Source organism: Bartonella sp. HY406 (assembly GCF_025449315.1).
In the GTDB taxonomy this organism is placed as follows: domain Bacteria; phylum Pseudomonadota; class Alphaproteobacteria; order Rhizobiales; family Rhizobiaceae; genus HY038.
Genome location: NZ_CP104893.1, coordinates 2,802,672 through 2,860,342 on the forward strand (window position 1 = coordinate 2,802,672; position 57,671 = coordinate 2,860,342).

Annotated in this window: 54 protein-coding genes (2 of these 54 cut by a window edge); 26 read left to right on the forward strand and 28 right to left on the reverse strand. The window is 40.8% G+C overall.

The window, feature by feature from the left end:
- On the reverse strand, positions 1-1,014 hold the 5' portion of the coding sequence (locus N6B01_RS11905; protein WP_262078935.1) for a sensor histidine kinase. The gene continues 357 nt to the left of window position 1, outside the view; the window shows 1,014 of its 1,371 coding nt (coding positions 1-1,014); the start codon lies at positions 1,012-1,014; the stop codon falls past the left edge of the window.
- Positions 1,015-1,319: 305 nt separating this feature from the next.
- Positions 1,320-1,604: a BolA family protein gene (locus N6B01_RS11910; RefSeq protein WP_262078936.1), complete on the reverse strand. Its 285-nt coding sequence runs from the start codon at positions 1,602-1,604 to the stop codon at positions 1,320-1,322.
- Between the two features lie 281 nt (positions 1,605-1,885).
- On the opposite strand from N6B01_RS11910, the gene N6B01_RS11915 reads away from it, so the two are divergent.
- Both N6B01_RS11915 and N6B01_RS11920 read left to right on the forward strand, forming a co-directional pair.
- Positions 1,886-2,506: a J domain-containing protein gene (locus N6B01_RS11915; RefSeq protein WP_182417978.1), complete on the forward strand. Its 621-nt coding sequence runs from the start codon at positions 1,886-1,888 to the stop codon at positions 2,504-2,506.
- Between the two features lie 174 nt (positions 2,507-2,680).
- Entirely contained in the window at positions 2,681-3,505 is an 825-nt protein-coding gene (locus N6B01_RS11920) for an inositol monophosphatase family protein (protein ID WP_262078938.1), read from the forward strand.
- Between the two features lie 143 nt (positions 3,506-3,648).
- Here the strand turns inward: N6B01_RS11920 and N6B01_RS11925 are convergent, their stop codons facing one another.
- Positions 3,649-3,939, reverse strand: a complete 291-nt coding sequence (locus tag N6B01_RS11925) for a YggT family protein (protein WP_182417980.1) — start codon at positions 3,937-3,939, stop codon at positions 3,649-3,651.
- A 251-nt stretch (positions 3,940-4,190) separates the two neighbouring features.
- A complete protein-coding gene (locus N6B01_RS11930; protein WP_262078939.1) occupies positions 4,191-5,147 on the reverse strand; it encodes an aldo/keto reductase in 957 nt (318 codons plus the stop codon).
- 290 nt (positions 5,148-5,437) lie between these two features.
- Between N6B01_RS11930 and N6B01_RS11935 the strand changes: the two genes are divergently transcribed.
- Both N6B01_RS11935 and N6B01_RS11940 read left to right on the forward strand, forming a co-directional pair.
- Complete coding sequence (locus N6B01_RS11935) at positions 5,438-5,728, forward strand: hypothetical protein (protein ID WP_246708078.1); 291 nt, start codon at positions 5,438-5,440, stop codon at positions 5,726-5,728.
- Between the two features lie 53 nt (positions 5,729-5,781).
- Positions 5,782-6,534, forward strand: coding sequence for a class I SAM-dependent methyltransferase (locus N6B01_RS11940; protein ID WP_262078940.1), 753 nt, complete (start codon positions 5,782-5,784; stop codon positions 6,532-6,534).
- 81 nt (positions 6,535-6,615) lie between these two features.
- Here N6B01_RS11940 and N6B01_RS11945 read toward each other — a convergent pair whose 3' ends face one another.
- The 8 genes from N6B01_RS11945 to N6B01_RS11980 all read right to left on the reverse strand — a co-directional run bounded on the left by N6B01_RS11945 (position 6,616) and on the right by N6B01_RS11980 (position 14,955).
- The gene (locus N6B01_RS11945) at positions 6,616-7,068 is read right to left on the reverse strand and encodes an SH3 domain-containing protein (protein WP_262078941.1); all 453 of its coding nucleotides are present in this window, start codon (positions 7,066-7,068) and stop codon (positions 6,616-6,618) included.
- 315 nt (positions 7,069-7,383) lie between these two features.
- Positions 7,384-7,944, reverse strand: coding sequence for a hypothetical protein (locus N6B01_RS11950; protein WP_262078943.1), 561 nt, complete (start codon positions 7,942-7,944; stop codon positions 7,384-7,386).
- A gap of 132 nt (positions 7,945-8,076) precedes the next feature.
- Positions 8,077-9,126 (reverse strand): LacI family DNA-binding transcriptional regulator, encoded by a 1,050-nt coding sequence (locus N6B01_RS11955; protein WP_262080664.1) that lies wholly within the window; start codon positions 9,124-9,126, stop codon positions 8,077-8,079.
- A 186-nt stretch (positions 9,127-9,312) separates the two neighbouring features.
- Positions 9,313-10,593 carry a D-tagatose-bisphosphate aldolase, class II, non-catalytic subunit gene (locus tag N6B01_RS11960; protein ID WP_262078945.1) on the reverse strand — a complete coding sequence of 427 codons (1,281 nt, stop codon included), beginning with the start codon at positions 10,591-10,593 and terminating at the stop codon, positions 9,313-9,315.
- Positions 10,594-10,641: 48 nt separating this feature from the next.
- Positions 10,642-11,583, reverse strand: coding sequence for a tagatose kinase (locus N6B01_RS11965; protein WP_182417985.1), 942 nt, complete (start codon positions 11,581-11,583; stop codon positions 10,642-10,644).
- A 2-nt stretch (positions 11,584-11,585) separates the two neighbouring features.
- The gene (locus N6B01_RS11970; protein WP_262078947.1) at positions 11,586-12,563 is read right to left on the reverse strand and encodes an ABC transporter permease; all 978 of its coding nucleotides are present in this window, start codon (positions 12,561-12,563) and stop codon (positions 11,586-11,588) included.
- The gene (locus N6B01_RS11975) at positions 12,560-14,089 is read right to left on the reverse strand and encodes a sugar ABC transporter ATP-binding protein (RefSeq protein WP_262078948.1); all 1,530 of its coding nucleotides are present in this window, start codon (positions 14,087-14,089) and stop codon (positions 12,560-12,562) included. The genes N6B01_RS11970 and N6B01_RS11975 overlap by 4 nt, the downstream gene beginning before the upstream one ends.
- A 5-nt stretch (positions 14,090-14,094) precedes the next feature.
- On the reverse strand, positions 14,095-14,955 hold the full coding sequence (locus N6B01_RS11980; RefSeq protein ID WP_262080665.1) for a substrate-binding domain-containing protein: 861 nt from the start codon (positions 14,953-14,955) through the stop codon (positions 14,095-14,097).
- 681 nt (positions 14,956-15,636) lie between these two features.
- On the opposite strand from N6B01_RS11980, the gene N6B01_RS11985 reads away from it, so the two are divergent.
- The 5 genes from N6B01_RS11985 (at position 15,637) to N6B01_RS12005 (ending at position 20,335) form a co-directional block, all read left to right on the forward strand.
- Positions 15,637-16,500, forward strand: a complete 864-nt coding sequence (locus tag N6B01_RS11985) for a DUF4424 family protein (protein WP_262078949.1) — start codon at positions 15,637-15,639, stop codon at positions 16,498-16,500.
- A gap of 401 nt (positions 16,501-16,901) precedes the next feature.
- On the forward strand, positions 16,902-17,300 hold the full coding sequence (gene sdhC, locus N6B01_RS11990; RefSeq protein ID WP_262078950.1) for a succinate dehydrogenase, cytochrome b556 subunit: 399 nt from the start codon (positions 16,902-16,904) through the stop codon (positions 17,298-17,300).
- Positions 17,301-17,309: 9 nt separating this feature from the next.
- Positions 17,310-17,693 carry a succinate dehydrogenase, hydrophobic membrane anchor protein gene (sdhD, locus tag N6B01_RS11995; protein WP_182417992.1) on the forward strand — a complete coding sequence of 128 codons (384 nt, stop codon included), beginning with the start codon at positions 17,310-17,312 and terminating at the stop codon, positions 17,691-17,693.
- Positions 17,694-17,698: 5 nt separating this feature from the next.
- Positions 17,699-19,543 (forward strand): succinate dehydrogenase flavoprotein subunit, encoded by a 1,845-nt coding sequence (sdhA, locus tag N6B01_RS12000; RefSeq protein ID WP_262078952.1) that lies wholly within the window; start codon positions 17,699-17,701, stop codon positions 19,541-19,543.
- A 12-nt stretch (positions 19,544-19,555) separates the two neighbouring features.
- Positions 19,556-20,335, forward strand: coding sequence for a succinate dehydrogenase iron-sulfur subunit (locus N6B01_RS12005; protein ID WP_262078953.1), 780 nt, complete (start codon positions 19,556-19,558; stop codon positions 20,333-20,335).
- Between the two features lie 259 nt (positions 20,336-20,594).
- Here N6B01_RS12005 and N6B01_RS12010 read toward each other — a convergent pair whose 3' ends face one another.
- The 9 genes from N6B01_RS12010 to gshB form a co-directional block, all read right to left on the reverse strand.
- Entirely contained in the window at positions 20,595-20,906 is a 312-nt protein-coding gene (locus N6B01_RS12010) for a hypothetical protein (RefSeq protein ID WP_262078954.1), read from the reverse strand.
- A gap of 374 nt (positions 20,907-21,280) precedes the next feature.
- Complete coding sequence (locus N6B01_RS12015) at positions 21,281-22,144, reverse strand: cell wall hydrolase (RefSeq protein WP_262078955.1); 864 nt, start codon at positions 22,142-22,144, stop codon at positions 21,281-21,283.
- Between the two features lie 330 nt (positions 22,145-22,474).
- Positions 22,475-23,158, reverse strand: a complete 684-nt coding sequence (phoB, locus tag N6B01_RS12020; protein ID WP_182417997.1) for a phosphate regulon transcriptional regulator PhoB — start codon at positions 23,156-23,158, stop codon at positions 22,475-22,477.
- 272 nt (positions 23,159-23,430) lie between these two features.
- The gene (gene phoU / locus N6B01_RS12025; protein WP_182417998.1) at positions 23,431-24,150 is read right to left on the reverse strand and encodes a phosphate signaling complex protein PhoU; all 720 of its coding nucleotides are present in this window, start codon (positions 24,148-24,150) and stop codon (positions 23,431-23,433) included.
- Positions 24,151-24,169: 19 nt separating this feature from the next.
- On the reverse strand, positions 24,170-24,928 hold the full coding sequence (gene pstB, locus N6B01_RS12030) for a phosphate ABC transporter ATP-binding protein PstB (RefSeq protein ID WP_182417999.1): 759 nt from the start codon (positions 24,926-24,928) through the stop codon (positions 24,170-24,172).
- A gap of 130 nt (positions 24,929-25,058) precedes the next feature.
- Positions 25,059-26,363 carry a phosphate ABC transporter permease PstA gene (pstA, locus tag N6B01_RS12035; protein WP_262078958.1) on the reverse strand — a complete coding sequence of 435 codons (1,305 nt, stop codon included), beginning with the start codon at positions 26,361-26,363 and terminating at the stop codon, positions 25,059-25,061.
- Positions 26,360-27,838, reverse strand: coding sequence for a phosphate ABC transporter permease subunit PstC (pstC, locus tag N6B01_RS12040; RefSeq protein ID WP_262078959.1), 1,479 nt, complete (start codon positions 27,836-27,838; stop codon positions 26,360-26,362). Before pstC ends, pstA begins: the two co-directional genes overlap by 4 nt.
- Positions 27,839-27,902: 64 nt before the next feature.
- Positions 27,903-28,952 (reverse strand): substrate-binding domain-containing protein, encoded by a 1,050-nt coding sequence (locus N6B01_RS12045; RefSeq protein WP_182418002.1) that lies wholly within the window; start codon positions 28,950-28,952, stop codon positions 27,903-27,905.
- Between the two features lie 477 nt (positions 28,953-29,429).
- Positions 29,430-30,368, reverse strand: coding sequence for a glutathione synthase (gene gshB / locus N6B01_RS12050; protein ID WP_262078960.1), 939 nt, complete (start codon positions 30,366-30,368; stop codon positions 29,430-29,432).
- 195 nt (positions 30,369-30,563) lie between these two features.
- Between gshB and N6B01_RS12055 the strand changes: the two genes are divergently transcribed.
- From N6B01_RS12055 to N6B01_RS12080, 6 genes are all read left to right on the forward strand, one after another.
- A complete protein-coding gene (locus tag N6B01_RS12055; RefSeq protein ID WP_262078961.1) occupies positions 30,564-31,319 on the forward strand; it encodes a molybdopterin-synthase adenylyltransferase MoeB in 756 nt (251 codons plus the stop codon).
- Positions 31,320-31,417: 98 nt separating this feature from the next.
- A complete protein-coding gene (gene rbsK / locus N6B01_RS12060) occupies positions 31,418-32,380 on the forward strand; it encodes a ribokinase (protein ID WP_262078963.1) in 963 nt (320 codons plus the stop codon).
- Between the two features lie 477 nt (positions 32,381-32,857).
- Positions 32,858-34,651: a leucine-rich repeat domain-containing protein gene (locus N6B01_RS12065; protein ID WP_262078964.1), complete on the forward strand. Its 1,794-nt coding sequence runs from the start codon at positions 32,858-32,860 to the stop codon at positions 34,649-34,651.
- Positions 34,652-35,125: 474 nt separating this feature from the next.
- A complete protein-coding gene (locus N6B01_RS12070; RefSeq protein ID WP_262078965.1) occupies positions 35,126-37,315 on the forward strand; it encodes a TonB-dependent hemoglobin/transferrin/lactoferrin family receptor in 2,190 nt (729 codons plus the stop codon).
- Positions 37,316-37,423: 108 nt separating this feature from the next.
- Positions 37,424-38,341, forward strand: coding sequence for a heme/hemin ABC transporter substrate-binding protein (locus N6B01_RS12075; RefSeq protein WP_262078966.1), 918 nt, complete (start codon positions 37,424-37,426; stop codon positions 38,339-38,341).
- Positions 38,342-38,535: 194 nt separating this feature from the next.
- Positions 38,536-39,273, forward strand: a complete 738-nt coding sequence (locus N6B01_RS12080) for an SDR family NAD(P)-dependent oxidoreductase (protein ID WP_262078968.1) — start codon at positions 38,536-38,538, stop codon at positions 39,271-39,273.
- Here N6B01_RS12080 and N6B01_RS12085 read toward each other — a convergent pair.
- Positions 39,270-39,488: a DUF1674 domain-containing protein gene (locus tag N6B01_RS12085; RefSeq protein WP_262078969.1), complete on the reverse strand. Its 219-nt coding sequence runs from the start codon at positions 39,486-39,488 to the stop codon at positions 39,270-39,272. The two genes, N6B01_RS12080 and N6B01_RS12085, sit on opposite strands and share 4 nt — an antisense overlap.
- 224 nt (positions 39,489-39,712) lie before the next feature.
- Between N6B01_RS12085 and htpX the strand changes: the two genes are divergently transcribed.
- The 7 genes from htpX to N6B01_RS12120 all read left to right on the forward strand — a co-directional run bounded on the left by htpX (position 39,713) and on the right by N6B01_RS12120 (position 47,334).
- A complete protein-coding gene (gene htpX, locus N6B01_RS12090; protein ID WP_262078970.1) occupies positions 39,713-40,696 on the forward strand; it encodes a zinc metalloprotease HtpX in 984 nt (327 codons plus the stop codon).
- The gene (locus N6B01_RS12095; RefSeq protein WP_262078971.1) at positions 40,693-42,120 is read left to right on the forward strand and encodes an RsmB/NOP family class I SAM-dependent RNA methyltransferase; all 1,428 of its coding nucleotides are present in this window, start codon (positions 40,693-40,695) and stop codon (positions 42,118-42,120) included. Before htpX ends, N6B01_RS12095 begins: the two co-directional genes overlap by 4 nt.
- 41 nt (positions 42,121-42,161) lie before the next feature.
- A complete protein-coding gene (locus N6B01_RS12100) occupies positions 42,162-42,548 on the forward strand; it encodes an Imm8 family immunity protein (RefSeq protein ID WP_262078972.1) in 387 nt (128 codons plus the stop codon).
- 172 nt (positions 42,549-42,720) lie between these two features.
- Positions 42,721-43,974, forward strand: coding sequence for an aminopeptidase (locus N6B01_RS12105; RefSeq protein WP_262078973.1), 1,254 nt, complete (start codon positions 42,721-42,723; stop codon positions 43,972-43,974).
- A 292-nt stretch (positions 43,975-44,266) separates the two neighbouring features.
- Positions 44,267-45,136, forward strand: a complete 870-nt coding sequence (gene mutM / locus N6B01_RS12110; protein WP_262078975.1) for a bifunctional DNA-formamidopyrimidine glycosylase/DNA-(apurinic or apyrimidinic site) lyase — start codon at positions 44,267-44,269, stop codon at positions 45,134-45,136.
- A 124-nt stretch (positions 45,137-45,260) separates the two neighbouring features.
- Entirely contained in the window at positions 45,261-46,640 is a 1,380-nt protein-coding gene (locus N6B01_RS12115) for a M20/M25/M40 family metallo-hydrolase (protein ID WP_410007212.1), read from the forward strand.
- A gap of 67 nt (positions 46,641-46,707) precedes the next feature.
- Entirely contained in the window at positions 46,708-47,334 is a 627-nt protein-coding gene (locus N6B01_RS12120) for a ribonuclease D (RefSeq protein ID WP_182418016.1), read from the forward strand.
- Positions 47,335-47,523: 189 nt separating this feature from the next.
- On the opposite strand, the gene N6B01_RS12125 is transcribed toward N6B01_RS12120, so the two are convergent.
- The 6 genes from N6B01_RS12125 to N6B01_RS12150 form a co-directional block, all read right to left on the reverse strand.
- Entirely contained in the window at positions 47,524-47,901 is a 378-nt protein-coding gene (locus N6B01_RS12125; RefSeq protein WP_262078977.1) for a UCP019853 family protein, read from the reverse strand.
- Positions 47,902-48,207: 306 nt separating this feature from the next.
- The gene (locus N6B01_RS12130) at positions 48,208-49,854 is read right to left on the reverse strand and encodes an ABC transporter ATP-binding protein (protein WP_262078978.1); all 1,647 of its coding nucleotides are present in this window, start codon (positions 49,852-49,854) and stop codon (positions 48,208-48,210) included.
- Positions 49,851-51,062 carry an ABC transporter permease gene (locus N6B01_RS12135; RefSeq protein ID WP_246708079.1) on the reverse strand — a complete coding sequence of 404 codons (1,212 nt, stop codon included), beginning with the start codon at positions 51,060-51,062 and terminating at the stop codon, positions 49,851-49,853. The genes N6B01_RS12130 and N6B01_RS12135 overlap by 4 nt, the downstream gene beginning before the upstream one ends.
- Positions 51,062-52,171, reverse strand: a complete 1,110-nt coding sequence (locus tag N6B01_RS12140) for a microcin C ABC transporter permease YejB (protein WP_262078979.1) — start codon at positions 52,169-52,171, stop codon at positions 51,062-51,064. The genes N6B01_RS12135 and N6B01_RS12140 overlap by 1 nt, the downstream gene beginning before the upstream one ends.
- Before the next feature lie 209 nt (positions 52,172-52,380).
- Positions 52,381-54,267 (reverse strand): extracellular solute-binding protein, encoded by a 1,887-nt coding sequence (locus N6B01_RS12145; protein ID WP_262078980.1) that lies wholly within the window; start codon positions 54,265-54,267, stop codon positions 52,381-52,383.
- 212 nt (positions 54,268-54,479) lie between these two features.
- Positions 54,480-55,064, reverse strand: coding sequence for a c-type cytochrome (locus tag N6B01_RS12150; protein WP_182418020.1), 585 nt, complete (start codon positions 55,062-55,064; stop codon positions 54,480-54,482).
- A gap of 136 nt (positions 55,065-55,200) precedes the next feature.
- On the opposite strand from N6B01_RS12150, the gene N6B01_RS12155 reads away from it, so the two are divergent.
- The 4 genes in view from N6B01_RS12155 to N6B01_RS12170 are tightly spaced (at most 31 nt apart) and all read left to right on the forward strand, a layout consistent with a single transcriptional unit that may run on beyond the window.
- Positions 55,201-55,956, forward strand: a complete 756-nt coding sequence (locus tag N6B01_RS12155) for a 3-deoxy-manno-octulosonate cytidylyltransferase (RefSeq protein ID WP_262078981.1) — start codon at positions 55,201-55,203, stop codon at positions 55,954-55,956.
- Entirely contained in the window at positions 55,956-56,831 is an 876-nt protein-coding gene (locus N6B01_RS12160; RefSeq protein ID WP_262078983.1) for a prephenate dehydratase, read from the forward strand. Before N6B01_RS12155 ends, N6B01_RS12160 begins: the two co-directional genes overlap by 1 nt.
- A gap of 18 nt (positions 56,832-56,849) precedes the next feature.
- Positions 56,850-57,308 carry a GNAT family N-acetyltransferase gene (locus tag N6B01_RS12165; protein WP_262078985.1) on the forward strand — a complete coding sequence of 153 codons (459 nt, stop codon included), beginning with the start codon at positions 56,850-56,852 and terminating at the stop codon, positions 57,306-57,308.
- A 31-nt stretch (positions 57,309-57,339) separates the two neighbouring features.
- On the forward strand, positions 57,340-57,671 hold the 5' portion of the coding sequence (locus tag N6B01_RS12170) for a CAP domain-containing protein (protein ID WP_262078987.1). It continues 178 nt past the right edge of the window; 332 of the gene's 510 nt are visible here — the first part of the coding sequence; it begins with the start codon at positions 57,340-57,342; the stop codon falls past the right edge of the window.

Below are 57,671 nucleotides of genomic sequence, written 5' to 3' on the forward strand. Positions count from 1 at the left end.
TAGGCCAATATTACCCTCAAGGCAATTGACGATGATCTCATGCAAATTAATACTGGAGGAGGCTCCGTGCGTTAATATATCTTGTGCATCAGCAAGGGCTTTTATGCGTGCGGTTAAAATGCGGCGCGCTTCTTCAATGTTCGTGGCATTATTTAAGCTTTGATTGCAAATACTTTGCACAATAGCTAAGGTATTTTTAACCCGATGAGCTAATTCTTGCGCTAACATTTCTCTTTTATCTTGAGCAAGCCGCCTTGCAGTTACATCTTGAATAACTCCAAGGATCGGGCGATGCCCTTGCATTTCACCAATATCAATTGGTGCTTTTTCTGCGCGAAAAGCAATCCAACGTCTTTCATTGTTGTCACTGCGTTGAATTTGAATTTCTAGCGATACTAAATTATCATCTGGTGGATTAAGCATCTGACTGGCAATATAAGATACATTGGTAACGATTACATCTAAAAATTCTTCAATTGCAAGTTCTGGCTTAATTTCAAGTCCTAATAGTTCCATAAATTTGGGTGTAGCAAGAATAATACCTCGATCCACATCAATGGAAAAAGACCCAATGCCACCGGCCTCTTGCGCAAGATGGGCGCGTTCCTCACTTAATCGGAGTGCCTCTTGATGTTGTCGCTCGCTGGTCCTATCCCGGACAATCTTCAAAAAACCCCAAGGTGCGCCATTTTCATCTTGAAATAATTGCAAATCACCAGATGCCCAAAACTTACTGCCATCTTTGCGCAAATGCCAGCGCTCAACCGGATCCAGCCGGTGTTGACGGGCCATTTCGCGTCGCTTTGCTGGCAATCCATCCGCTTGATCTTCATATGTGAAAAGCGTGTCTAATGATTTTCCTATAATTTCTTCTTCGCGCCAACCAAATAAATTATGCGCGCCCGCGCTCCAACTATCAATAATTCCATTCATATCAGTGGTTAATATGGCATAATCTAAAGCATTTTCAAGAATAAGCCTATCACGCCATTGGGTTCTAGCTGCGCGTTCCATATATATATTCCAACATATTAATGAATAACTATCTCATTTAAGCAATTGCGATCAAATATAATTCATTTATAGCAAAAATTACAACAATTCAAATTAAAGAATTACAAAGAAAGCTTTATTACTAACCACTTTGATATTAAATATTAATTTCGCATTCACTTAAGCGATGATAACGCATGAATATGCATCGAAGTTCCATAGCTTAGGGACAAAACTCATTATTTAAAATGAAGTTTTGCATATTTCGCTAAGGAACAAAACAGTTGTGATGTAAAGTGCGTAAAAATTTCACTGTTGAGTACCATTTATGGTGTTGCCTGCGCCTCAATTGCAAGAGCATGAACCTTATCAGCAAGCTCGTCTTTTAATACATCGTTAATGGCACGATGCTGCTCTACCCGTTTCATGCCGATAAATTCATTTGAAGTAATTTTTATTCTAAAATGTGTTTCACCTTCACCATCAAAAGAGCTACCGTCGTCATGACTATGACCGGCATGCAATGCACTTTCATTGATAACTTCCAAATGTAGGGGCGAAAAAGCAGCGCGCAATTTTTTTTCCATTATTTCTTTAATCGTGCTGGACATAATTATTTTCCCAAACCATATCGTAGCTCTTGCAGTTTTTTTATAATTGGTTAAAATCGCCAATCCAAATATGAAACTGCAACGCTTTCAGTTTAATTAAGTTTAAAAGTTTAATTTAAACCCCATATATAGCGTAGTATCTTTTATTAAAAAGGACAAAATCATTGTTTGATCGTGTTTTCTTGAAAGGGCATTAGTTTGCCTTGTATAAAGTTTGGTGCGATTTCATTCAATTGTCAAACATTATTACACTATAATCCATTCGGAATGACCTAAATATCATGGCAATTAATTCAAAATTCTTTGACTCTATACGCATTAGTTCAGGCAAAAAGGCAAAAGCCGAGCCTGAAACAATGAAATGCCAATGGGAAGGCTGTGAAAAGCCTGGTCCCCATCGTGCACCTGCTGGTCGTGGCCGAGAAGGGCAATTTTTACATTTTTGTATTGACCATGTGCGTGAATATAATAAAAATTTTAATTATTTTTCCGACCTTAGCGATGCGGAAATTGCTAAGTTCCAAAAGGATGCTGCAACCGGCCACCGCCCAACAAGGAAAATAGGCTCTAACCGCACCACAGCCACTAAAACCTCGCAGGAATTTTCCAGCATTCGTTCAGGCTCCGCTGTTTCGCAAAAGCGCTTACGTAACCCTTATGGGCTGATTAATGAAAAGCGTGTTGAAGCGGCGCCTAAACGTAAATTGAAAGTGCTGGAAGCAAGAGCTTTTGCCACATTAGAGCTAAAAGAAATGGCAAGCAGCGAAGAAATCAAATCGCAATATAAGATTTTAATCAAACGGCACCATCCTGATGCAAATGGCGGCGATCGTAGTTCTGAGGAGCGTTTTCGCGCAGTTTTGCAAGCTTATAACCAACTTAAACAAGCAGGATTTTGCTAAGTTTTGCAAACCGTTTTGGGTAAAAAATCATAAAAATTTACAATCAAGGCTATACTTAAAACATAGACTTGATTTTTTATGCATATACCGCACGCCCTCATGATTAAGCGACACGTATATGTTATAATAGTAAATTACATAAAGCGTTGCTATTCACTTTAAAACGGAACTGTCATGACCTCGCTAAATATCGAAAATGAACTTCAAAATATCGAAAAATTGTTACAAGCACGCTATGCTCTTGCGCAGCAATTGGCAAAAAGTGCGGGCAACCTTGCCTTAGACTATTTTAATAACCGCGATAAATTAATTATTGAAACCAAACAAGACCCTCAAGATTTGGTTTCAATGGCTGATCGCAATGTTGAAAAGCACATTCAAGAAGCAATTTATCGCCATTTTCCTGGTGATGCATTTTTGGGCGAAGAAAGTGGTATTAGCAACCATCAATCAGATTTCCTATGGGTAATCGACCCTATTGACGGCACGGCGCCTTTTTTAGCAGGAATTGGTGATTGGTGTGTTTCGATCGCCGTTTTATATCAGGGCAAACCTGCAATTGGCGTGATCTATGCACCATATAAAAACGAGTTTTATCGCGCCATGACTAATGATGGTGCATTTTTAAATGATAAGCCAATTGAAGTAACGAAGAAAAATACAATTGCCAATGGACTTACTGGCTTTGGCTGCAATCATCATATTTCAACAGAGCGCAAAATTGATGTTTTACAAAATCTTTTGGCTGCGGGCAGCAATTTTTATCGTAATGCGTCAGGCGCATTGATGATTGCTTATGTCGCGGCAGGTCGCCTCGTCGGCTATGTTGAACCCTATATGCATTTATGGGATTGTGCAGCTGGTTTTTGCCTTGTGCAGGAAGCAGGCGGCAAAATTATGCCATTCCCCACCGATGGTGAAAATCTCAAAAAAGGGCATCCTGTTCTTGCTGCTGCGCCCCATAATTATGAACAATTGAAAAAAATTGCCAATTTTTAAAAGCATGGTCACAAAGCGCCGCTTTGTGAAATATCCAATTTGTTAAATATTCAATGTAAATAAAAAAAGCCGTTTTAGTTTTCAAAACTAAAACGGCTCATTATTTTTAAATCTTATTCCATCCTTTGCGCAGTTTACTTTACTTACACAAATGCAGGCATAAGCGATGTTGCAATCAACATTTGCAAAAAATAAATCCCAAAAAAGATAATAATAGGCGAAATATCGATTGGACCAAGATCCGGCAATATACGCCTTATTGGTGCTAGCATAGGTTCAGTTGCTGTATAAAGGAAATTACCAATCATACCGAAGAGCTGACTGCGCGGATTAACAATATTCATCGCATAAAGCCAAGAAATAATTATTCTGCCTACAATAAGTATCCTAATAAAGTCTAATATAAGACTTATAGTCGAAAAAAAAGCATACATCTATCTCTCCTGGGCTAAAGCACTTTAATTAAAGTCACTAAAATGCTCTAGTTTTTGCTTTTACGTATTTTGGCGACAACGCCTCATATTTTTGCGAAAATATTCAAATCGCTAGATTTAGTGGCTAAATCCAATTTCGGCAAGACCTTAAAATAAACCTTGCTCAAATCTAAAAGCAAATCCGTTTCATTTTGAAATGGATTTGCTCACAATTTTATATTTTAACAATATAGAATTTAATTTCTAGCTTGTTAAAAAGCGCTGGCATTAGTCAAATGTGTTATATCGTCATTGCTTAGTTTAAGGGTCGTTGCTTTAACAAGGCTTGCCAATTGTTCAAGACTTGTAGCACTAGCAATAGGTGCGGTCACTGCCTTTTGTGCAATAATCCAAGCAAGGGCAACTTCAGCATTGGTTGCATTATGTGCCTTTGATATGCCATCAAGCACATCAAGAATATGCAGGCCACGTTCATTGACATATTTTTCAACCATGCGTTGGCGCGCTTTGCCCTCAACATCATTTTGGCTGCGATATTTTCCCGAAAGAAAACCAGATGCAAGACTGAAATAGGTGATAACACCCAAACCTTCTTGGCGGCAAAGATCGGCAAGTTCGCCTTCAAAACCGCTGCGATCATAAAGATTATATTCAGGCTCAAGCACTTGATAGCTTGGCAAATTCAAGGATTTTGATGTATCAAGCGCGCTCTTTAAAAGTTTTGCATCATAGTTAGAACAACCAATTGCACGCACTTTACCGGAATTTATAAGGTCTTCATAGGCACGCAATGTTTCTTCATGGCTGGTTTCTGGGTCAGGCCAGTGGGATAAATAAACATCAATAGCTTCACTTTGTAAGCGTTTTAAAGAATCTTCTGCCGCTTGTTTTATCCAACGCGCCGATAGCCCTTTTTTACTAGGCTCCAACATATCCGAGCCAACTTTAGTGATAATAACGACCTTTTCGCGCTTCGTTGGATTTTGCTTTAGCCAATTGCCAATGATGGTTTCAGATTCTCCACCCTTATTGCCCGGCGCCCAAGTTGAATAAGCATCGGCTGTATCGATTGCATTTAAGCCTGCATCAACAAAAGCATCAAGTAAATTAAATGAGCGTTTTTCATCAACAGTCCAGCCAAAAACATTGGCACCAAAAACTAAAGGCGCAATGTTAAACCCAGTTTTTCCTAATGCACGGTATTCCATAATTTGTTCCTTACATAAATTTTGTTTAACAAGCTTATAGGAAATTGCATATGATTTTTGTTATTATCTGGCAAAAACCATTTAAACTAAGACAGACGCTGCATCAAAAGCTTAGCAAATATTTATGATAAATCAATTCACTCATTTATATCAAAAACATATATATGGATAGACGCATGTTTTTTTGCTATGCTTTAAGCCATACAGCGAGTAATATCTAATCATTATAAAATAACTTACCAATAACACTATCGTTATTTAAATGAGATTTGGCAATTTGCGGGGGATTTATGTCGTCTTTTTCAAAAACTGTTCTTCAAAACTTAACCCAAAATAGACGTGCTTTAGCAGCATTACCGATAATCGGGCTACCATTTTTATGTGGTTGCACTGCCAAAGCAACAGCATGGAGCGAAAAAATCGCATTTTCGCAACCATCTATGCCAACCCAATGCGCTGGTTGGCAAAAGCTTGAGATTAAGAATAGCACGCGTTATTATTTACTGGAAAAAGACCAGCGTCTCCTTGTCGATCTTGATGCTCATAATTTGCGAGGTCGTCAAATAGGTTGTTGGCAATAACGGCATTTTAAAACGCATTCAAATTTCATCTTAGCGCAAAGGGTAGGCACGCAATGTATCTTGATATTCACTCTTTGCAAAAGTTTTATCAATCGCCTTTAGGTAAAAAGGTGCAGCAAAATTTAAATAACGCACTTCAGCCACATATTCCAATCCGCAATGATGAAAGGATTATGGGACTTGGTTATTGCGTTCCTTATCTTGAACCATTTCGCCTAAAATGTGATTGTTGTTTTGCTTTTATGCCGGCGCGGCAAGGCGCTTCAACTTGGCCAGATAGCCAAAATGTTGCAACTGCCTTGGTCTTTGAAGAAGATTTGCCCCTTGCTGACGGTTGCCTTGATAAGATCATCCTTGTGCATGCCTTAGAACAAACTGAAAACGCGAGCGAAACCCTGCGTGAATTATGGCGGGTTTTAGCTCCTAATGGCAAACTCATTATTATTGCACCAAACCGACGTGGCTTTTGGGCAGGTTCTGATGCAACTCCCTTTGGCTCCGGCGAACCCTATAGCCGTGGCCAACTAAACCAAATTGTGACCAATGCTGGTTTTACATGTCAATCACTTAGCGAAACGCTGCATTTTTTACCGCAAAGAAATTTAAATATCCGGCGCTTTTCCACGCTTTTTGAAAAAATGCAAAAGCGTTTTTTTCCTTATTTTGGTGGCGCTCTCGTTCTTGAAGCAACCAAGCATATCAGTCAAGGCATCCCACTGTTAAAGCGTAATTCACGGCGGATATTTTCACCCGTTTTTACCCCGCAAACAACGCTTACACGTGGTGAACAACATTTAAAACAATAAAAAAGACCTATCTGATCGATCATGAAATCAGATAGGCCAATTGGTTAGCTTGATTTTAGCTAACGGGGATTTGTGAAATTCTTAACGCAAGTTTTGTGGTGCAATTTTAGCAACATTAATGCGGTTGTGGTTTACAGCCTTTGCTTCTGACTTTTCAGGAACAATGGTGATTGAAATATTTAAGCCAGCAGATGCTGTACGGCCACCAGTTGCTGCAGAGCCGCCTGCACCACCGCTAACTGCCATTGAACGAGCACGGCTATTTGCAGCAGCCAATTGTGTTGAAAGCTTATTGGTTTCAACCCAACCTTTTTGGTTTCCTGCAGTTACATAGCACCAAGCTGAATTGCAAACACCAACATTAACTTGAGTACCCTTAGCAATATTGCTGGTTACGGCCGCACTTGTTGCAGGTGCATTATGCAATGATAAGGCAGGGGCTGAAATTGTGGTTGCTTGTGCAGTAAGTGCGCTGCCAATTACAGCAATTGCTAGAGTTGAAGCAGCGATGATTGATTTTGCAAAACGGTTCATGATCTTTATCCTTAAATTTGTTTTGGAAGAACCGCCCAACCGTGTTTAAACAAAGCTTTCTCGTTCGCAAAAGCTGGTTTTGCGTTAAATCACTTTAAATTTAGGCAAGGTTAGATCGTTAACGGGAAACCAATTTGCTTCCGTTTATTAAATTCTTCCAAGTTATCTGATTAATTGTTTAAGTTTCTCGGCTTATTTACCTTTTGTTAGCCTTGTTGCAGCATTAACGGTTCGATCACGAAAAAGTTCCAAATTTTTTTGAGAAAAATTAATTATTTTACTTTTATTATAAGTTATTGATAATAAACAATAATATTAATTTTCAAAATTTTTCTTTTGTAGCACCACAACGCCCAATGATGGTACTAAGGCAATATTATTGACACCGGCGTGATAATATTCAATATTTAAAAACTCATTACTTTCAAGTATCGCAAATTGCTTTAAATCTAAAGCGCACGTCGCCAGAGCATCGAAAAGACCAACAGCTTGGCTAAAATTTTCGTCTAAAGTAAAATTCTTTTTAAAATTAAATGCAATGAGCTGACACTTTTGTCTTATTGGTGCTTTGTCTTCACATTGATAAAATGGGTTGCGAAAGGCAATGCTTAAATTAAAACTCTCGATATAACAATCTGATTTATCGGCCACTTCAAGTGAGATATGAAAAACTTTACTCAAGGCATCATTATATTTTAAAGCTCGTTTAATAAGCCTTCCGTAACTTCTATATCCATAACTTTGAAAAAAAGGGGAGTTATAATCAAACTGGGTGAACTGTCGATTAAAACAGTTCATAATAGCAAAAGATTGCGCTTTAAAATCGCTAAAATGATAATGACTCTTGATATATCCCCAATAAGCGTATGATAGCATTAAGTAATTTCCTAGGATAGCCATATTCTATTTATTTAAATAGTCTAACAAATATGACCATTGTTACCTGTTATTACTATACTTTCATCAAAGAAAAATTTAGTTTATAATTCGAATTGGCTAGACAACCGTTTAAGCTGATCGTCTTAGCATTAGGCTTGCTTTAAGCAATGTCTGGTCTTTTTGCTTTAATTGATCTTTACTCTTTGCATGTTCTTTTAGCTTAGATGGTTCTTGCCGATCTTCATTATCAAACAAATCCATTAATTTTTGCATGGCAATTTGTGCAATCAGCGCATAATCTTGTGCAACGGTTGTAAGGGGTGGTGATGTGTAACGCGCAAGCGGATGGTCATCATGGCCAGCAATGCGTAGTTCGCTGCTTGGTAAACCATGCCCCACCTTAATGCCCATTTCCCATGCAGCATGCAAAGCGCCAAAAGCAATGCGATCATTTGCACATAATATTGTATTGGTTGGCAGACCGCTTTTGACATTTTTTATTGTTTGCTCATAGCCAAATTTTTCGAATTCCCAGCTATTTGAGCTATCAACTGGCAATATAAGAGGTTTAAAACCGTTGCGTATCATCGCTTCTTCATAAGCATGGCGGCGTGATGTTGAATTGGCATTCACCCCCGGCATACCCAAAAAGCACGGTGGTTCTCCTGATCGGCATAAATAATCAATGATAAGGCCAAGGCTTTGGCGGTTATCAGTACCAACAAAGGGTACATCACTTTCTTCCTTACTATCGACATAAACAAGGGGAATGCGATCAGCTAAAGAGTTTAATTTATCTTGGCTTGCCGAATGGGCAATTGGTGCAATGATTGCACCAGCAATATGCATGGATTGCAATCGTTCAATCGCATCAGATTGTCTTGACACTTGCCCTTGCGAGCTTAATACAACAGCAAAATAGCCATTTTTTTCAGCAATTTCTTCAATTTTGCGGGTAAGCTCCATATAAAATGGATCAAGCGTATCTGGAATAATAACGCCCAAAATTTTAGTACGCCGGCGCTTTAAATTAACCGCAAATAGATTAGGGCGAAAATCAAACTCAGCTAAAGCGTTTTCAATGAGTAAGCGTGTTGAATTTCTAATCGATGTTGGATCATTAAAATATTTGGATACTGTTGGGCGTGATAATCCGATATGGCTAGCAAACTCTTCCATTGTACGAATTTCCGGGGTACGAATTTCAGGTATCGAATTTATTTTTTTCATTTTTAATCTTTTACCCAACAAAAAGTGTTATCTTTTATTTTTATACAAATACCTTCAGGCGTTTTAATCTAAAAAACATGTCTGGCTTTCACTATCGTTTCGACCAAAGCCAGACAATGTCCTTAATTTTGCAATTTAAACTTGCCAACAAGCAGCAATATAATCATTGATTGCTTTTTCAATGCTTGCGAACACCAAATCCTTGGCATTAGCTGGCAGGCGTTGGCTACGAACATCATGATAAAGCCCGCCAAGATATTGCCCGATAAGAGTTTCTGGCAATGTGACATTGTCAAATAACCCCAAGAGTTCTTCAACCGCACGATTAGCTTTTTCATCAGGCCAATAATAGCGGATACGGTCGCTATAAGAAAAATGGCGCTGCAAGGCCAATTCATGTTGATCACCGTGATAATAGCGATCCCAATTAGCAGGAGAGCTGAGCATGACCTCTTCCATGGTTTGGCGCAAAGTCTTTTGACGTCGCCCTGCAAAAAGCTCTTCTGCAATCATATCAAGACCATATAAGGTTTCACGCATAACAAAGGTAAGGCCGGGGCCAACTTTTAAAATACCAAATCCATCATTAACCAAAGCCGTTAAAGCGGCGCGGGTTTGATAATCAGTAGAATGCGCCTCAAATACAATATTCGGCATAAGCGGCAATGCAGAACATAGAGTGACTGCAGCTTGCGGATCATAATCAATGACATTATGATTGCCAAACTCAACGCCGGGCTGCACAACAAGGCCAATAACTCGTGAAAAGGCATCTTCTAAGCCTTGTGCTATAAATGCCTGCTTATGAATATCATAAGTTGTAAGGGCAGCATCTTTGTTCGTTACCTCAAGCCCCTCGATTTCCTCCAAAGCACCACCAGGCACTGGTACTTCAGTTCCAATAATGTAAACAGGGCCGATTGCCCCTTGTGCTCTTGCTTCTTCTGCAGCCTTGGCAAGTCGGGCAGCACGCAGCGCAATAATATTATCATCAAGTGCCAAAGGTTCATTAAGACAGCCCATGGAACAATCTAAATGCAACTTGGTAAAACCGGCAGCCGAATAGGCACGGATCATGACTTCGGCTTTATCCATAGCTTCTTCTGCGGCTAAATTTTTCCACGGATTAGGTCCAAGGTGATCACCACCAAAGATTAAACGCTCAACTGGAAAGTTGCAGTTTTGGGCAATATCTAGCACAAAATTTTTATAATCCTGTGGTGTCATGCCAGTATAGCCACCATCTTGATTAACTTGATTGCAGGTTGCTTCAATCAATAGTGGCAATGGCGTTGGCATGGTTGCACGCATTGCCGCCTCAATAACCATGGGGTGTGCTGTGCAAATAGACGGTATGCCAGATGGCCCCGATTGTTGACGCCAATTTGAAATGGATTGCAGAGGATTTTTAGTCATGGAATATCCTTTTACGAGTGCAGGTTTAACAAATTTTTGTCCAAATGATCAAAGTGCTTTCTGCGCAATAAAGCGCTCGAGATCGGCAAGGGTTGACGTTCCCTCCATAGGGCCAATTTCGCTAACCGCACGCGCACCTGCAGCATTGGCAAAATCAAGCGCTTGTTGCGGATCGGTATTTTTGAGCCAAAAACTCAAAAATGCTCCGCCAAAACAATCACCTGCGCCAGTTGGATCTTTTTCCTCAACCTTAAAAGCTTGCGCGTCAAACCGCTTGCCATTTTCATAAAGACTCGCACCTTTTTCCCCACGTTTCACCACAATGGTTTTAATACCACGCGCCAATAGATGATTGACCGCTTCTTCTTCATTGCCAGCTTTTTCAAATAAGAAAATTTCTTCACCAGACGGCATAAAAAGATCAGTAATAGATAGAATAAATTCGCAAGATTGTTTAAGACCAGGGGTATTCAATAATTCAGGGCGCAAATTGGGATCGAAGGAAATTGTGCCACCCTTATGTTTTATTGCCTTTGCAGCTTCAATAACCATGGCGCCAAGTTCAGGCGCTGAAAAAGCCGACCCCATAACATGAAGATGATCGCAATCCTTAATCATATCCTTAGCGCTTTGAGTGGTGTTTAATGTGCCACATGCACTATAGCGGATATTATAAACAAAAGCGCGACTGCCATCCTCGCGATAGCGCACAAAAGCACTACCGGTTGACTCACCTTGGGCAATCTCAATAGCTGAAACATCAACGCCATCAGCTTTTAATCGATCGATATTGACGCGGCCAAAATCATCATCACCAACGCGGGAAATAATCGCACATGGCGTATTCAATTTGCCAACTTGATCGATAAAAATAGCTGGTGCACCTGATGGAAATGGTCCAATAAGCGGCTGCGCACTTAAAAAACCATCACCTTTAGTCGTTGCAACAATCTCTACCAAAATTTCGCCGATGGTTAAAACTTTACCCATGATTAACCTCTTTTTCTTTTGGCTCTTACATCAAACCAAACAGCGATTAAGATAACCAAACCTTTAACAATAAGCTGGAAAAAAAAGGGAACAGACATCATATTCATGCCATTGTTCAACACACCAATGATAAGTGCACCAAACAAAGTCCCAACCATGGTACCAACACCGCCAGATAGGCTAGCACCGCCAAGTACAGCGGCAGCAATGGCATCAAGTTCATTATTTACGCCCGCATTGGTTTGCGCCGAATAAAGGCGTGATGATAATAATATACCAGCAATGGCAGCCATAACGCCTGATAAAATAAAAATTTGGATTTTTAGGCGGTCAACCTTAATTCCTGAATATAAAGCAGCTTCCTTATTACCACCAGTTAGATAAGTACGTCGTCCAAAAGTTGTTTTTGATAAAAGAATATGATTAAACAAAAACATTGCAACAACAATCCAGATGATAATCGGCAAATTTAAAAAATTGCCAGAACCAATAGCAATCCAAGAAGGATCTCTAATCATTTCTGGTGAGCCGTTGGTTGGCAAATTAACAAGACCGCGATAAATCCCCATTGTAGCAACGGTAACAATAAAGGACGGCAATAGTAATTTCGCGGTCAATGCACCATTGATAAAGCCCATTAATGCCCCAGCAAGTAAGGTAATAATAATTGCAGGCACAAATCCATAACCAAGAGCCAGTATTTGCGCACCAACCATGCCAGCGACCGCAATAATTGAGCCGATAGACAGATCTATTTCACCAAGCAAAATTACCCAAGTCATACCAAATGCTGCAATAGCAACCACAGCAACCTGCTGTAAGATATTAGAAATATTGCCAAAAGTTGCAAAGCTACCTTTGGTATATAAGCTAAAAATGACGCAAAGAATGACCAGAGCCATTAAAATGCCACCATAGCGCTGGATAGAATTTTTTAATTCATTATTTGGTGATTTTAGGAGTTGTGCGGACTGTTTCATTTAACTATTCCTGTGGCAACCGTTCCGGTGGCAAAAGCCATAACATTTTGTGGTGTCATATCTGCACCATTAAGCGTGGCGGTAATGCACCCTTCAGTCATAACGATGAGACGATCAGCAAGGCCCAAAACCTCGGGCAGTTCTGAGGAAACGAGAAGTATTGCTGTTCCCTCATCAGCTAATTGTCTAATAATTTTATAGATTTCAAATTTGGCGCCAACATCAACACCGCGCGTTGGCTCATCTAAAATGAGAACCTTAGGATGGGTTAGAAGCCATTTAGCAAAAACGATTTTTTGTTGGTTTCCGCCCGATAGAGTATTCACCACTGTGTCTAAACCACTAGCTTTTACCGACAGGCGCTCTGCTTCTTGAAGCGCAACTTTTTTCTCTGCGCCAAAGTTCATGAAGCCTAATTTATTGGTAAATCCTTTAAGCGATGCCATAGAAATATTATGCATAACATTCGCATTTAGGATCAAACCTTCCTCTTTGCGGTTTTCTGTTACAAAGCCAATACCGGCAGCGATAGATTCCGCAGCACTCTTAAAATTAACGGCCTTACCCTCAAGGCGTATGGTCCCACTTGCCTTTTTCATGCCGAATATGGCATTCATCACTTCAGAGCGACCAGAACCAACCAGACCAAAAAAGCCTAATATTTCACCCGGACGAATGGCAAAAGAAACATCTTGAAATTCATCTTTATACGATAGTTTTTCTACTTCTAAAATTGGAGATATTTTTTCAAAATTAGGGCTAGAAAGAGCGGGGGGATAGATTTCATCCATTTTTCGCCCGACCATCATCGCAATTAATTCATCAATATTGGTATCCTGACGACGTTTTGTGTCGATATATTCGCCATCACGTACAACCGTTATATCATCCGATAAACGCATGATTTCTTCCATGCGGTGGGAAATATAAATGATAGCTGTTCCACGTTCTTTTAAACGGTCGATCAGTGAAAATAAGATTTCGGCTTCTGAATCGGATAGTGATGAGGTCGGCTCATCAAGAATAAGAACTTTAGCTGGTTTACTCAAACCTTTGGCAATTTCGACCAATTGGCGCTGGGCAATTGAAAGGTCATTAACTTTGTCTTTAGCACGGATTGGTAGCTCTAAATAGGCGATCAACTCATCAGCTTCTTTGCGTAATTGCCTGTCATTAATAAAGCCAAAACGTTGTGGCTCATGGGTTGCAAAAATATTTTCAGCAACACTCATATTATTGCAAAGGCTTAACTCTTGAAAAACAATCGATAAGCCTTTAGCAACCGCTTCACGCGGATTTTTGGGGCTATATGGCTCACCATCAAATATGATTTGCCCTGCCGTTTGCGGATAAACGCCCGCAAGAATTTTCATTAAGGTGGATTTACCGGCACCGTTTTCACCCAATAAAGTATGCACAGTTCCTTGGCGCACAGTAAGTTGCATATTTTTAATAGCTTTTACTGGGCCAAAGTACTTTTGAATATCCTTCAAGGAAAGGATGATTTTATCTGTCCGGTCCATCATTTAACCTATTTCTGCTTTGTATAAACACCAGGAACGATTGGCTGCTCAGCAGGTACTTCTTCGCCAGCAATGACTTTTACAGCCGTATCAACGGCAAGTTTACCCATTTGATCAGGGAACTGTTGAATGACGCCCACCATTACTGGATCACTATCAACTGCATCGCGCGCTTCTTTCATGCCATCAAAGCCGATAACAGCAACCTTATCACTCATATTCGCAGCTTTAACGGCAACAGCTGCGGCTAGGGCAGCATCATCACCAAAGCCGAAAATACCAGTAATATTATTATTGGCTTGAAGGATGTTTTGCGCCACAGACAAAGCATCGGCACGAGTGATGCCTGCTTGTTGAGCAACAATTTTGATATCAGGATAGCTTTCAAGCGCTTTTTTAAAGCCTTCGATACGGTTTACAACCGACTGCACGGTTGGATAATCGATGATTGCAACTTCACCCTTGCCATCAAGGATCTTGGCCATCAATTCACCAGCTTTAACGCCGCCAGTATAATTATCGGTACCAATATGAGAAACAACATCACCTTCCGCGGCAGGAACATCTACCGTAATTACCTTGATGCCAGCGGCATTGGCTTTTGCAATTGCCGCATAAACGCCTTTACTGTCAACCGGTGAAATTATGATAACGTCAACGCCTTTGGTGATAAAATCTTCAACATCGGATAATTGCTTGTTAAGATCTTGGTTAGCGATGCTTACTTCCAATGCGACATTTTTTTCCTTGGCTTCAGCTTTCATAGCATCTGCAAGTTCAATATAAAATGGATGCTGCTGGGTAAGGAGTGAAGCACCAATACCATCTGCAAAAGCATTTGACGTAAAGCAAGCTGCTGCACTTAACATCAATGTAAAGATTGTCTTTTTAAACCCCATGTAAATCTCCATAATATTTGCACGAAACGCATTTGCGATCATTAAAGACATCCAGACATTTGGATAATCCCAAACATTTGGACAACCAAAGCATCAGAACAGCTTAAATATGAGTCCGATTTTTTAAAAAGCTTTTTATATGCCAAACCATTGTAATTAAAGAATTGTAATTGCTGAATTTCGCTAAAATAGCTTACTAAAAACATCCAATAACTTAATTTGGTCGGCGAAAAAACGCCTTTAATAAAATCCGCCAACTCCTCTGCTTCTCACGATGCTGAGTGTAAGGGTAAATTTTTACTCGTGTCAAATTTAAATTTTATTCAAAGCACTTTTAAATCGGTTTAATGTAAAAAATGCATATATATTTTTTCATATTTTTGCTTTTCCGCATCCAAATTTGCGCAAAAACCATTTTATCTTGCGTATTTTCTAATAAATTTATGTGAATCACTTTGCAATCTTGATGGGCTATTGATTGAAATCACTTCTCAATAACATATGGTCAAACTAACAATTGACACCTCATCAATCATTGGGTCGGTTTTATTAATATTGTCTCCACCAAACCAACGGCTACGGTTATATTTTTTGTAAATGAATTTAGAAAAACAATGTGATGACGAATAATCGCATTTTAAAAGTGATTTTATGAAACCAATATATACTCTATTTAAGCTTTTAGCATTTACAGCAAGCTTGGTTTATTTTCCAACAATGACAGAGGCTAATGATAGCGGGGCTAAACTGGTTGGTGGTGGTCTTGTCTTGCAAAAGCTTGAAAATATCTCCATGTTCTCCGAAGATCTTTATATTTCTGCAGACAAAATTATCGTCAACTATGTTTTTGAAAACAAATCTAACCGCGATATTAATACCATTGTTGCTTTTCCCTTACCGCCCCACCCCGTCGAGCCGGAAAGTGATACAGGCGCTGGAGTAACAGCAACGCCTGATGAAATTGGTGATAACTTCGTTGATTTTAAAACCTTTGTTGAAGGCAAACGGGTCAAAACCGACTATAATAAGCAAAAAACATTAGGCTTTAATGAACATGCAGATCAGGAAGTTTTTCAAATAACCTATTACTGGCATCAAAATTTTCCAGCAAATAAAAAAATTAAAGTCCGCCATGAATACAGGCCAATTACTGGTAGCGCTGTATTAAATCCAGTACAAAATTTAACCGAAATGGCGACGAGCGAGTATTGCCCCGATCGCGGATTTTTCAATGCAATGGCAAAAAAACAAAAACAGGGTCTAGATGCCTTATATGACGACATTGGCTATATTTTAAAAACTGGAGGCAATTGGGCAGGTGGAACCATTGGTGATTTTCGCTTGGTCGTGGACAAAGGCGATCCCGATGCCATTGTTACCTTTTGCGGTAAAAATGTCAAAAAAATTGGATCTACCCAATTTGAAATGAAAGCCAAAAATTATACACCACGAAATGACCTTTATATTCTCATCATTGGAGGTTGGGTAAAAGATGGAAAACCATTTTTTGAATAATAGGAAAATATAAGAGAATCGAATTGAGTCGTTTTTTAATAAAAAACTAAAAAACCTTCAAATTTTAATCAAGTTTTTCAAACGATTAAAACTATATTTTTACACATTTTTTTCTATTTTCTCAATCTTTTGATCGAAAAAATGCTTTCTTGCTTTGACGTGAATCAAATTCCGCATTAGAAGCAAAGCAAGCTGAGCGGCGTTTTGCGCCGTTGCCAAGCCGTACGCCCGTGAACGTGACCTTTAATCCGCTTCATCAGGCAGTCGGTCGAATGTGTGAGAATTTTTTCTTACACGGCAGAAAAAGCTGTTTTGATTCTTTAGAGAATGGAAACGGATTCATTATTTTGCCGATATTGTTTTTTGCAATATCACGATCACATGTCAGGTCAGGAACGCTCATGACAGATACGACACCTTCTGGACGGCCTCTTTCACCCCACGTTCAGATTTACCGTTGGCCGATTACGATGGCAATGTCTATTGCCCATCGCGCGACAGGTGGCGCGCTTTATTTCGGCACATTTTTATTTGCTGCTTGGATTATTTCAGCATCAATGGGTGAAGTTGCTTTTGAAAAAGTTAATTGGCTCTTTGGCTCATTTTTAGGGCGCACGGTACTATTCCTTTATACTTTGGCACTTGTTCACCATCTCGTTGGTGGTGTGCGCCATTTATTCTGGGATACCAACCCTGCTCTTTTAGAGAAAAACTTAGCCACCAAAACGGCTTGGTCAACCATTGTAGTTTCAATTGTTCTGACACTCCTTATTTGGATTGTCGGCTATATTGTGCGCTAGGAGGGTGTGATGAAAGATTTTAGAACACCGCTTAATAAAAGCATTGGTCTTGGCTCCGCTAAACATGGTACTGACCATTTTTGGCGCCAACGTTTGACAGCCTTTGCAAATGTGCCGCTATTTATTTTCTTTATCATCTTGCTCATCATGTTGGTTGGTAAAGATTATGCAACCGTTATCAGCTATTTATCAAACCCGATTATTGCAGTTGTTATGGCAGTAATGGTTATTGCTGGCATTTATCATATGAAATTAGGCATGCAGGTAATTATTGAGGATTATTTCCCTAATCATTATCTCCGCGTTTTTATCCTATCGCTTAATATTTTCTTTTGTTTCATTATGGGTGCAGCCTGCCTTTTTGCACTCGTAAAAATCGCTTTGGGAGGTTAAATTCCATGGCAAGTAATAATTCAAATGCTTCGGCAGCGCAGGATAAAAAATCCTATCAATATATCGACCACGAGTTCGATGTTATTGTTGTTGGCGCTGGTGGCTCTGGTTTGCGTGCAACCTTGGGCATGGCCGAGCAAGGTTTTAAAACCGCTTGTATTACCAAGGTGTTCCCAACCCGCTCGCACACAGTAGCCGCACAGGGCGGCATTGCAGCATCCCTATCCAATATGGGACCTGATAACTGGCAATGGCACATGTATGACACCATCAAGGGCTCTGACTGGCTTGGCGACATGGATGCGATGGAATATCTCACCCGTCAAGCACCTGCTGCGGTTTATGAGCTTGAACATTATGGCGTGCCATTCTCGCGTACCGAAGAAGGCAAGATTTATCAACGCCCCTTTGGTGGCCATACCACTGAATTTGGTGAAGGCCCACCCGTGCAGCGTACTTGCGCGGCTGCCGACCGTACTGGCCACGCTATTTTACATACGCTTTATGGCCAAAGCCTAAAACATAATGCGCAATTTTTCATTGAATATTTCGCACTTGATCTCATCATGACCGACGGTGTTTGTACTGGCGTTGTGGCTTGGAACCTTGATGACGGTACAATTCACCGTTTTTCTGCCAAGATGGTTGTGTTAGCAACTGGTGGTTATGGCCGCGCTTACTTCTCAGCAACTTCTGCCCATACCTGTACTGGTGATGGCGGCGGCATGGTTGCACGTGCAGGTCTTCCTTTGCAGGATATGGAATTTGTACAATTCCACCCAACGGGTATTTACGGCTCTGGCTGTTTGATTACTGAAGGCGCACGCGGTGAAGGCGGGTATCTCATCAACTCTGAGGGTGAGCGCTTTATGGAGCGTTATGCGCCATCTTTCAAGGATCTCGCATCGCGTGACGTTGTATCACGCTGCATGACCATTGAAATTCGCGAAGGACGTGGCGTTGGTCCAAAGAAAGACCATATTTTTCTCGTTCTTAGCCACATTGATCCAGCTATTCTTCATGAACGCTTACCTGGTATTTCTGAATCAGCCCGTATTTTCGCTGGTGTTGATCTTACCAAAGACCCAATTCCAGTATTGCCAACCGTTCACTATAATATGGGCGGTATTCCAACCAATTATTGGGGCGAAGTGTTAAATCCAACTGAAGAAGATAATGATCGCGTTCAACCAGGCCTAATGGCAGTGGGTGAAGCAGGTTGCGCTTCAGTTCATGGTGCCAATCGTCTTGGCTCTAACTCGCTTATCGATTTGGTGGTTTTTGGTCGTGCTGCCGCTTTGCGGGCTGCAAAAGTAATTGACCGCGATGGTCCAATTCCTGAGCTTAATATTGAAGCTTGTGACAAAATCATGGAACGCTTTGACCGCATTCGTTTTGCCAATGGCTCAATCCCGACAGCCGAGCTACGTGACAAGATGCAACGCGCCATGCAGGAAGATGCGGCTGTTTTCCGTCAAGAAGATTCGCTAGTAAGTGGTTGCGAACGTATTTCTGCTATCTGGAAAGAATTACCAGATGTGAAAGTGACAGACCGCTCGATGATCTGGAATTCAGATTTGATGGAAACATTGGAACTTGATAATCTGATGGCCAATGCAATTTGTACCGTTTACTCGGCTGTTGCACGTAAGGAAAGCCGGGGCGCTCATGCCCGTGAAGACTTCCCAGATCGCGATGATGTCAACTGGCGTAAGCATACACTATCTCATCTTTCACCGGAAGGCGAAGTTAGTCTTTCCTATCGTGCTGTGCATGTGGATCCACTTACCCGCTATGAAGATGGTGGTATTGATCCAAAGAAAATCGCGCCTAAGAAGCGCGTTTACTAGGGGAGCAAAATTATGGTTCAAATGACCCTTCCCAAAAATTCTACGGTTAAGAAAGGCAAGGTCTGGCCAAAGCCAGAGCAAAACCAGAACTTAACGGAATTTCGCATTTATCGTTGGTCGCCAGATGATGGCGAAAATCCACGCCTTGACACTTTTTATGTGGATCGCGATTCATGCGGGCCAATGATTTTGGATGGTCTTTTATACATCAAAAATCATGTTGACCCGACTTTAACGCTACGCCGTTCTTGCCGTGAAGGTATTTGCGGTTCATGCGCCATGAATATTGATGGCTCTAACACCCTTGCTTGTATTACCGGCATGGATGAAGTTAAGCACCCAATTAAGGTCTATCCATTGCCTTCAATGCCAGTGGTCAAGGATCTGGTACCAGATCTTAATCGTTTCTATGCCCAGCATCGTTTGATCGAGCCTTGGTTACAAACCGTATCGCCAACCCCTGAAAAAGAATGGCTACAAAGCCATGATGACCGATTGAAACTTGATGGGCTTTATGAGTGCATTTTATGTGCTTGCTGCCAAACATCTTGCCCAAGCTATTGGTGGAATGGTGACCGTTATCTGGGGCCCTCAGTTCTATTGCAGGCCTATCGTTGGATTGCAGATTCACGCGATGAAGCAACTGGTGACCGCCTTGATAAGCTTGAAGATCCCTTCCGGCTTTATCGCTGCCATACCATTATGAACTGTACGCAAACCTGCCCTAAAGGCCTTAATCCTGCCAAGGCAATTGCCGAAATTAAGAAATTAATGGTCGAGCGTCAGGTCTAATTAAACATTATCTTTATTTATTAAAATGCCCTGAATGAAAATTCAGGGCATTTTTTTGCTACAAAGTTTCTACCATTTGGAATTTACGCACAATAACGTATAGATTGCATTCAAAACACCATATGAAAATAGGGCGTTTTTGATCAAAGGCTTTTGTTAGGTTATATATTTAGCCGAAGACAATTAGCAATCCACTGCATTAAATCCATGAGTCAACAAGTTTAAGAATGGTTAAAAACAAACGTTATTATATACGAGCTTAAACTGCGATTTTATGGCTGACAGCCGTTGATCCTATTAAACGTTTGCGATAAATTTCTTGGTGAATATCAGCTTGCGCCACGCTACTACCATCTTTTGTATAAAGCCAATAGACCATGGCTCGCTTAGGCTCTTTATCTTTCAAAGATTTCGAGTTTGATAAATCTTCTTCATTTAATTTTTCTGGCGCAGAACAGCCAAAAGAGCCAGCCTTGTTAGTAGTTGAAATACCGAAACTAGGTGTCAAAGATAATAGCGTTAAAGCGGCACTACCTTTTAAAACAAGTCTGCGAACCATCTTATTTTGCATGCTTACATCCTCGTCCTATATTTCTAAATCGCCGTTAGATTCGCTCATAATTATCATTATTTTTCTAACTATATATTGCAATAAACGCATTTTCAGCACGCATATACAGTTCTACTATGGGATATTGAGCGCACCACATATTGGCACAGCTATCACTTTGCAATTTATCAAAAAGCGAATTCATGCATTATAATTTCGCTTAAACCTTAGCAAAAGTCGTTGAGTTGTTAAATTAATATTACAACTATCAAATGAGATGTAAAATTAATAGGCGGGCAATAGTTTATTCATTTTATCCATTATGAAAATGTTTTTAATAAATTAAAGGGCGCTTAAAGCGCCCTTTAAAAAACGATAACCATTAAATCTTAATATTATTGGTTTTGCTGTCGCAATAACATGGCACCGATGACATCAGCATGACGGGCTTCAGGAATTGCATAACCAAGGGCAACAGTCTCTTCATGCTCGGCACGCGGCGATGGCATTGGCACGGGGACATGCTCGATAATTGCTGCAACCGCATCCTGTCGCACTGCATGAGTTTGTGATTGACTAGCGATTGGTGCAGCTTCACGCATAGCAACTTGCTGCATTGCAACAGGCTTAGCTGTTTCAATGTTTTGGGCAACTGCAATGGCTTCGCTACGAGTTTCAGCTTCTTGACGGATAACGCGATCAAATTTTGGCGCTGCGCCGCTCTTTTCCTGAGCAAAGGCTAAAGCAACATTATAAGGCTGATCATTAACTGCAAGCTGCAAATTGCCATCGCGGCCACGTTTTTCATAAAACGCATTGCCACCGGCAACCAAAGTATAATGCATATTGCGATAAGGGAATTTAAGACCAGCAGTATGGAAGAACATAGCATTCTTCAATTTTTGGTGGCGTTCACCGCGCAATACGGCATCAGCAGCAGCTTGAACATCAGGCATAGCCTTAGAATTCATTGGACGGGTCAATACGCCTGGCGCAAATTGCTTAGGCTGACCAACTACGGCACAAATGGTCTTTGGATAATGACTTGAATTAACGCGGTTCATAACCACAGTACCAACAGCAATCATACCTTCACGGCTAGAACGGTTAGACTCAAAAAACATTGCGCGCTCTAAACAAGTGCGCTCACTTAATGGGTAAGAATAGGTCTTTTCACCACCAAGGCTTGCAATGCTCTTCCCACTATTGGAACAACCTGTAACAACAAGCGGAGCAAGCAATACTCCCACCAGTGCCATCCATTTCGCTTTAATTGAAAACCGCAATAGACTTCTCACTCTTTAATTTATCCAAGGCATAGTGCCGGATTACACAATCGTAATATATATGGCGAAAAAAAGGCAAAATGGCAATTTTGTCATAAAAAACACCAAATCAACGCAATATAATCGCTTTATACTCAATTTTGGCGTTATGTTCCTAAATAAAAGTTAATGACAGCACTGCGCTACAAAACCAATGCTAAAACATGTTCTTATGTTTAAGAAAGAGTTAACATCCACATATTTAATCCAATTCTAAAACAAATTATGCAATTTTAACGTAGCAAAAATCTGTTGCTCAAGCACTTATCCGAAGGAATAACCAGTGCCACGCACTGTGCGAATAAGATCTTTTTCACCAATATTAATCGCTTTACGCAACCGGCGAATATGAACATCGACCGTACGGTCATCAACAAAATTATCATTGCCCCACACTGCATCTAATAATTGCGTTCGCGTAAAGACGCGACCAGGTGCCATCATAAAAAACTCAAGCAAGCGAAATTCTGTCGGCCCTAGTTTTACTTCAACATCTTTGAAAAAAACGCGGTGCTGTTGTCGATCAAGAGTTAAATCATTATTGGACAAAACATGCGCCAAAGTACTTGGATTAACCCGCCGCAATAATGCTTTAACGCGTGCCATTAATTCTGGTATTGAAAAAGGCTTAGTCACATAATCATCAGCGCCAACCGATAATCCGCGTACACGCTCATTTTCTTCGCCGCGCGCGGTTAACATAATAATCGGCAAATGAGCGGTTGAATCACGCTGGCGCAAGCGGCGGCATAATTCTATGCCAGATAGTCCAGGTAACATCCAATCCAGCAAAACAAGGTCAGGTCGGTTTTCCTCCAACTCGAACTCGGCGTCATCTCCCCGCATAATGACTCGCACCTTATAGCCCTCAGCTTCAAGATTGTAGCGCAATAAGATTGTTAGTGCATCTTCATCTTCAACAACCGCAACTTCTGGTACTCGCGCCATATTTTCCACGTCCCTCACAAAAAACCATGAGTGGTTAATCAAACATACAATAATTCTATGGCTCAATATAATTTTTCACAGGTATTTATGCTGTGACATGCCATAACAATATTGTTCGTGATCCCCCTCATGGATATCACGTCTAAAAATCTAATATTTTAGGCCTATTAAGGGTGATTATTCACTCTAACATTTTAACGAGCTGATAATTCTATTATCACCCTTAATCCTTATATGGGAAAAGTCCACTCCCCCAATATGAAACCAAAGTCTTATTTTTGTTCCAATTCTTCCGTCACCAAAGTATGAGTTAAATCTTCGCGGTGTCGTTCATTGGTCGGATAATTACCACTGATGATATAATGAACCGTCTCAGCAATATTGGTCGCATGATCGCCAATGCGTTCAATATTCTTGGCGCAGAATAATAAATGCGTACAAGCCGTAATATTGCGCGGATCTTCCATCATATAGGTCAACAATTCACGGAAAAGCGATGTATAGATAGCATCAAGCTCTTCGTCTTTCTTGCGCACAATATCAATGCGCTCGAGCGAGCGCATGGAATAGGCATCAAGGACCTCTTTCAACTGGTTTACAGCAAGAGACGCGAAATTTTCCAAGCCACGATAAAACGAAGTTGGTTGACGATTTTCAGAAATCGCTGCAGCACGCTTGCCAATATTCTTCGCCATGTCACCAACGCGCTCCAAGTCGGCAGCAATGCGAATAGCGCCAACAACTTCACGCAAATCAATCGCCATTGGTTGGCGCTTAGCAATGATTGTCACTGCACGTTCGTCAATTTCGCGTTCAGCTTCATCAAGAATACGATCTTCCGCTACAACCTCATCAGCAAGCATTAAATCGTCGCGAATAATAGCATCGACCGAGCGTTCCACCATGCGTTCCGCATAGCCACCCATCTCGCCAATTCGTTGGGTTAAATACTGCAATTCTTCATCGAAAGAGCGAACAATATGCGTAGGCATGAGCTTTATCCCTTATAAATCAGCCAAAACGGCCCGTAATATAATCTTGAGTCCGTTGTTCCTTAGGCGATGTAAACATCATCTCAGTTTCACCAACCTCGACCAGATCACCCAGATGGAACATTGCAGTAAATTGCGAAACACGCGCCGCTTGCTGCATCGAGTGCGTCACAATAACAATTGTATAATTTTGGCGTAAATCGTCGATGAGTTCCTCAATACGGGCGGTCGCAATCGGATCAAGCGCCGAGCATGGCTCATCCATCAAAATGACCTCGGGGCTAACTGCAATAGCACGCGCAATGCAAAGACGCTGCTGTTGGCCACCAGAAAGACCCGTTCCAGGCTCTTTCAAGCGATCTTTAACCTCTTCAAAAAGACCAGCTTTAATAAGACTTTTTTCAACGATTTCATCAAGCGCGGCTGCATTTTTAGCCAAACCATGAATACGCGGACCATAGGCCACATTTTCATAAATGGATTTTGGAAAAGGATTTGGCTTTTGGAACACCATACCAACCCTTGCGCGTAGCTCTACAACGTCAATACTAGGATCATAAATATCCTCATTATCAAGGGTTAAAAGACCGGTTACGCGTGCACCGTCAATGGTATCATTCATACGATTAAGGCAACGAAGAAATGTCGATTTACCGCAACCTGATGGCCCAATCAAGGCCGTTACCATGTTTTCAGGCACATCAAGATTTACGCCATGTAACGCTTCCTTGTCGCCATAAAAGACCCGCACATCTTGTCCACGCATTTTGATATTCATCTTGGGCTCCATCAGCCATTTCCTTTAAAAGTCTATTTGCCATATAATTTTAGTTTATCCCGAACTGGCTAAAATTAACGTCAAAAATTCACTTTAATACCTTAAAATTTGGTTTTGTATCAACTGCTCACTACCAACGGCGCTCAAATCTGCGGCGCAAAATAACGGCTGTTATGTTCATCAAAGTCATAAAGGCAAGCAAAACAATAATACCACCCCATGCGCGTTCTTGAAAACCACGTTCAGCTTCAGAAATCCACATGAAGATTTGTACTGGCAATGCGGTTGCAGGATCAAAAGGCGTTACCGGATAATTGGCAACAAACGCCACCATACCAATCAGCAATAATGGTGCGGTTTCACCTAAAGCGCGTGCCATGCCAATAATTGTACCCGTTAGTACTCCAGGTGCTGCCAAGGGTAGCACGTGATGGAAAACCATTTGGGTTTTTGATGCACCCACACCAAGAGCCGCTGTGCGGATAGATGGTGGAACAGCACGCAAGGCTGAACGTGTTGCAATGATGATTGTCGGCAATGTCATCAAGGTTAAAACCAAGCCGCCAACCAAAGCTGACGAACGCGGCAAGCCCCAAGCATTAATGAAAATGGCAAGACCGAGCAGACCAAAAACAATAGAGGGAACAGCAGCAAGATTATTGATGTTTACTTCAATAATATCGTTAAACTTATTTTTCCTTGCGTATTCTTCTAAATAAATCGCTGCTGCAACACCAATTGGCAATGCAAGTACCAACACAATCAGCATCATATAAAGCGAACCAATGAAAGCAACACCAAGCCCAGCCATTTCAGGACGGCTTGATGGTGGATTAATAAAGAAGCCAGTATTAAAAGCTTTATATAGCGCACCATCCTTAGCAAGTTCATTCATCCAAGCAACTTGCTGATCACTTACTTTCCGGTTTGTTTCAGGAGCAGAAAGATCAATATGGCCTTTATAGGCTTGGTCGATATCACTTGATGCTAATACTTTTACCGTTTGGGTTGAACCGATAATGCTTGGATCCTTAGTCACCATTTCACGCAATTGCACACGGACACCATCAGAAAACATCGCATTAATCTGGCGCAATTTAGCACGGTCATCCAAGGACACGCCAAGCTGTTCAGCCAATGAGTTTCTAACCAATAGCGGATAATTAGCCGTCAGCAAAACATTTGGATTAGTCGCCCGTTGATCTTTCGGATCGATAATCGCCTTATCAAGTTTGACAGATAGGATCATGGTCGTTTGCCCAAAAACCGTATAGCCATTTGATAGAATCGAGGTCATCAAAATTACAAGAAATAATATGCCAATTGCAATTGCTGATATGCCATAGGCCTTAAAACGACGTTCGGCACGATAGCGCTTTTTTAAACCAATATCACGGCGTGGTTTTGGGGCTGCACTCATTGAGATCTCACTCATTCATATTGCTCCCGATATTTGCGCACAATGTAAAGGGCAAAAATGTTAATAACAAGGGTTATAAAAAACAGTGTAATACCGAGAGCAAAAGCAACAAGCGTTTGTGGTGAGTTAAACTCAAGGTCACCAGTTAACTGATTGACGATTTTAACCGTAATCGTAGTCATTGGCTCAAAGGGGTTTATTGAGATATTTGCCGCGACACCAGCGGCCAAAACAACAATCATCGTTTCACCAATCGCACGTGACGCTGTTAAAAGTAACGCGCCGACAATACCAGGTAAGGCGGCAGGTAATGTCACACGTTTGATTGTTTCAGATTGGGTAGCACCTAAACCATAAGAACCATCACGCATCGCTTGCGGAACAGCGTTAATAATATCATCGGATAGGGATGATACGAAGGGAATAAGCATAATTCCCATCACAAGACCTGCAGTTAACACACTTTGCGACATGATAAAGGCGTGACCACCAGCAAGTGCTGCTGAAATATCGCGCAAAAATGGTCCAACCGTTAAAAGCGCAAACAAACCATAAACAATTGTTGGAATACCAGCCAAAATTTCTAAAAGCGGCTTAACAACACTGCGCACCTTTGATGATGCATATTCTGACATATAAATAGCGGCAAAAAGCCCAATGGGCACCGCAAAAAGCATAGAGACAAAAGCAATGTAAAAAGTACCGGCGAGCAAAGGTAAAAGACCAAACTGGCCGATTGCATCAGATCCTGCAGCCGAAAAACGCGGATCCCAAACCGTACCCAAGAAAAAATTACTTAACGGCACTGACTTAAAGAAAGAAATCGTTTGGAACAGCATTGAAAACACGATGCCAACTGTCGTAAAAACGGCAATAACTGATGCTAGGATTAAACCAACTAGCACCATTTTTTCAACTTTGTTTCGAGCGCGCTGTTGAGCCTTAACACCATTTAAACCATATAGAAAACCAACAATAGTTAGCAATACGGCAAAAACATCACCAAGCATAAAAAGATTTTTGGACTTTTGCGCCCAATCAACCGCCAAAGGTACCATATAATCTTGCCCTTGCTCGGCTAAAAAAATACCTTTTTCGTTAAACTTTCTGCGGATATCTTCATATGTATTGGATTTATAGGCATCTAAATCGCCGCCTGCTTTTACAAAACCATCTGCAAGATTGCGGACCATACCCATAATAAGGCTATGATTTTGTACATTTCCTGGCTGTGATGATGCAATATCGGATGATTGAGGAATTTGAGATGAAACGCTTTGTTCTAGCGCGACCTTTACCCCCCCGTCCCAAATAGTTAATAAAATTAGTGATGGAACAATAGCCAATAACAGCGTCCACCACGCATAGTAATTTGGCCGCGAATGAAGCTTACCGCCGCTCCGTTCAATGGCAAGGGAGCGCGAACGACTAAGAATATATCCTAAGAGGCCTACACCCAAAATAACAATTATGACCCAAGAAATAGTCATCACTCGCCTTTCCCAAAAAAATCCGGCGCGAAAACATCTTCGCGCCGGCTACTCATCACTTAAATTACTTCTTAACAGCCATTACTGTACCATCTTCAAATGCTTTACGTTGTGCTTCACGCTCGCTTTCAGGCGCTGCAACAAGACCATAAGCAGCCAAAGGACCATCAGGGCCAACCATTTGGTCATCAAGGAAAAATTCTACATATTCCTTAAGACCAGGAATAACACCCAAATGCGCTTTCTTAACATAGAAGAACAATGGACGTGATACTGGATATTCGCCACTTGCAATGGTTTCAACCGATGGTGAAATGCCATCAATTGTTGCAACTTTCAAGCGATCCGCATTGTTTTCATAAAAAGCAAGACCAAATACGCCAACACCAGTTTTATTAGCAGAAATACGTGCTAGAGTTTCTGAATAATCACCATCAATATCAACGGCTTTACCGTCTTTACGCACAGCAATACAAGCTGACTTTGCAGCCTTTTCATCAATACCAGCAGCCTTCATCGCATCCAATGCGCCGCTTTCCTTACAACCTTCGGTCATAAGCTTTTCTTCAAAAACTTCACGTGTACCGTGTTTTTCGCCAGGAATATAAGCAGCAATATCCCAAGCTGGAAGATCGGCATTTACTTCATTCCATTTGGTGGCCTTATTATCAACCAATTTGCCATCAACAACAACTTGTGCTGCAAGGGCTTTATAAACATCAACTGGCTTCAATTTCCAATCTGGACCAGCAATATCGGTTGCAAAAACAATACCATCATAGCCAATACGCACTTCCTGCACATCGGTAACGCCAGCAGCAATACAAGATTCCAATTCGCTAGTTTTCATAGCACGTGACGCATTGGCAATATCAATGGTGTTTTCACCAACGCCACGGCAAAATTCTTTAATGCCAGCACCAGAACCACCTGATTCAATAACAGGAGTTTTAAAATTAGGGAATGTTTCGCCAAAAGTTTCAGCAACGATTTTTGCATAAGGCAAAACAGTTGAAGAACCAGCCACTTGAACTTGATCGCGGGCTTGCGCTGCACCAGCAGCAAAAGTAACGGCAAATGCCAAAGCGGCAGCAGTTGATAACAATCTGTTCATCCATGAACTCCTTGCATATGGACTGAAAATGTCCTGACAGTCATTTTAATCAGGTTGTAGTTCCATTTAAAAAGATGCTGTTACCGTTCTATGACAGGTTTATTACAGTTTTATGACAATTGATTTTACCAAGAATGTGTGTAGCATTTTAGAAAAACTCTCAAAATAACAATATGAAACAATAACTTGCTCGTAAACAACTAAAGAAATCCGTGCGCATATAGAATTTATTTATGACAAAATAAACGGCGCTTCATAGTTAACCAATTTTTACTGCCCCTAAGATTTTCAAAAGGCCTAAAAAGACCCAACCAACTGAAAGAATTGTAATAATCCAACTATTTAAATTCTATAAAAAGACAATATTAGCCGCACGAATAGCGTCAAAGGCAAAAATAGCGATATTACGCCTAGCATAATATCGCTATTAATATTGTCATATTTTATCCAAAAGAACTAAAAATAGTTCACAAGCTTTTATGCTCGTTTCTTGTTTTCCACACAATCCCAAAACAAGGCTGCGATATCAGCGCCGCCAAATTTGGCAACCTCACGTACACCGGTAGGTGAGGTCACATTGATTTCGGTCATATAATCGCCGATAACATCAATACCAACCAAAATAAAACCTCGTTCACGCAAGGATGGACCGATACGCGCGCAAATTTCTTGCTCGCGCTTGGTAAGTTCAGTCTTTTCAGCTCTGCCGCCAACATGCATATTAGAGCGCGAATCGCTTTCAGACGGCACGCGATTAATTGCGCCAACCGGTTCGCCATCAATCAAAATAATGCGCTTATCGCCGCCGCGCACTTCATTTAAATAGCGCTGAACAATAAAGGGCTCGGGAAACATTTGTGCAAACATTTCCAAAAGCGAGCTTAAATTACGATCATCTTTTTTAAGATGGAATACACCAGCGCCACCATTACCATAAAGCGGCTTTACAATAATATCACCAAATTCTTCTCTAAAAGCCGCAACTTCCAACGGGTCTTTAGTAATTAATGTTTGCGGCATCAAATCAGGAAATTCGGTCACAAATATTTTTTCTGGCGAATTTCGCACCCAAGCAGGGTCATTAACAACTAGAGTTTTAGGATGGATTCGCTCTAAAATATGGGTTGTGGTAATATAATTCATATCAAAAGGCGGGTCTTGACGAAGCAAAACCACATCCATTTCTGCCAAATTTGTCCGCTGCGCTTCACCAAGGGTGAAATGGTCGCCAACAATATCACGCACGCTCAACGCTTCAACCCGCGCACTCACCTCACCATCGCGTAAGGAGAGGCGATCGGGTGTATAATGGAAAAGACTATGTCCGCGTTTTTGCGCTTCAAGACATAAAGCAAAAGTCGTATCACCTGCTATATTTATGGAAGCTATATGATCCATCTGGACAGCAATTATCATTGAAACCTACCTTTTATGACCCATTTTCTAAAATAATGGTCTAATTTCTTATATTATGCTATTGTTGCTGAATATAGTAAGCGCACTTGATTTTTACAAAAATCAAGTAGAAAAGACGAACCATAGTAAAAATATATATACTCCGCAAATTCATTTTTAAAATGTATGACGTATATAATATTTCAAGGGTAGATTATGACGCAACAAAATGAAATTCAATTAAGCAATGATGAAATATCACGTTATGCCCGTCATATTGTTTTACCCGAAATTGGTGGCCTTGGCCAACAAAGACTAAAAGCTGCCAAAGTCATGGTTATTGGCGCCGGCGGTCTTGGTAGCCCAGTATTGCAATATCTTGCTGCCGCAGGCATTGGCACTATTGGCATTATTGATGATGATCATGTATCATTATCCAATTTGCAACGCCAAATTATTCATGACAGCGATAAAATTGGTGAGGACAAGGTAACAAGCGCAAAAGCCGCTCTTACAAGAATCAATCCCCATAGCACTATACATGCGATAAATGTGCGACTTACCAACCAAAATGGTCGTCAATTGCTTGAAAATTACGATATCATCGTTGATGGTTGCGATAATTTTTCAACCCGTTACCTTCTTGCAGACCTTTGCGAAGATATAAGTCGCCCTTTGGTCAGTGGCGCAATTGGTCGCTTTGATGGCTCGGTTACAGTATTAATGCCCTATAAGGATAATAATCCGCGTTACCGTGATCTATTCCCCGTAGAACCGCCAGAAGGAACAGTGCCAAGCTGCGCCCAAGCAGGCGTAGTTGGGGCGCTACCGGGCGTTATTGGCTCGCTGCAAGCTATGGAAGTGATTAAGCTTATCACTGGTGCTGGCCAGCCATTAATTGGGCGATTGCTGCTTTATGATGGGCTTAATGCACGTTTTGATACCATTTCTTATAAGCGAAAAACCACTTAAAGCTTTATTTTTTAGCAAGACAAAATAAGCCCTTACAGATATAGACAAAGAAAATCGTTTATCGATCTAGTCATTAGACACATCAAGGAGAATTGCCCATGTCCAAAGCATCTATCGCGGTTTTTGGCAGCATTAACATTGATATGACCAACCGAGTTAATGCACTGCCACAGGCGGGCGAAACCATTCATGCGCAAAGCTTTGCCATGGGCCTTGGTGGTAAAGGTGCTAACCAAGCGGTCGCAGCAAGCCGCATTACACAAGATAGCGGTATTGAAGTACGCCTTGCGGGTTGGATTGGTGATGACGCTTTGGGGAACTACGCGCGCGCTCACCTAGAGGCAACAAGTCTCAATCTTGCCGGATTAAATGTCCACCCAACTGAAATAACCGGCATTGCCTCAATCAATATCAACGAAAACGGTGAAAATACCATTGTTGTTGCAGGCGGCAGCAATATGGTACTTGGCATCAATGATGTGGATCGCATCAAACCCGTTATTGAAAACGCCAAAGTATTGATGATGCAGCTTGAAGTACCAATGGATACGGTTTTAAAAGCGGCACAAATTGTTAAAAACGCAGGCGGTATTATCATCATGGATCCAGCGCCTGCACCGCAAAGCCTGCCCGATGAACTTTATCAGCTTGCGCATGTTATGACCCCCAATGAAACGGAAACAGAAAAGCTCACCGGTATTCGCCCACATGACCGCGCATCGGCGCAAGAAGCGGCAGATGTTTTTTTAAGCCGTGGCCTTGATATTGCTATTATCAAACTAGGAAGCGAAGGCGTTTGCTACTTCACCAAGCAAGAACGTGGATTTTTACCGCCCTTTAAAGTGACTGCGATTGATAGTGTGGCAGCAGGCGACAGCTTTAATGCTGGCCTTGCAACCGGCCTTGCTAATGGTCTTGCTATTGATGAAGCTATCCGCATTGCAGGTGCAGCTGGTGCTTTAGCAACCACCAAAAAAGGCGCTTCCGAAGCTGCTCCAACTTGGCACGAAATTACCCAATTGCTAGAAAGCCAAACTGACATTAAATGCGAAAAATTTTAAGTTATAAAACGCCATAATACACATTTAGACAATCAAGCAACATGATGAATAATCGTGTTGCTTTTTTGATTGCAATTGCATATTTTTATTTTAAAATCTACCTTTCAATACTATATCGTTAAAAAGTCACAATCTAATCCGATTAATAGAAAATGTATTAATTCTATATTTTTATTTATATAGTCAAATTAGAGGTGGCAATGAAAGTTTTTTTTCAAGAATAAAATTTTTTTTATCCTTTGTTTATTGCTCATTCCCAATTTTTCTCATGGTCAAGATGCGAAATCCACTAATGACCAAGTAGGAACCGTTTTAATTGGCGATCAAACCATCGCCTTGAACAGTAGCTTTGTATATTTAACTCCCCCTGTGTCGGGTTACACGCACCAAGATTGGCAAAATCTTGCAAAACTAATACAATTGCATACACTTAATATAAAAGGCGAAGGTTTAAAATCCTTAGCCAATTTTCCTATATTGCCTAATCTGGTTGAGCTAAAAATTGAAGAAACACGTCTAGAAGACATTAGCCCTTTAAAAAATGCCCGTAATTTGAAAAGCTTGAGCTTAAGGCATATTAAAAGCCGTACAATATCCGGTTGGAGCGAGTTAACAAGCTTACAAAATCTTACAATTAATTATACTATGCTTGATGATTTTAGTTTTTTAACAAGTCTGTATCATCTCAATTATCTAAATCTTGCTGACAGTAATTTTTCTTCTCCGCGCTTGATTAGTGCAAATGCTGATATTGCCATATTAGATCTTTCAAGAACAAATGTTCGTAACATAAGATTACTAGAACATTTTAAAAATTTACAATTTCTTTGGCTAGACGGCTTAGAACTTGGCAAACAAAACCTTCCGTCATTCAAGAACACAGCCCTCACCTATTTGAGTATGAGTGAAGTGAAAGTTGAAGATCTGAATTTTTTAAAACGATTTCCACGTTTAAATTATCTCAACTTAACGGACGTTATAGTGGACGATTATGCTCCAATAGCCGATTTACCTGATCTTACAACCTTAATTCTTACGGGAACAAAAATTGACGATTTGAGTTATTTTAAACAAAAAAATTTAAAAACCCTCCTCCTTAATGATACAAAAATAAGCAATTTAAATAAACTTCCCTATTCTTATTACACGCTTAATCATTTAGATTTGCGCGGCACTCTTGTGGAAGATGCAACACCCCTTAAAAAAATCAATTGGCTAGATTGGCTGCTATTGTCCAATAGCAAAATTAAAGATCTTTCCCAAATACCAGTCTCTAAATATCTTGACCTACGGGGTTTTGATGATGCCAGCTTAGCTAGTACACGCTTGCATTATTATTATATTGCAACCCAATTACCTAATATTATACATGGTAAAGCACCGAGCAATAATCGTGAAACCAATTTTATTTATAATCCCGAAGCTCTCATCGACGAAGAATATTTCATACCTTCAGAACAAACAGATGATTTTGTTCACCAAAAACGCGGCGATAAAAAAATACAATTTATGGGCGGAGATTTTTGGGTAGACCATGAAGATATTACAGTTTGCTATAAGCCCGAAAAATTAGAATATCCACTTAGTCACTTTTGCCATAATAAAAACTACTCCGACAAGCCTTTACAAACAGACCAATTATTAACCAAAGCAGAGCTTGCAAAATTAACAGAATTCAAAAATCTCAAAAAATTGCAACTTATTAATTTTCCAAATTTTGATCCTAGTGAATTACCAACCATTCATAACCTAGTTGTGCTAGATCTTAACCGCACGAAAATCACAAAAGATAAGCCATTTAATCACCAAGAAAAAATTCAATTTCTTATTCTTGACGAGAGTGAAATAAAGGATTTAGTTCTTATTAGCAGTTTTACCAGCCTTAAAGTCTTAAGTTTACGCCATACACCTTTAACTAGCCTTGTTGGTCTTGAAAATGTTTCCAAGCTTGAAGCGCTTGATCTTTCATTCACCAAAATAAAAGATTTTAAAAACCTAGAAAATTTAACTAAACTTGAGACATTATTATTGGCAAATACTGCCTTTAATAAGCTATCCATTCTTAACAAAATGGGGAGGCTAACCAATATTGACCTAAGCAATGTAGCTGCACTAGATCTTAGTGATTTAAAAACAAAGACGATGAAGATTAAAATAGGTATAGCCGAAGAAAAGCTTACTCCCTTATATCACAACGAAAAGGAGCTAGTGCCTCACAATTTTCTAGACGATCCATTTTTTTATCGTCCAAATGATGTCCGTAAATTTTAAGTTCATTGTTTAATCAATAAATGCATTAATCTTACCAATGATAAACTTCATAAATCCAAACTATTTTTGAAGCACAAGAGAATTGCACTTCCAAGTAAGCAATTCAGCACAATAAAAAATCAGGGCGATAAAAATGATCAACATGGATTGATCTTATTAAAAGGTAAAATGCCGCTCTGTGCGCACGCGACTTTTTGGCGCAGATATAACAAAATAAACCCAAAAATCTGCGCTTTTTATAACTTTATTTCTAATTTAAAAAAGTGCTTTTTAATTTATATCTTGACTAACTTTATCATGTTTGATAGCCAAAATAAAAATAAATATAGGCTAGATAAAAGTTTATCTCGATAGTTGTCGAAAAATAAGAGTTTGTATTACCTAGTCATATTTAAGTTATGATCGTTTATATAGCCCGTTAAAAATCTAATTAATGACTATATTTACTTAACTTGATTTATTGGTGATAGTAAAATGATAAAAATCAAACCTAGATTTAAAACAAAAGTTCTATTAACCACATTTTTGACATTATCAATATTTTATGAAATTGCTACATTTCCAGCAATAGCGGCACAAGAAACTGAACTTGACACCGTTGTTGTGGAAGCTGAAAAAAACCAAAATATAAAAAATAAAGGTGTTTTAACCGATACGGTTACATCCAAAGACATTGAAAATAAGCAAGTTGATAATGTCAACGATATTTCTCGGCTTGATCCAGCAATCAATTATAATCGTCAAAATGACAGTTTTAATATTCGCGGTCTTGATGGCAATCGTGTCACCACCATGATTGACGGCATACCTATTCCTTGGCTTGATGATATTACACGTGGTGTAAGGGGTGGGGCGTCAGCCTTTGATTTTGGTAGTTTATCAGCAATTGATATTGGCAAAGGAGCAGATTCAAGTATTTACGGTTCTGGCTCGCTAGGCGGCATTGTGTTAATGCGCACCTTAGACCCTGAAGATCTTATTAAAGACAATAAAAATTGGGGATCAATTACCAAAGGTAGTTACGATTCAGCCAATCGCAGTTGGCACATTAACGAAGCTTTCGCAGTTAAATTTAATCAAACTTATATGCTGTTTCAAGGCGGCTATGTTGGCGGCAAGCAACGCGCAAATAATGGCGATGATGGCGGTTATGGCGTATTGCGCAGCATGCAAAACCCTGAAGACTTCTCTAGCAAAAACTACTTATTTAAGATTCATCAATATATTAACGATCAACACCGCTTGGGCTTTACCGCAGAGCGTTTTGACAATGACCGTGACACATGGGTGCTAAACCAAGCAAGCGCTCAATATAAACCAGCGAGCACCTATCAAGAACAAAATCGCAAGCGTGAGCGTTATTCAGCTTCATATGATTATTATGGCAATGGTGATGGTTGGTTAGATCGTGCCCGCATCATTGGCTATTGGCAAGAAAATAGTGCAAGTTCTGGAACCGAACAAATTCGATTAACCACACCCAAAGGGGATTTTTATCGAATTTCCAATACGCAAAATCGAGATTACGGCTTAACATTTGATGCAATGAAGGTATTAAATTTTGAGCACGTGACCCATACTTTGCGCATTGCAGGTAACGGCTCGTCTTCGCGCTTTGAGCAATATACAACGGGTCATGATACTTGCCCACCGCCACCCTATCGTCCACCCTATATGATGTGCAAATTTTTACTTAGCGACCAATCTGAAATACCAACTACCCGTTCAACAAGTTGGGGCATAAGTATTGAAGATGAAATGGCATTTTTGAACAATCGCCTAAGAATTACCCCTGGCGGTCGGTTTGACTGGTTTAAACATAAGCCCTCAGCCACCAAAGGCTTTGAATCCAACGTATTTTTCCATGGCTATGCAGCAGAGGTTAGCGATTCGCACTTTTCACCCAAATTACGTGGCGAATGGGATGCAACCGATAATATCATGCTTTATGCGCAGTGGGCACAAAGTTTTAGGGCGCCCAGTTCATCGGAACTTTACTTAGAGTTCGCCAATCCTGGCATTTATCACCTTTATGGCAATCCTAACTTGAAGCCTGAAATTGGCAATGGCTTTGATATTGGTGCAAAATATACAAGTCACAACTGGGGTGGTTCGCTTGGACTATTTAGCAATTATTATAAAAATTTTATCGGCCGCAAAGAACTTGGACCATCGCTTATGTTTCCAAGCGGTGAGGCTGTTTATATAAACCGCGCTAAGGTTCGTATTTCCGGCGTAGAAGCAAAAGCCTATTGGCAAATAACTTCCAATTGGCGCACAGATTTCACCCTTGCTTATATGGAAGGCAAGGATCGCGAAACGGACGAATATTTAAATTCTATTCCCCCCCTTAAAGGAACGCTTGGTCTTGGCTATGCCCAAGAAATATGGGGCGCGGACATAAGAATGACGGCGGCGTCAAAACGCAACCGTGTAGAAAACAAGTCGGATTACGCCAAAGCACCCGGCTATGCCGTTTTTGATATTAATGGTTGGTGGCGTCCGCTTGGTGAAAAAGGGTCAAAATTACAAGCAGGTATTTATAACATATTTAATAAAACCTATTGGAATGCACTCGATCTACCATCAAGCGCCAATTATAAAAAAGCTTATTATAGCGAGCCGGGGCGCAATTTTAAAATCTCATTTGTGCAAGAATTTTAGCCAATAACGTAACAAAGGGCAAAGCCTTGGACATTTAACAAACCTGCAAGACACAGCGATAAACAAAGTGTCCTGCTTCACATGCCGCAAAAATGAAAAGGATAGGTTATGACAAAAACACTTAAGACTGTTACCAAAAACCGAATTTTTAAAACTTTTATGCTTGCGGCATTTGCACTGGCGACGAATAGTCAACCGTCTTTAATACAAGCTAGCGAAATCTTGATTAATGATAATGCTAAATTAGTATCCATCGGCTGGCCCGTTACTGAGACCATTATTGCCCTTGGTGATAAAGATCGCTTAGTCGGTGTTGATAAGCGCAGCACATTTATGAAGGAGGGACGCGATCTTACAAATATTGGCGCTGCCGCAACTATTGACCTTGCTGCAATTAAAAAAGTTGATGGCCAAACTGTATTGGCTTTAGAAGGCGCTTTAAATAAGGATAATTTAACCTCTATTGAAAACAACAAGATTCCAGTTCTTATTATTCCAGATGATCACAGTGAAGATGGTGTCATTGAAAAAATTAGTTTTATTGGCCATGCACTTAATCATGAAGATAAGGTCAATGAGTTAATTGCGCGGATAAAAAACGACTTTAATAAAGCAAATAGCATAAAGGCTGAACTTACCACTAAGAAAAAAGTGCTTTTTCTGTTGACTGTACCTTCAGGCGACAAGGAAGTTGGCCCCATATTCATGGCAGGTAAAAACACCCCCGCCAATGACATTATTGTTCTTTCAGGCGGAGAAAATGCCGCCGCCAATCTTGAATCCTATGTACCTTTAGATAAAGAACAAGTAACTAAAATGGCACCCGACCTTATTTTATCTATGAGCAATGATGGCTTCCCAACGGTTGAAACATTGCTAGAGCAAGCGCCATTGCAAGATACTCCGGCAGTTAAGAATAAAGATCTCTTACGGCTGGATGGTTTAAAGCTACTTGGCTTTGGCCCCGATACCGGTATCATCATGCAGGAGATCGCCCAAAAATTGGTAGATATCCAAAATCGTTAATTTAAGTTATGTAAGACAAATATATAAGCAAGGGTATTGTTAGCTTAAACCGGCAAACAATACACTTGCTTTTATTAGGTTGATTGATAGGATTTACCACAAATTCTCTAAGAAATTATTATATGGTTCGAATTTCTAATAGTTAATAATCCAAATCAGTTATTCGTTTCTAAAAAAGTAAAGGGAGGGTAGCAATGAGATTTAAAGACAAAAAAATCATAATAACCGGCGGAACAAGCGGCATGGGGCTTGCTGGTAGCGAGCGAATTATAAAAGAAGGTGGAAATGTTTTACTAACGGGAAGAAATACAAATTCTATTGAAAAAATTTCTAAACTACTTCCCACAAATAGTATAGTTATTCAGAATGATGCATCATCAAATATTGATATAGAAAACCTAACCAAGACCGTTGAAAAATGGGGCCGCATTGATGGTATTTGGTTTAATGCAGGCATTGCCGCTTTAGATAATATATCGGATATAGACTTGGCATCATTAGATGAGATGATTGCTGTCAATGTAAAAGGGCCGATGGCTCAACTTGCGCATCTATTACCCCTATTAAATGACGGCGCTTCAATTGTATTAACCTCATCTAGCTCCGCCTATGAGGGCGCAGCATTGACCAGTCGCTATGCGGCAACAAAAGGCGCTGTTATTGCAATGATGCGGAGCTGGGCAAGCGCACTCGCACCAAGGCAAATTAGAGTCAATACAATAATTCCTGGCCCGATTGAAACCAATTTTCGAAATTTTTTATCGCAAGATATGCGTGATAAATTTGAAAAAACAGTCATAAGCCAAGTTCCATTGGGGCGCATCGGCACTGCAGATGAAGCAGCCGCAGTAGCTTTATTTTTATTGTCTAGTGATGCCTCTTTTGTAACATCAAGCCAATATGCCGTAGATGGTGGGCTTATTGGATATTAAAAATCGATAGCGCGGCCTTTAATTTCCCAATCACCATAACGCGCCGGATCATGACCACCGCGCCCACCAAGTTCTCGCTTCGCCTTTTCAGCGGCAAGGGCTGCCTGCTCACGGCGCTTTTGTGCTTCGGCTAAAGCGCGTTTTGCTGCCGGTGGAACGAGCTTTTCCTCAGCCCCATCATCATCTTTATTGATTATTTGCTGTTCTTCAGTCATTTTTTCACCAATCCATTGAAAAAATTCTTACAAATCCACATTTTATATAAAATTGGTAAATCTTGCCAGCTTATTTTTTAACGACAAGCATAGGAATATTCCTATGCTTCAAATAATCGCAAAAACTGCCCTTATTAGGCATTTTTTGGTCATTATAATATAATAAGTGGGTAAGTAGATTTACAAAATGCGAACAGAAACGAATTAACGATGGAGTTTTGTTGATGAACATTATTCGGACCGCCATGCTTTTAGCATTCATGACGGCCCTTTTCATGGGTGTAGGTTATATTATCGGTGGCCCTTCGGGCATGATGATTGCCTTTGTGATTGCAGCTGGCCTTAACCTGTTTTCTTATTGGAATTCAGATAAAATGGTGTTGCGCATGTATGGTGCCCGTGAGGTTGATGCGCGATCAAACTCTGAATATTACAATATTGTCAGCGATTTAGCTCGCAAAGCTGGCTTGCCACAACCACGCGTTTATATTATGGAAAACCCGCAACCCAATGCTTTTGCAACGGGTAGAAATCCACAAAATGCAGCGGTTGCAGCAACAACTGGGCTATTAAACAGCCTAACACCGGAAGAAATTGCTGGCGTTATGGCGCATGAGCTTGCCCATGTGCAAAATCGTGATACTTTAACCATGACAATTACCGCAACGATTGCTGGTGCTATTTCAATGCTGGCAAATCTTGCCTTTGTTTTTGGTGGTAATCGCGATTCCAACGGCAATTCTACCAATCCACTTGGGATAATTGGAACGGTGATTATCATGTTTGTTGCGCCTTTTGCTGCGATGCTCGTACAAATGGCAATTAGTCGTACCCGTGAATATGCTGCTGACAGACGCGGCGCAGAAATTTGCGGCAATCCTTTATGGCTTGCATCGGCTTTAAACAAAATTGCTCGCGGCGCCCATGAAGTGGTTAATGACGAAGCCGAACATAATCCTGCAACCGCCCATATGTTTATTATCAACCCATTATCAGGTCGTGGAACAGATAATCTCTTCTCAACCCACCCCAATACTGAGAATCGTATTGCAAAATTGCGTGAAATGGCTCAAGAGATGGGAACACAGTCAAACAGCACCTTCGATATGCGCAGCAATAGCCCAAGGCAAACCATGCGCAAAACTGTTGAGCGGCCAAGCTGGATGAAAGTTAAAAAAGATAATAAGCCAAGAGGTCCATGGTCTTGAACAACGCCAAAGCGCAAAAAAGCAATAATCAGAAGCCAAAACGCGATAGTAACAAACAAGATCGCCAGCCCAAAGTGGCTGGCATCGCCGTTCGCCAAGCAGCCTTGCGTATGCTTGGCGCAGTGATTGACAAGGCAACCTCGCTTGATGGCTTAACCGATAATGAGCATGGCCACCCACAATATTTAGCACTAGATATGCGTGACCGCTCTTTGGTACGGGCAATTTTGGGTGCCGCTTTAAGAAATCGCGGTGCTATTGATAATGCGATTGACCAATTTGTCGATAGGCCATTGCCGCAAAATGCCAGTGCTTTAAAACATCTTATTCATATTAGTGCCGCGCAAATTCTTTATCTTGATGTGCCGGATCATGCGACAATTAATCTTGCTGTCACAATTGCCAAATTTGATCCGCGCCTTACCCGTTTTTCTGGCCTAGTAAATGCTATTTTACGCCGCTTTACCCGCGAAAAAGATGCAATTTTACAGCACGATGATGTTCTATCCAATGTGCCTTTATGGTTTGCGCAAATGCTTGAGCGTGATTACGGTAAAAAAAAAGCCCAAGATATCATTAAGGCACAAGCCTATGAGCCGCCTTTGGACATCACAGCAAGTGGTGATGTTGAAGCAATAGCACAAGAGCTTGGCGGCGAAGTGCTGCCTTTCCTATCTATCCGAATTGCTGAAATTGATTGCTCTATTCCAGAATTACCGGGCTTCAGCCAAGGTAAATGGTGGGTGCAAGATGTTGCAGCAAGCCTACCAGCCCGCTTAATGAAGGCTGATAAAGGGCAAAATATTGCCGATTTATGTGCGGCCCCTGGTGGTAAAACCGCGCAGCTTGCCAGTACTGGGGCAAATGTGACTGCGGTTGACGCCTCGACAAATCGCATGAAACGGCTCATTTCCAATATGGAACGTTTAAACTTAAATGTTGCCACTTATAATGGCGAATTGCAGGATTTTAAACCAGAACAGCCTTTTGATGCACTATTGCTTGATGCGCCCTGCTCATCAACTGGCACTATTCGCCGCCATCCCGATGTATTGTGGACAAAATCCCTTGATGAAATCGGCAGGCTTGCAGATTTACAATTGCAACTTTTAGAAAAAAGCATTGATCTGGTTAAAATTGGCGGCACGATATTATTTTCCAACTGTTCTTTAAGCAAAAGAGAAGGCGAAAGACTGGTTACTAAGTTTTTGAAAAACCGCACTAATGTTGCGCTTATTCCCTTCACCGTTGAAGAACTTTGCCAAAGCTTTAATAATACGTCCGATGAGGCTAAAAATATTTATGCAAATATTTTAACCGATGAAGGATATTTGCGCACGACGCCTGCCGATTTACCCAATGAAAATCCAAAACTTAGTGGCATGGATGGTTTTTTTGCCGCCCGTTTTAAGCGTTTAAGTTAAGGGTGAAAGCGAAACTTTTGATTTTATCTTAGGTTTTTAAAATGCCCAAAAAATACACAAAATTAATAAGCAAACAGATTGAAATCAAAGGCTTCCATTGTTCAGATATTGATAATCTTGAAAAATGGAAGCCACTTGATAATTGTGTCTTTTATTCACTTGACATGTATATTGGCTATAGGGGTGAAGATGGCTGTGATATTTATAGCGTGATGATTGCAACAAGAGAGGGCATTGCCCAATTAAAACACAACCACTTGGATCATCCTTATAAAATCATTTTAATTGAGAAATATAGCTGGCAAAAGGTCAAAGATATTATTCAAAATATATTAGACAATGCAAAGCAGATCATTAGCCAGATAGATGCTCAGCTTTATTTATGCCAATATTTTTCATGGGAATATGAGGGCATGATTAATCGATAGGCGCTTATTTGTCATTGATAAATGAGAAAATTGGCGGTGGAGAATAAAATGATGAAAAAGCTTTTCCATACCGCAATAGACATTGTTATTTGATATTTAAGCATTGCATTTCATTGGCTTTCAGCGATATTAATTTTAGCCAATAATTTGCAATAAAAAAGAGGTCAAATCCATGCAAGAAAATAAGACAATTATTGATGAAACAAAGCTTGACCGTTTAGCAGAAGTTGCGGTGAAAGTTGGGCTTGGCTTAAAAGAAGGACAAGATGTTGTCTTAACCGCGCCGATTGCAGCATTGCCTTTGGTGCGCCGCATTGCCCATCATGCCTATAAGGCTGGTGCAGGCGTTGTGACCCCTTTTTTTGGTGACGAGGTTTTAAGCCTAGAACGTTTCCATAACGGCCATGATGCAAGCTTTGACCGCGCCGCTTCATGGCTTTATGAAGGCATGGCAAAAGCTTTTGAAAATGGCGCAGCTCGCCTTGCCATTGCTGGAGATAATCCGCTTTTACTTTCTAACGAAGATCCTGAAAAAGTATCGCGTCTTAACAAAGCAACCTCACTTGCGTATCAACCAGCGCTTGAAAAAATTGCTGGTTTTGATGTGAATTGGAATATTGTTTCCTATCCCAATCCATCATGGGCAAAAGTTGTTTTTCCCCAGTTGAGTGAAGATGAAGCCACCCATCAATTAGCGGAAGCTATTTTTAAAGCAAGCCGTGTTGATAATGATGGTGCGGTTGAAGCTTGGCAACGCCATAATGCCAATTTACGTCTGCGCAGTTCATGGCTCAATGGGCAAAATTTTTCTGCGCTGCATTTTAAAAGCGCAATGACTGATTTAACTGTAGGCCTCGCCGATGAGCATGAATGGCATGGCGGTGCATCCATGGCTAAAAATGGTATTATTTGCAATCCAAACATTCCAACTGAAGAAGTATTTACCACCCCCCATCATAGCCGTGTTGATGGTTATGTGCGCTCAACAAAGCCCTTGTCGCACCAAGGCAGCTTGATTGATGATATTTTCATGCGTTTTGAAAATGGCAAAGTGGTTGAAGCAAAAGCATCTAAAGGTGAAGCTGTTTTAAACAAGGTACTTGATACCGATGAAGGTGCCCGCCATTTAGGTGAAGTTGCCCTTGTGCCTCATTCTTCGCCAATTTCCGCAAGTGGTTTATTATTCTATAATACCTTGTTTGACGAAAATGCCGCTTGTCATATTGCGCTTGGTCAATGCTATTCCAAATGCTTTAAGGATGGCGCATCGTTAAGTGCTGACCAAATTGCAGCACTTGGCGGCAATCGCAGCTTTATTCATATTGATTGGATGATTGGCGGCAAAGATATGGATATTGATGGCATTAAGGCCGATGGTAGCCGTGTTGCTGTCTTCCGCCAAGGTGAATGGGCATTTAACGTTTAATGCTATAACGCAAAAAAATAGCGGATGAAAAAATCATCCGCTAAAAAAAAGCAAAGGCCGGGAAATGGAGTGCCCGACCTTTTGTCAAGCTTTGCCAGTACATCCGTGGTCAAAGCCATGACAATAACACCGATGATTTGCTTTTCGCATAGATTTATTGCATTCATATGACAGATTGACCACCTATTGAATAAAACTAACGAATAATATGCCGAGCAGTCTATAATTATTCGTGACAATATTTTTTTACGAAACCAAATACGCTCACTACAATAGGAATTAGGGACTATAAATGCCAGAACTACCCGAGGTTGAAACGGTCCGTAGCGGTCTTGCACCAGATCTTGAAGGCGCACATATCGACTATATTAAAACCAGTGATAAAAAATTGCGTTTGCCCTATGCAGAAAATATGAAAGACCTCATTAAAGGGCAAAAAATCCGTTCCTTAACACGGCGTTCTAAATATCTTGTTATCCATCTTGATGGTGGCTTTTTTATTGTTAGCCACTTGGGCATGTCGGGCTCATGGCGGCTGCGTCAAAGCGGTGATGATGCACCAAAAGATAAAATAGTCGCCCATGACCATGTCATTTTAGGGCTTAATAAAGACGGAAAAACTTTTGAGGCTGTTTATAATGATCCGCGCCGTTTTGGTTTCTTCACCCTTGAGCTAGACACAAATTTTGCGGATTATGCAGCATTTAAGAAACTAGGCATTGAGCCCTTAGGCAACGTATTATCAGGCGACTATCTGCGCGTTGCCTTTAAAAATAAGAAAGCACCCCTTAAAGCCTTATTATTGGATCAAAGCATTATTGCTGGCCTTGGCAATATTTATGTGTGCGAATCCCTATGGCGGGCGGGCCTATCGCCGCAATTAAGCGGTGAACATTTAGCCAATGGTAGTGAATTTGCGTTGCAAAAAAGTGAAGCATTAGCCATTGCCATTAAGGATGTTATTGCTGAAGCAATTAAAGCTGGTGGCTCGACCTTGCGTGACTATCGCCATGCGGATGGTTCACTTGGCTATTTCCAACATAATTTTGCTGTTTATGGTCGTGAAAACCAACCATGCACCAATTGTGGCACAATCATTTCACGCATTGTACAATCGGGTCGCTCAACCTTTTATTGTTCATCTTGCCAAGATAATGGTTGAAGATCAATTTATTTGATCACGAAGATGATAGGCCCAAGCTTATTTTTAACTGCGCACTTGCTTGAAGTGTTTTTTTTAGCTTTAATACTGCTTAATTATTTAACAATTTTTGGAAAGTGGATTTATGATGCTGGAAAATGTTCTTAAACGCCTTGATGGTAATCTTGATCAAAGCCTTGAACGGCTATTTGATTTGTTAAGAATTAAATCTATTTCCACCGACCCTGCCTTTAAGGAAGATTGTAAAAAAGCTGCTGATTGGCTGGTAGAAGATCTAAAATCTATTGGCTTTGAAGCATCGCGCCGCGATACGACCGGCCACCCAATGGTGGTTGCCCATCATGCAGGCCCAAGCGAAAACTGCCCTCACGTGTTGTTTTACGGTCATTACGACGTTCAGCCAGTTGATCCGCTTGCCCTTTGGGAGGATGATCCGTTTGACCCAAAAGTGAAAGAGCGCGATGGGCAAAAAGTTATTACTGGTCGTGGCTCATCTGATGATAAGGGTCAGCTTATGACCTTTGTTGAAGCTTTGCGGGCTTTTAAAGCAGAAACTGGGCAATTACCTGTTGCAGTTACCATTTTATTTGAAGGTGAAGAGGAATCGGGTTCCCCTTCCTTAAAGCCATTTTTAGAAAGCCATCGCAATGAATTGCGCGCTGATTTTGCCCTTGTTTGTGATACATCCATGTGGAATGAGACAACGCCTTCCATTTCAGTTGGCTTGCGCGGTCTTGTGGGCGAAGAAATTATTGTAAAAGCTGCCAATCGTGATCTTCATTCAGGCTATTATGGCGGTGCCGCCGCTAACCCTATCCGCATTTTGAGCAAAATTCTTGCTGATGTGCATGATGAAAATGGCGCAGTGACTATTGCCGGCTTTTATGATGGTGTTGAAGAAACCCCTACCCAAATTTTAGCACAATGGGACAATCTTGGTCTTGGGCCAAAAGAATTTTTAAATCCTGTTGGCCTGTCTTTCCCAAGCGGTGAAAACAATCGCAGTCTGCTTGAACTTATCTGGGCGCGTCCTACTGCCGAATTTAATGGCATTAGCGGTGGCTATGAAGGGGAAGGCTTTAAAACCGTTATTGCTGCACAAGCATCGGCTAAAATCTCTTTCCGTCTTGTCCATAAGCAAGACCCGATCCAAATTCGCAACGCTTTCCGCAAATTTGTTAAAGAACGCATTCCTGCTGATTGCTCGGTTGAATTTATCGAGCATGGCGCTTCCCCTGCTATTCAATTGCCTTATGATTCCGCAATTGTTTCCAAGGCTAAAATTGCCCTATCGCAAGAATGGGGTAAGCAAGCAGAATTGGTTGCCATGGGCGGCTCTATTCCAATTGTTGGCGATTTTCAAGATTATTTAAAAATGGAATCCCTGCTTGTCGGCTTTGCTCTTGACAGTGACTGCATCCATTCACCCAATGAAAAATATAATTTGATCTCTTTTCACAAGGGGCAACGTTCTTGGGCACGTATTTTGGCGGCACTTGCTTAATATTTCAAGCCGTGCAAAGAACAGCTTTGCACGGCATATTTAATAACCATGTTTTAGGAAAAATTTGATGACTGATATTCGTGTTCATCGGGGTGATTTGCCAAATCTCGACCATTATAAAAATGTTAAGGCAGTTGCTATTGACACCGAAACTTTGGGGTTGCAACCTCATCGTGACCGTTTATGCGTTGTACAAATTTCCCCTGGCGATGGTACTGCCGACGTTATTCAAATTGCTAAGGGACAAAAAACTGCACCTAATTTGGTGAGCCTTTTAAAAAATCAAGAAATTGAAAAAATCTTCCATTTTGGCCGCTTTGATATTGCCGTTTTAAGCCTTGCTTTTGATACGGAAGTAAAGCCAGTATTTTGCACTAAAATTGCGTCAAAACTTACCCGTACCTATACCGATCGCCATGGCTTGCGCGACATTTGCATTGAATTATTGGATGTTACAATTTCCAAGCAGCAGCAATCATCTGACTGGGCAGCCTTTGAATTAACGCCAGCGCAAATCGAATATGCGGCATCTGACGTCCTCTACTTACATCGCTTACGCGCAATTTTGGTAGAACGCCTTGCCCGCGAAGGCCGCACAAATGTTGCAAAAGCCTGTTTTGAGTTTTTGCCATCAAGAGCAGAGCTCGACCTTATGGGCTGGTCTGAAAGTGATATCTTTTCCCATAGCGCTTAAAAATCTATCTATTTGCTTTTAGAGCGTTTTCCGAAAAGTGTGAAGCGGTTTTCGGACAAAAAACGCGGTGTAAACAATGTATTAGAGCGCGGATTTGATCCAATCAGATCGAAATGCGCTCTAATATATCTTTAATCGTTGTAGCATTTGTTGCTGCAACGTTTCTTTAAAGCCAAGGCATCAATAAACTCAATTTGATAAAATATTAAGATTTATTCTGCTTACTTTTATTTGGACAAATTTATTATCAAGATAGCCATAGTCTAATAAAAATTCATCATCAAAATAAAGTCCATTTAAAAACAACGAACCATGACTGTAATAGCCATAAAGAGTATAGTTAAAACCGTCCCCATCACGCTGGATCCTGACATTATTACCCTTGGCCTCTTCTAGAATTTCATTATCAAAAAAATCAAGGTCAATTTCACAAAGATAAATTTTATTTTTATCAAATGCCTTTGGCATATAGCCACAAAAGCAGACAAGAGTAAATTCGCCGATAGAGATGGTAATCTCTTCGTTTATAACATCATCAATATCAACTATTTTAGCATAGCAAATCATATATTTTCTTAATTTTCACGACCAATATAGTCCAATTTAAGCATAAAATCCTGTGTTAAAACTCGTATTTTTATTTTGATAGAATGAATTTTAATATGTTTTTTTGTCAGCAATGAGTTAAAAAATCTAAGGCGTTGTAAAGCCTCCCCATCCAAATGGATAAGCACTTTTCGTATGAATTTAATGGTCTAAGTAACAACTAATATCGCTAGATGATATGCGAAAGCATTGTCATAAATGTTACGATTAAAGGTTGTTAATTTTATGAACAATATTTGTTAAACACCAAAGCGCATTTTTGGTGTTTTATAGTTTTGGCATAACTTTCTCATTATTTAATCGCGTATTCATATTAAAAGCAGCGGTCATAAGGGTTTTGGTGTAGTCTTCACGCGGATTAGCAAAAATATCTTTTGCTGCCCCCCGTTCAACCACTTTACCATCACGCATCACCATCACCTCATTGGCAAGGGCTTTAACCACCTTTAAATCATGACTGATGAAAAGATAAGAAAGATTGTGTTTTCGTTGCAATTCGCGCAGCAAATCAACTACCTCGGCTTGCACACTCATATCAAGAGCAGAGGTTGGCTCGTCCAACATAACAAAACGCGGATTTAACACCATGGCACGCGCTATCGAGATACGCTGCCTTTGCCCGCCAGAAAATTCATGAGGATAGCGATGGCGCGATTGTGGATCAAGGCGCACCTCCTCCATTGCGGCAATCACCCTATCCTCGCGCTCATCATAGGACAGCTTTGGCTCATGAATAGAAAGCCCCTCGGCAATAATTTCCCCCACCGACATGCGCGGCGACAATGAGCCAAAAGGATCTTGGAAAACAATTTGGATATCGCGGCGCAATGGCCGCATTTTCTTAAAGCTTAAAGCATTAATATTCTTATCATCAAATTTGATAATGCCTTTTGACGAAATCATGCGGATTAAAGCAAGTCCTAAGGTCGTCTTTCCTGAGCCTGACTCACCAACAACACCTAAAGTTTGCCCTGCTTTTATGGTAATATCAATGCCATTCACCGCTTTGATATAATCGGTTGTTCTACGAAAAAGCCCGGTCTTTATCGGGAACCACACCCGCACATTTTCGCCGCGCATAATAATTGGTGCATTTGGATCAACCGCAGGCGGACTACCCTTTGGCTCTGCTGCTAAAAGCTTTTTGGTATATTCATGTTGAGGATTGGCAAATATTTCATCCACCGGTGCCATCTCAACAATTTCACCCTTAGTCATGACCGCAACACGGTCGGCAATTTTTCGCACAATGCCAAGATCATGGGTGATAAACAACATGGACATTTTATGTTGTTTTTTCAAATCAGCCAAAAGATCCAAAATTTGCGCTTGTACCGTCACATCAAGGGCGGTGGTTGGTTCATCAGCAATCAATAGCCGAGGATTATTGGCTAATGCCATAGCAATCATGACCCGTTGTCTTTGTCCACCGGATAATTCATGCGGGTAAGAGCGTAGCCGCATTGCTGCATTTTTAATGCCCACTTGCTCCAAAAGTTCAACCGTACGCAAACGCGCGGCATTGGTGCTCATACCTTGGTGGATACGTAAAATCTCACCAATCTGCTGCTCCACTCGATGAAGCGGATTAAGCGAAGTCATTGGTTCTTGAAAGATCATCGAAATATCTTTGCCGCGCACGCTTTGCAGCTGCTTTTCGCTATATTTCATCAAATCCTTGTCCCTATCATCTTGGCGAAATAAAATTTCGCCCGATGGATGACTAGCCATAGGATAGGGTAATAATTTTAATACCGATAAAGCCGTGACTGATTTGCCTGACCCTGATTCACCCACCAGTGCAACGGTTTCACCGGGCAGAATATCAAAGGACACATTTTTTACCGATAGCTTTTCTTCACCATCTTGACGAAAGGCAACAGAAAGATCGCGAACTGATAGCAATGGCGTCATTGGAGTGTCTTTCTTGGGTCAAATGCATCACGCGCCGCTTCACCAATAAAGGCAAGCAAGGATAAAAGCACGGCAAGAGTAATAAAGCCAGTTATACCAATCCACGGCGCATTAATATTGTTTTTTGCCTGCAGCATTAATTCGCCAAGCGAGGGCGAACCTGGCGGCAAACCAAAGCCAAGGAAGTCAAGTGAAGCAAGGGCTGAAATGCCAGCAGTTAACAAAAATGGTAAAAAGGTAATGGTGGCAACCATAGCATTTGGCAATAAATGACGGATCATAATCGTGATATTGGAAACACCCAGCGCACGTGCGGCATTAACATATTCAAAATTACGCGCTCGTAAAAATTCGGCCCGCACCACGCCGACCAATGTTACCCATTGGAACAGCAGCATAATTGCCAGCAATACCCAAAAGCCCTGTGCAAAAAAAGCCGATAGAATAATTAGCAAATAAAGCGTTGGTATAGACGACCAAATTTCAATAAATCGTTGGAAAATAAGATCAACCCAACCACCAAAATAACCTTGCACCGCACCGGCCGCAACGCCAATAATTGTGGAAAATACGGTTAAAATAACCGTAAAGGCCACCGATACGCGGAAGCCATAAAGAGCGCGGGCAAAAATATCGCGCGTTTGATCGTCAGTGCCTAAAATATTCCAATTGCCAAATTTACATTCAGGATTTGCTGCACCACCATCATAAAATCTGCAACGCTCATCCTTACTTTGCATCCAAAAGGGTGGAGATAAAGCTTGGGTTTGTTCGCTCGGTGTATCATAAGAATAATGAATAGGTGGCCAAATTGCCCAACCATGCTCATTTATTTCTTTTTGAATATAGCCATCACGAAAATAGGCAGCAGCCAAAGTGCCGCCAAATTTTTCATCAGGGTAATCAACAAAGGCTGGAAACAGCAATTCACCCTTATAGGACGCAATAATCGGTCGATCATTGGCAATAAAGGCAGCCCCAAACGAACAAAGGCATAAAAATAAGAATAACCAAAGAGACCAATAACCACGACGATTTTTCTTAAAATTACGCCAACGCCGTTGGTTTAATGGCGACAAAAACGGACGGCGATGTTTTTGTTTATTTTGTTTTTGTTCGCTTGAACGATGAACGTCCTGCGCAATTTCGCTTGCTAAACCATTAGCGGTATTTTCACCCGCCATAATATTTGAAGGATTACTCGCCATTATACATCCCTCTTTTCAAAATCAATACGCGGATCAACCAACATATAAACAAGATCTGACACAAGCGCGACAACGAGGCCAAGCAATGAAAAAATGAACAAAGTGCCAAGCACAACAGGATAGTCACGATTGACAACCGCCGTATAACTCATAAGCCCCATACCATCTAAGGAAAACAGCATTTCAATAAGCAGCGAACCGGTAAAAAACGATGAAATAAACGCTGCAGGAAAGCCAGCAATAACGACCAACATTGCATTGCGGAAAACATGCCCATAAAGCACTTTACGATCACTTAGCCCTTTGGCGCGCGCGGTTACCACATATTGCTTACGGATTTCTTCCAAAAAGCAGTTTTTAGTAAGCAATGTTGTTGTGGCAAAAGCTGAAATTGCCATAGCAGCAACAGGCAAAGTGATATGCCATAAATAATCAAGGATCTTGCCACCCCATGATAATTCATCAAAATTATCGGAGGTTAATCCGCGAAGTGGAAACCAGTCAAAGAACGAACCGCCGGCAAAAAATACAATCAGCATAACGCCAAACAAAAAGCCGGGGATAGAATAGCCGATAATGATAACCGCACTTGTCCACACATCAAAAGCAGAGCCATCTTTAAGCGCTTTGCGAATACCAAGAGGAATGGAAATTGCATAGGAAATGAGCATTAACCAAAGACCAAGCGTCACCGAAACAGGCAAGGTCTTTTTAATCATATCGATAATTGGTTGGTCTGAAATGAAAGAATTACCGAAATTAAATGTGCTATAATCGCGTAATAAAATGAGATAGCGTTGCCAAGCTGGTTTATCAAAGCCAAATTTTTCTTCAAGCTTTTTGATATAGGCTGGGTCCATACCTTGCGCACCGCGATAGATTGACTGGCTGGAACTTGTGTGAGCGCCAACATTTTCAGCGCTAATGCCCATATCACCGCCACCGCCAGAGATACGGTCTAATGGACCATTTCCGCCGCCTTGCAATTGTGCAGCAATGGTTTCAATTGGCCCACCAGGGGTAAATTGCAAAATAACAAAAGTAATGGTTAAAATGCCAATAATGGTTGGTATAATCAACAATAAGCGGCGTAGGATATAAGCGGCCATTAATATCTCCCCATTATTGCTAGCGGCTCTATCCGCGCCATTGATTTCATTGCCATTTTCTTTCTTCAATATGCAATTGATTTTTACCAATCAGTCACAAAACGAAATTCGCCTAATTTTGTTATAATGATAAAACGTAACTCTAAGCAAATATGGTAAATAAAGTGCAAAATAAATGCTGCGATTTAAAACCATAATTACCGATAAGATTATTGACCTGACGATTTTTGCTGTAATGCTTGTTCTTTTTGCGGATCAATTGACCAAGAATAAATATCAAACCCCGATGCCTCTGGCTGCGGTCGCGGAATGTCAAATTTATCCCAATAGGCAATATTAATCTTTGATGATGTCCATTGCGGCACCACGTAGTAATTCCACAATAAAATTCGATCCATTGCCCGTGTCGCTGCGACCAGATCATCACGATCTTTGGCATAAATAATCGCATTAATCATTGCGTCAATTGCAGGATTTTTAATGCCGACATAATTTTTACCGCCATTTTTATTTGCCATGGTTGAGCCAAAATAATAAAGCTGCTCATTACCTGGTGAATCGGATTGGCCGATGATGCTGGAAATTACATCATAATCATAATTATAAAGACGGTTTTGATATTGGGCAGTGTCAATTGTGCGCATTGTTGCATCAATACCCAAGCGCTTTAAATTGGCAATATAAAGGGCGGTTACCCGCTCGAAAGCTGAGTTATCTAGCAAAATTTCAATTCTAAAAGGCGTACCTTGTGCATTAACCAATTGATTATTTTTCAACTGCCAACCAGCATCTTGCAACAATTTCATGGCTTCGCTTAAATTTTTACGCAGCTCTGTTGAATTCTTATAAACAGGCAAGGTAAAAGGCTTTTCAAATACTTCTATTGGTACTTCCGACTTAACGCTTTCCAATAATTGCAATTCTTTACCTTGCGGCATCTCTTGCGCGGTAACAAAATCGAGCCCATAAAAATAGCTGGTGATGCGTTGATATTGATCAAAAAACAAAGCTCGGTTCATATGTTCAAAATCAAAGGCTAAAGTTAAAGCCTTACGCACTCTAACATCATCAAATTTTTCACGCCGTAAATTTATAAAATAACCCTGCATGCGACCAGAGCTATGAATTTCAAAGCTTTCGCGTTTAACCAAACCGTTTTTAACTGCAGTAAAATCATATTTTTGCATCCAAGATTGAATACGGGTTTCTTGCCTATAATCACCAATACCGCCTTTTTTAAAGGCTTCCCAACTGGCGTTTTCATTCAAATAATAAGTGTTGCGAACCGCATCAAAATTATTGCGGCCAATGTTGACCGGCAAATCCCTACCCCAATAATTATCCACCCGTTTATAAAGAGAGGATTTGCCAAAGTTATAGTTTTCCAAACGGTAAGGGCCAGAGCCAAGCGGTATTTCACGCAAAGGCTTAGAAATATCACGCTGTTTTCCAGTCGCGTCCTTTGCCTCCCACCAATGTTTTGGCAAAATCGGCAATTGGCCGATAATATTAGGCAATTCGCGGTTTCCTGCTTCAGCAAAAATAAATGTGACTTCGTCTTTTCCGGTGACTTCCGCCAATTTTACACCACTATAATAAGAGCTATAAATGGGCGACACACTTTTTAATGTATTAAATGACCAAGCCACATCTTCCGGCGTAATCGGTGTACCATCATGAAATGTCGCCTTATCCGTTATTTTATATTTCACCCAAGAATAATCATCAGGATATTGTAAGGCCGTAGCGATAAGCGGATAGTTTACACTTTGTTGGTCTGTTGAACGTGCCATCAAAGTATCATAAATCAACATAATATTGCTATCAACATTACCATTAGGAATGAAAGCATTTAGATTATCAAAAGTACCAGTTACAATAATATTAAGAGTTCCACCCTTTTTTGCAGCAGGATTGACATAATCATAATGTTTAAAATTAGCATCATATTTGGGTGCATCGCCAAGACTTGAACTTGTTCGCCATATTGGTTCAGCTTTAGGTGAGCTTTGCTGGGTATTATCAGATTGCACACCCAACTCTTGTTGGTGATTGGCGGGCTCGGCAAGAGCGTTAAGCGCGACATTAAAAGGCATTATCAAAGCAGTTAGAAGTATGATTTTAAAAAATGTCGCTACTCTTTGCATATTGAACCTTTGCCTATCAATTCATTTGTCGAGCATCTATGAGCTATAGTTTAAATGCTATTATCATGTGCTTTTTGCCAAACTTATGGCAAATTCTTCATAATTAATTATCTTTAATAAATGAATAAGATGGACTTTTACACCAACAAAATAGTGCAAAACTACTGGTCTTCACTATCAATTGCTTTATCAACCTTTGGTAGGTCCTGCGGATTATCACTTAAAGAGCGCAAATAAAGTAACAGGTCAGCGCGATCTTGTGCATCTTTCATGCCCTTATAGGTCATGATTGTGCCTTTTAATGTGCGTTGTGGCGCGCTTAAAAATGCATCCAAGCTTTGATAATTCCATTTTGCACCGCTTTGCCCCAATTGGCGCATGGCACTTGAATAATTAAAGCCATTAACCGCACCAGCTGGACGACCGACAATCTGCCACAAATTAGGACCTAGACGATTTGGGCCATTCTCAGCGGGTATGTGACAAAGACCGCATTCACCAAATAATTTTCGCCCATGTTCTATATCACCTGTTGCAAGGCGGGTTTCTAAAGTCTTAGTTGTTGTGGTTGTCTTATCAGCGATATTATTTGCGCTTGGCTCTTGCACAAGACTATTTTCACTTTTTATTGGATCAGGATTGCTATAAATTGTCTCACTAACATAATAAAGTGTGATAAGCACAATAAACCATAACAGGCAGATAAGAATAAAATTATTAATGGTAGCAACTGAAATGCGAAACATGAGACAAAGAAAAACCTTTTAAAAATAGCTTTGGTAAAATAGAACTTTTGTAATAAGACTGCAACGTCTATAAAGTCGCAGCACACCCACCATCGGCAATGATTTAAAATGGCAATGCTGTTTTTGAGGATATTTCATGACCCAATCCGCCCTTATCATTATTCCAGCCCGTTTAGCCTCTACCCGTTTACCCGGCAAGCCACTTGCCGATATTTGCGGCAAGCCAATGATCGTCCATGTGGCTGAACGCGCGCAAGCTGCCAATATTGGCCCAGTTGTTGTCGCAACCGATGATGAAACCATTAAAGCGGTGGTGCTTCAACATGGTTTTGACGCAGTAATGACAGCCAAAGACCATGAATCGGGTTCTGACCGTATTTTTGAAACGCTACAAAAAGTCGATAGTGATGGCAAATATGATGCGATCATCAATGTGCAGGGCGATTTGCCCACCATTAGTCCAGATGAAATTCGTGCTGCCTTTGCACCTCTTGATGACAAAAATGTTGATATAGCCACCCTTTGCGTTGAAATTACCCGTGAAGAGGAAAAAAACAACCCCAATGTCGTCAAAGTAGTTGGCTCACAAATCGCACCGCAACGCTTGCGCGCCCTTTATTTTACCCGCGCCACTGCACCAACAGGCGCCGGCCCACTCTATCATCATATCGGGCTATATGCCTATAGGCGTGAAGCGCTAAAGCGCTTCGTTAGCCTAAAACCCTCCCCATTGGAGCAACGCGAAAAGCTCGAACAATTGCGTGCATTAGAAGCTTTTATGCGTATTGATGTTGAAATTATTGATAGTATTCCCCTTGGTGTTGATACACCAGAAGACCTTGAACGCGCCAAAGAAATCATAAAATTAGAAAATGGAAAGGCTTTAAAATAATGGCTACACAACCAGCGCAACCAAAAACAAAAATAGCCTTTCAAGGGGATTATGGTGCTAATTCCGATACGGCTTGCCGCAATATGTTTCCCAATATGGAGCCTTTGCCTTGTGCAACTTTTGAAGATGCATTTAGCGCCGTTGAAAGTGGCGAAGCAAAACTTGCGATGATCCCAATTGAAAATACGCTGGCTGGTCGTGTTGCTGATATCCATCATTTATTGCCACGCTCACCTTTGAATATTATTGGTGAGTATTACTTGCCTATCCATTTTCAACTTATGGTTTTACCCGGTGTAAAACGTGAAGAAATTAAAACTGTTCACAGCCATATTCATGCACTTGGCCAATGTCGCAATATTATCAAGCAAAATGGTTGGAAGCCGATGGTTGCAGGTGACACAGCCGGTGCCGCCAAACTGGTTGCCGAAAAGGGCGAGCGCAGCATGGCAGCACTTGCACCATTTTTAGCGGCAGAACTTTATGGCCTTGATATTTTGCAAGAAAATGTTGAAGATTCAGCCGATAATGTTACACGCTTTGTGGTTTTATCCCGCGATGCCCATCGCCCCCAATATGATGAAGCTGACGAAAATATTGTTACAACAATTGTTTTTCGCGTCCGTAACGTACCAGCCGCGCTTTATAAGGCATTGGGTGGTTTTGCCACTTGCGGTATTAATGTTACTAAGCTTGAAAGCTATCAGCTTGAAGGACAATTTAAAGCAACACAATTTTACATTGATATTGAAGGCCACCCAGAAAGCCACCTTGTTCATTTAGCGCTTGAAGAGTTAAAGTTTTTTTCAAGTGAATTGCGTATTGTTGGGGTTTATCAAGGCTCAAACTTACGCATTGAACAGCGCAATATTTAAAATTTTTGATAGGGGAAAATGATGGAAAATGCCGTTAATATTCGTTATTTACAACAAGCAGACCACGAAGCATGGCTTGAATTATTTCGCCAATATATAATTTTTTATGATGTTGATCCTGATACAATCGAGTTTGATATTGGTTGGCAACGCATGATGGACAATAATTTTCCCATCTTTGCAGTTGGTGCTTTTATCAATAATGAGTTAAGCGGTATTGCCCATTTTGTCATTCATGCTTCAACATGGACAAGCAAACCCTATTTTTACATGGAAGATTTGTTTACCGCAGAAAAATCGCGGAAATTGGGTATTGGCGGCAAGCTTATTGATTTTATCCATAGTGTTGCCCAAAATAATGGAGGCGAACGACTTTATTGGGTAACCAAAGAAAGTAATAAAGCCGCCCAAGCCCTTTATGATCAAAAGGCACAAAAAAGCGATTTCATTCAATATCGCATTAAAATCGAAGCTTAATTTACTTGAACTTATCTAATAAAGGCATTTCATGATGCGTGATCAAAAAAGCAATGCTAAAACCTTGCTGCACCGCCGCCATTTTTTAACCCTAGGCATCGCGCTTGCACCTAGCATTTTATTGTCGCAAACAAGCTTCGCCCAGCTTGGTAAATTCTTTAAAAAGGAAGATGAAGTTACCCAGCTTTTCAATGCAATCCGCAAGGAAAATCGCTTATCCTCGATGAGCCCAGATCCATTATTGCAAAAAGCTGCCCAAGACCAAGCAGAGCGTATGGCACAGAACCAGAAAATGGGACATTCGATTGGTTGGGGCAATGATTTTGGCGCACGGGTGCGCAGATTTGGCATAAGAGGCGCAGC

Bases quoted from the DNA above. Each gene is read 5' to 3' on its own strand.
- N6B01_RS11910 (WP_262078936.1), bottom strand. From the start codon at position 1,604: ATGTCCAGCACGATTAAAGAAATAATGGAAAAAAAATTGCGCGCTGCT.
- N6B01_RS11915 (WP_182417978.1), top strand. From the start codon at position 1,886: ATGGCAATTAATTCAAAATTCTTTGACTCTATACGCATTAGTTCAGGC.
- N6B01_RS11920 (WP_262078938.1), top strand. From the start codon at position 2,681: ATGACCTCGCTAAATATCGAAAATGAACTTCAAAATATCGAAAAATTG.
- N6B01_RS11925 (WP_182417980.1), bottom strand. From the start codon at position 3,939: ATGTATGCTTTTTTTTCGACTATAAGTCTTATATTAGACTTTATTAGG.
- N6B01_RS11930 (WP_262078939.1), bottom strand. From the start codon at position 5,147: ATGGAATACCGTGCATTAGGAAAAACTGGGTTTAACATTGCGCCTTTA.
- N6B01_RS11935 (WP_246708078.1), top strand. From the start codon at position 5,438: ATGTCGTCTTTTTCAAAAACTGTTCTTCAAAACTTAACCCAAAATAGA.
- N6B01_RS11940 (WP_262078940.1), top strand. From the start codon at position 5,782: ATGTATCTTGATATTCACTCTTTGCAAAAGTTTTATCAATCGCCTTTA.
- N6B01_RS11945 (WP_262078941.1), bottom strand. From the start codon at position 7,068: ATGAACCGTTTTGCAAAATCAATCATCGCTGCTTCAACTCTAGCAATT.
- N6B01_RS11950 (WP_262078943.1), bottom strand. From the start codon at position 7,944: ATGCTATCATACGCTTATTGGGGATATATCAAGAGTCATTATCATTTT.
- N6B01_RS11955 (WP_262080664.1), bottom strand. From the start codon at position 9,126: ATGGAAGAGTTTGCTAGCCATATCGGATTATCACGCCCAACAGTATCC.
- N6B01_RS11960 (WP_262078945.1), bottom strand. From the start codon at position 10,593: ATGACTAAAAATCCTCTGCAATCCATTTCAAATTGGCGTCAACAATCG.
- N6B01_RS11965 (WP_182417985.1), bottom strand. From the start codon at position 11,583: ATGGGTAAAGTTTTAACCATCGGCGAAATTTTGGTAGAGATTGTTGCA.
- N6B01_RS11970 (WP_262078947.1), bottom strand. From the start codon at position 12,563: ATGAAACAGTCCGCACAACTCCTAAAATCACCAAATAATGAATTAAAA.
- N6B01_RS11975 (WP_262078948.1), bottom strand. From the start codon at position 14,089: ATGATGGACCGGACAGATAAAATCATCCTTTCCTTGAAGGATATTCAA.
- N6B01_RS11980 (WP_262080665.1), bottom strand. From the start codon at position 14,955: ATGTTAAGTGCAGCAGCTTGCTTTACGTCAAATGCTTTTGCAGATGGT.
- N6B01_RS11985 (WP_262078949.1), top strand. From the start codon at position 15,637: ATGAAACCAATATATACTCTATTTAAGCTTTTAGCATTTACAGCAAGC.
- sdhC (WP_262078950.1), top strand. From the start codon at position 16,902: ATGACAGATACGACACCTTCTGGACGGCCTCTTTCACCCCACGTTCAG.
- sdhD (WP_182417992.1), top strand. From the start codon at position 17,310: ATGAAAGATTTTAGAACACCGCTTAATAAAAGCATTGGTCTTGGCTCC.
- sdhA (WP_262078952.1), top strand. From the start codon at position 17,699: ATGGCAAGTAATAATTCAAATGCTTCGGCAGCGCAGGATAAAAAATCC.
- N6B01_RS12005 (WP_262078953.1), top strand. From the start codon at position 19,556: ATGGTTCAAATGACCCTTCCCAAAAATTCTACGGTTAAGAAAGGCAAG.
- N6B01_RS12010 (WP_262078954.1), bottom strand. From the start codon at position 20,906: ATGCAAAATAAGATGGTTCGCAGACTTGTTTTAAAAGGTAGTGCCGCT.
- N6B01_RS12015 (WP_262078955.1), bottom strand. From the start codon at position 22,144: ATGGCACTGGTGGGAGTATTGCTTGCTCCGCTTGTTGTTACAGGTTGT.
- phoB (WP_182417997.1), bottom strand. From the start codon at position 23,158: ATGGCGCGAGTACCAGAAGTTGCGGTTGTTGAAGATGAAGATGCACTA.
- phoU (WP_182417998.1), bottom strand. From the start codon at position 24,150: ATGCCTACGCATATTGTTCGCTCTTTCGATGAAGAATTGCAGTATTTA.
- pstB (WP_182417999.1), bottom strand. From the start codon at position 24,928: ATGAATATCAAAATGCGTGGACAAGATGTGCGGGTCTTTTATGGCGAC.
- pstA (WP_262078958.1), bottom strand. From the start codon at position 26,363: ATGAGTGAGATCTCAATGAGTGCAGCCCCAAAACCACGCCGTGATATT.
- pstC (WP_262078959.1), bottom strand. From the start codon at position 27,838: ATGACTATTTCTTGGGTCATAATTGTTATTTTGGGTGTAGGCCTCTTA.
- N6B01_RS12045 (WP_182418002.1), bottom strand. From the start codon at position 28,952: ATGAACAGATTGTTATCAACTGCTGCCGCTTTGGCATTTGCCGTTACT.
- gshB (WP_262078960.1), bottom strand. From the start codon at position 30,368: ATGATAATTGCTGTCCAGATGGATCATATAGCTTCCATAAATATAGCA.
- N6B01_RS12055 (WP_262078961.1), top strand. From the start codon at position 30,564: ATGACGCAACAAAATGAAATTCAATTAAGCAATGATGAAATATCACGT.
- rbsK (WP_262078963.1), top strand. From the start codon at position 31,418: ATGTCCAAAGCATCTATCGCGGTTTTTGGCAGCATTAACATTGATATG.
- N6B01_RS12070 (WP_262078965.1), top strand. From the start codon at position 35,126: ATGATAAAAATCAAACCTAGATTTAAAACAAAAGTTCTATTAACCACA.
- N6B01_RS12075 (WP_262078966.1), top strand. From the start codon at position 37,424: ATGACAAAAACACTTAAGACTGTTACCAAAAACCGAATTTTTAAAACT.
- N6B01_RS12080 (WP_262078968.1), top strand. From the start codon at position 38,536: ATGAGATTTAAAGACAAAAAAATCATAATAACCGGCGGAACAAGCGGC.
- N6B01_RS12085 (WP_262078969.1), bottom strand. From the start codon at position 39,488: ATGACTGAAGAACAGCAAATAATCAATAAAGATGATGATGGGGCTGAG.
- htpX (WP_262078970.1), top strand. From the start codon at position 39,713: ATGAACATTATTCGGACCGCCATGCTTTTAGCATTCATGACGGCCCTT.
- N6B01_RS12100 (WP_262078972.1), top strand. From the start codon at position 42,162: ATGCCCAAAAAATACACAAAATTAATAAGCAAACAGATTGAAATCAAA.
- N6B01_RS12105 (WP_262078973.1), top strand. From the start codon at position 42,721: ATGCAAGAAAATAAGACAATTATTGATGAAACAAAGCTTGACCGTTTA.
- mutM (WP_262078975.1), top strand. From the start codon at position 44,267: ATGCCAGAACTACCCGAGGTTGAAACGGTCCGTAGCGGTCTTGCACCA.
- N6B01_RS12115 (WP_410007212.1), top strand. From the start codon at position 45,261: ATGATGCTGGAAAATGTTCTTAAACGCCTTGATGGTAATCTTGATCAA.
- N6B01_RS12120 (WP_182418016.1), top strand. From the start codon at position 46,708: ATGACTGATATTCGTGTTCATCGGGGTGATTTGCCAAATCTCGACCAT.
- N6B01_RS12125 (WP_262078977.1), bottom strand. From the start codon at position 47,901: ATGATTTGCTATGCTAAAATAGTTGATATTGATGATGTTATAAACGAA.
- N6B01_RS12130 (WP_262078978.1), bottom strand. From the start codon at position 49,854: ATGACGCCATTGCTATCAGTTCGCGATCTTTCTGTTGCCTTTCGTCAA.
- N6B01_RS12135 (WP_246708079.1), bottom strand. From the start codon at position 51,062: ATGGCGAGTAATCCTTCAAATATTATGGCGGGTGAAAATACCGCTAAT.
- N6B01_RS12140 (WP_262078979.1), bottom strand. From the start codon at position 52,171: ATGGCCGCTTATATCCTACGCCGCTTATTGTTGATTATACCAACCATT.
- N6B01_RS12145 (WP_262078980.1), bottom strand. From the start codon at position 54,267: ATGCCTTTTAATGTCGCGCTTAACGCTCTTGCCGAGCCCGCCAATCAC.
- N6B01_RS12150 (WP_182418020.1), bottom strand. From the start codon at position 55,064: ATGTTTCGCATTTCAGTTGCTACCATTAATAATTTTATTCTTATCTGC.
- N6B01_RS12155 (WP_262078981.1), top strand. From the start codon at position 55,201: ATGACCCAATCCGCCCTTATCATTATTCCAGCCCGTTTAGCCTCTACC.
- N6B01_RS12160 (WP_262078983.1), top strand. From the start codon at position 55,956: ATGGCTACACAACCAGCGCAACCAAAAACAAAAATAGCCTTTCAAGGG.
- N6B01_RS12165 (WP_262078985.1), top strand. From the start codon at position 56,850: ATGATGGAAAATGCCGTTAATATTCGTTATTTACAACAAGCAGACCAC.